The organism is Kitasatospora sp. NPDC001683 (assembly GCF_053596495.1).
This window is the reverse complement of record NZ_JBSFGK010000007.1, coordinates 107,659-162,105: the sequence shown is the minus strand read 5'-3', so window position 1 is coordinate 162,105 and position 54,447 is coordinate 107,659. Positions and strand designations below refer to the sequence as shown.

Annotated in this window: 43 protein-coding genes, 2 rRNA genes and 2 pseudogenes (1 of these 47 only partly in view); 32 read left to right on the top strand and 15 right to left on the bottom strand. The window is 73.9% G+C overall.

What is annotated here, in order from left to right; all coding sequences use genetic code 11:
* A 23S ribosomal RNA gene (locus ACWCYO_RS06280) occupies positions 1-93 on the top strand; the annotation flags it as partial.
* Positions 94-164: 71 nt separating this feature from the next.
* Positions 165-281, top strand: a 5S ribosomal RNA gene (gene rrf, locus ACWCYO_RS06275).
* Positions 282-367: 86 nt separating this feature from the next.
* On the opposite strand, the gene ACWCYO_RS06270 is transcribed toward rrf, so the two are convergent.
* The 5 genes from ACWCYO_RS06270 to ACWCYO_RS06250 all read right to left on the bottom strand — a co-directional run bounded on the left by ACWCYO_RS06270 (position 368) and on the right by ACWCYO_RS06250 (position 6,615).
* On the bottom strand, positions 368-3,028 hold the full coding sequence (locus ACWCYO_RS06270; protein ID WP_449783558.1) for a TIM-barrel domain-containing protein: 2,661 nt from the start codon (positions 3,026-3,028) through the stop codon (positions 368-370).
* Positions 3,029-3,083: 55 nt separating this feature from the next.
* Complete coding sequence (locus tag ACWCYO_RS06265) at positions 3,084-3,920, bottom strand: carbohydrate ABC transporter permease (protein WP_449783557.1); 837 nt, start codon at positions 3,918-3,920, stop codon at positions 3,084-3,086.
* The gene (locus tag ACWCYO_RS06260) at positions 3,917-4,819 is read right to left on the bottom strand and encodes a carbohydrate ABC transporter permease (RefSeq protein ID WP_449783556.1); all 903 of its coding nucleotides are present in this window, start codon (positions 4,817-4,819) and stop codon (positions 3,917-3,919) included. The genes ACWCYO_RS06265 and ACWCYO_RS06260 overlap by 4 nt, the downstream gene beginning before the upstream one ends.
* 11 nt (positions 4,820-4,830) lie before the next feature.
* Positions 4,831-6,111, bottom strand: coding sequence for an extracellular solute-binding protein (locus tag ACWCYO_RS06255; RefSeq protein ID WP_449783555.1), 1,281 nt, complete (start codon positions 6,109-6,111; stop codon positions 4,831-4,833).
* Positions 6,112-6,411: 300 nt separating this feature from the next.
* Positions 6,412-6,615, bottom strand: coding sequence for a hypothetical protein (locus ACWCYO_RS06250; RefSeq protein WP_270141337.1), 204 nt, complete (start codon positions 6,613-6,615; stop codon positions 6,412-6,414).
* Positions 6,616-6,999: 384 nt separating this feature from the next.
* Here ACWCYO_RS06250 and ACWCYO_RS06245 point away from each other — a divergent pair, with 384 nt between their 5' ends.
* The 9 genes and pseudogenes from ACWCYO_RS06245 (at position 7,000) to ACWCYO_RS06205 (ending at position 23,840) form a co-directional block, all read left to right on the top strand.
* Positions 7,000-7,758: an AfsR/SARP family transcriptional regulator gene (locus ACWCYO_RS06245; protein ID WP_449783554.1), complete on the top strand. Its 759-nt coding sequence runs from the start codon at positions 7,000-7,002 to the stop codon at positions 7,756-7,758.
* Positions 7,752-11,411, top strand: coding sequence for a BTAD domain-containing putative transcriptional regulator (locus tag ACWCYO_RS06240; RefSeq protein ID WP_449783553.1), 3,660 nt, complete (start codon positions 7,752-7,754; stop codon positions 11,409-11,411). The genes ACWCYO_RS06245 and ACWCYO_RS06240 overlap by 7 nt, the downstream gene beginning before the upstream one ends.
* Before the next feature lie 197 nt (positions 11,412-11,608).
* Complete coding sequence (locus ACWCYO_RS06235) at positions 11,609-12,946, top strand: tetratricopeptide repeat protein (RefSeq protein ID WP_270141332.1); 1,338 nt, start codon at positions 11,609-11,611, stop codon at positions 12,944-12,946.
* A gap of 593 nt (positions 12,947-13,539) precedes the next feature.
* Positions 13,540-13,633: pseudogene (locus ACWCYO_RS06230) on the top strand (LLM class flavin-dependent oxidoreductase); the annotation flags it as partial.
* A gap of 180 nt (positions 13,634-13,813) precedes the next feature.
* Positions 13,814-14,257: a CU044_2847 family protein gene (locus tag ACWCYO_RS06225; protein WP_270141330.1), complete on the top strand. Its 444-nt coding sequence runs from the start codon at positions 13,814-13,816 to the stop codon at positions 14,255-14,257.
* A complete protein-coding gene (locus ACWCYO_RS06220) occupies positions 14,254-15,258 on the top strand; it encodes a S1 family peptidase (RefSeq protein WP_449783552.1) in 1,005 nt (334 codons plus the stop codon). The genes ACWCYO_RS06225 and ACWCYO_RS06220 overlap by 4 nt, the downstream gene beginning before the upstream one ends.
* A 4-nt stretch (positions 15,259-15,262) precedes the next feature.
* Entirely contained in the window at positions 15,263-16,792 is a 1,530-nt protein-coding gene (locus ACWCYO_RS06215) for a VMAP-C domain-containing protein (RefSeq protein ID WP_449783551.1), read from the top strand.
* 86 nt (positions 16,793-16,878) lie between these two features.
* Positions 16,879-17,916: an AAA family ATPase gene (locus ACWCYO_RS06210; RefSeq protein ID WP_449783550.1), complete on the top strand. Its 1,038-nt coding sequence runs from the start codon at positions 16,879-16,881 to the stop codon at positions 17,914-17,916.
* Positions 17,917-17,927: 11 nt separating this feature from the next.
* A complete protein-coding gene (locus tag ACWCYO_RS06205; protein WP_449783549.1) occupies positions 17,928-23,840 on the top strand; it encodes an SAV_2336 N-terminal domain-related protein in 5,913 nt (1,970 codons plus the stop codon).
* Positions 23,841-23,885: 45 nt separating this feature from the next.
* On the opposite strand, the gene ACWCYO_RS06200 is transcribed toward ACWCYO_RS06205, so the two are convergent.
* The 3 genes from ACWCYO_RS06200 to ACWCYO_RS06190 form a co-directional block, all read right to left on the bottom strand.
* Complete coding sequence (locus tag ACWCYO_RS06200; RefSeq protein WP_449783565.1) at positions 23,886-24,638, bottom strand: FAD:protein FMN transferase; 753 nt, start codon at positions 24,636-24,638, stop codon at positions 23,886-23,888.
* Positions 24,639-24,668: 30 nt separating this feature from the next.
* Positions 24,669-25,151, bottom strand: a complete 483-nt coding sequence (locus ACWCYO_RS06195) for an FMN-binding protein (protein WP_270141322.1) — start codon at positions 25,149-25,151, stop codon at positions 24,669-24,671.
* A 65-nt stretch (positions 25,152-25,216) separates the two neighbouring features.
* Positions 25,217-26,584 (bottom strand): ferredoxin reductase family protein, encoded by a 1,368-nt coding sequence (locus tag ACWCYO_RS06190; RefSeq protein ID WP_270141320.1) that lies wholly within the window; start codon positions 26,582-26,584, stop codon positions 25,217-25,219.
* A gap of 232 nt (positions 26,585-26,816) precedes the next feature.
* On the opposite strand from ACWCYO_RS06190, the gene ACWCYO_RS06185 reads away from it, so the two are divergent.
* The 3 genes and pseudogenes from ACWCYO_RS06185 (at position 26,817) to ACWCYO_RS06175 (ending at position 29,640) form a co-directional block, all read left to right on the top strand.
* Complete coding sequence (locus ACWCYO_RS06185; RefSeq protein ID WP_449783548.1) at positions 26,817-27,569, top strand: response regulator transcription factor; 753 nt, start codon at positions 26,817-26,819, stop codon at positions 27,567-27,569.
* On the top strand, positions 27,566-29,056 hold the full coding sequence (locus ACWCYO_RS06180; protein WP_270141316.1) for a sensor histidine kinase: 1,491 nt from the start codon (positions 27,566-27,568) through the stop codon (positions 29,054-29,056). The genes ACWCYO_RS06185 and ACWCYO_RS06180 overlap by 4 nt, the downstream gene beginning before the upstream one ends.
* A 52-nt stretch (positions 29,057-29,108) precedes the next feature.
* Positions 29,109-29,640 (top strand): annotated as a pseudogene (locus tag ACWCYO_RS06175) (isochorismatase family protein).
* Positions 29,641-29,780: 140 nt separating this feature from the next.
* Here the strand turns inward: ACWCYO_RS06175 and ACWCYO_RS06170 are convergent.
* Complete coding sequence (locus ACWCYO_RS06170) at positions 29,781-30,530, bottom strand: alpha/beta hydrolase (protein WP_449783547.1); 750 nt, start codon at positions 30,528-30,530, stop codon at positions 29,781-29,783.
* Between the two features lie 204 nt (positions 30,531-30,734).
* A complete protein-coding gene (locus ACWCYO_RS06165) occupies positions 30,735-31,088 on the bottom strand; it encodes a DUF6401 family natural product biosynthesis protein (RefSeq protein WP_270141314.1) in 354 nt (117 codons plus the stop codon).
* Positions 31,089-31,230: 142 nt separating this feature from the next.
* On the opposite strand from ACWCYO_RS06165, the gene ACWCYO_RS06160 reads away from it, so the two are divergent.
* The 3 genes from ACWCYO_RS06160 (at position 31,231) to ACWCYO_RS06150 (ending at position 34,025) form a co-directional block, all read left to right on the top strand.
* Positions 31,231-32,157 carry an LLM class F420-dependent oxidoreductase gene (locus ACWCYO_RS06160; RefSeq protein WP_449783546.1) on the top strand — a complete coding sequence of 309 codons (927 nt, stop codon included), beginning with the start codon at positions 31,231-31,233 and terminating at the stop codon, positions 32,155-32,157.
* A gap of 246 nt (positions 32,158-32,403) precedes the next feature.
* On the top strand, positions 32,404-32,967 hold the full coding sequence (locus ACWCYO_RS06155) for an AAA family ATPase (protein ID WP_449783545.1): 564 nt from the start codon (positions 32,404-32,406) through the stop codon (positions 32,965-32,967).
* Positions 32,968-33,065: 98 nt separating this feature from the next.
* Complete coding sequence (locus ACWCYO_RS06150) at positions 33,066-34,025, top strand: zinc metalloprotease (RefSeq protein ID WP_449783544.1); 960 nt, start codon at positions 33,066-33,068, stop codon at positions 34,023-34,025.
* Here the strand turns inward: ACWCYO_RS06150 and ACWCYO_RS06145 are convergent.
* Positions 34,013-34,189, bottom strand: a complete 177-nt coding sequence (locus ACWCYO_RS06145) for a hypothetical protein (RefSeq protein ID WP_270141309.1) — start codon at positions 34,187-34,189, stop codon at positions 34,013-34,015. The genes ACWCYO_RS06150 and ACWCYO_RS06145 overlap by 13 nt on opposite strands.
* Before the next feature lie 102 nt (positions 34,190-34,291).
* Between ACWCYO_RS06145 and ACWCYO_RS06140 the strand changes: the two genes are divergently transcribed.
* Positions 34,292-34,753: a universal stress protein gene (locus ACWCYO_RS06140; RefSeq protein WP_449783543.1), complete on the top strand. Its 462-nt coding sequence runs from the start codon at positions 34,292-34,294 to the stop codon at positions 34,751-34,753.
* A gap of 53 nt (positions 34,754-34,806) precedes the next feature.
* A complete protein-coding gene (locus tag ACWCYO_RS06135; RefSeq protein ID WP_449783542.1) occupies positions 34,807-35,613 on the top strand; it encodes a DNA-formamidopyrimidine glycosylase family protein in 807 nt (268 codons plus the stop codon).
* A gap of 90 nt (positions 35,614-35,703) precedes the next feature.
* Here the strand turns inward: ACWCYO_RS06135 and ACWCYO_RS06130 are convergent, their stop codons facing one another.
* Both ACWCYO_RS06130 and ACWCYO_RS06125 read right to left on the bottom strand, forming a co-directional pair.
* Positions 35,704-36,339: a uridine kinase gene (locus ACWCYO_RS06130; RefSeq protein WP_449783541.1), complete on the bottom strand. Its 636-nt coding sequence runs from the start codon at positions 36,337-36,339 to the stop codon at positions 35,704-35,706.
* A 46-nt stretch (positions 36,340-36,385) separates the two neighbouring features.
* On the bottom strand, positions 36,386-37,690 hold the full coding sequence (locus ACWCYO_RS06125) for an outer membrane protein assembly factor BamB family protein (protein WP_449783540.1): 1,305 nt from the start codon (positions 37,688-37,690) through the stop codon (positions 36,386-36,388).
* A 150-nt stretch (positions 37,691-37,840) separates the two neighbouring features.
* Between ACWCYO_RS06125 and ACWCYO_RS06120 the strand changes: the two genes are divergently transcribed.
* The 9 genes from ACWCYO_RS06120 (at position 37,841) to ACWCYO_RS06080 (ending at position 47,956) form a co-directional block, all read left to right on the top strand.
* On the top strand, positions 37,841-38,410 hold the full coding sequence (locus ACWCYO_RS06120) for a Uma2 family endonuclease (protein WP_270141301.1): 570 nt from the start codon (positions 37,841-37,843) through the stop codon (positions 38,408-38,410).
* A 133-nt stretch (positions 38,411-38,543) separates the two neighbouring features.
* On the top strand, positions 38,544-41,114 hold the full coding sequence (locus ACWCYO_RS06115) for a SpoIIE family protein phosphatase (protein WP_449783539.1): 2,571 nt from the start codon (positions 38,544-38,546) through the stop codon (positions 41,112-41,114).
* Positions 41,115-41,267: 153 nt separating this feature from the next.
* Complete coding sequence (locus tag ACWCYO_RS06110; RefSeq protein ID WP_449783538.1) at positions 41,268-42,929, top strand: sensor histidine kinase; 1,662 nt, start codon at positions 41,268-41,270, stop codon at positions 42,927-42,929.
* A gap of 80 nt (positions 42,930-43,009) precedes the next feature.
* Positions 43,010-43,678, top strand: a complete 669-nt coding sequence (locus tag ACWCYO_RS06105) for a response regulator transcription factor (RefSeq protein ID WP_270141296.1) — start codon at positions 43,010-43,012, stop codon at positions 43,676-43,678.
* A 554-nt stretch (positions 43,679-44,232) separates the two neighbouring features.
* Complete coding sequence (locus tag ACWCYO_RS06100) at positions 44,233-44,994, top strand: transglycosylase family protein (RefSeq protein ID WP_449783537.1); 762 nt, start codon at positions 44,233-44,235, stop codon at positions 44,992-44,994.
* 95 nt (positions 44,995-45,089) lie between these two features.
* The gene (locus tag ACWCYO_RS06095; protein WP_449783536.1) at positions 45,090-45,389 is read left to right on the top strand and encodes a hypothetical protein; all 300 of its coding nucleotides are present in this window, start codon (positions 45,090-45,092) and stop codon (positions 45,387-45,389) included.
* Positions 45,390-45,523: 134 nt separating this feature from the next.
* The gene (locus tag ACWCYO_RS06090; RefSeq protein WP_449783535.1) at positions 45,524-46,279 is read left to right on the top strand and encodes an SDR family NAD(P)-dependent oxidoreductase; all 756 of its coding nucleotides are present in this window, start codon (positions 45,524-45,526) and stop codon (positions 46,277-46,279) included.
* 124 nt (positions 46,280-46,403) lie between these two features.
* On the top strand, positions 46,404-47,003 hold the full coding sequence (locus ACWCYO_RS06085) for a TIGR03086 family metal-binding protein (protein ID WP_449783534.1): 600 nt from the start codon (positions 46,404-46,406) through the stop codon (positions 47,001-47,003).
* A 113-nt stretch (positions 47,004-47,116) separates the two neighbouring features.
* Positions 47,117-47,956 (top strand): arylamine N-acetyltransferase family protein, encoded by an 840-nt coding sequence (locus ACWCYO_RS06080; RefSeq protein WP_449783533.1) that lies wholly within the window; start codon positions 47,117-47,119, stop codon positions 47,954-47,956.
* Positions 47,957-48,018: 62 nt separating this feature from the next.
* Here ACWCYO_RS06080 and ACWCYO_RS06075 read toward each other — a convergent pair whose 3' ends face one another.
* Positions 48,019-48,483 carry a (2Fe-2S)-binding protein gene (locus ACWCYO_RS06075; protein ID WP_270141288.1) on the bottom strand — a complete coding sequence of 155 codons (465 nt, stop codon included), beginning with the start codon at positions 48,481-48,483 and terminating at the stop codon, positions 48,019-48,021.
* 17 nt (positions 48,484-48,500) lie between these two features.
* Complete coding sequence (locus ACWCYO_RS06070) at positions 48,501-50,726, bottom strand: molybdopterin cofactor-binding domain-containing protein (RefSeq protein WP_449783532.1); 2,226 nt, start codon at positions 50,724-50,726, stop codon at positions 48,501-48,503.
* Between the two features lie 551 nt (positions 50,727-51,277).
* Here ACWCYO_RS06070 and ACWCYO_RS06065 point away from each other — a divergent pair.
* From ACWCYO_RS06065 to ACWCYO_RS06050, 4 genes are all read left to right on the top strand, one after another.
* On the top strand, positions 51,278-52,531 hold the full coding sequence (locus tag ACWCYO_RS06065; protein ID WP_449783531.1) for an MFS transporter: 1,254 nt from the start codon (positions 51,278-51,280) through the stop codon (positions 52,529-52,531).
* Between the two features lie 114 nt (positions 52,532-52,645).
* Positions 52,646-53,377: a Mut7-C RNAse domain-containing protein gene (locus ACWCYO_RS06060; RefSeq protein WP_449783530.1), complete on the top strand. Its 732-nt coding sequence runs from the start codon at positions 52,646-52,648 to the stop codon at positions 53,375-53,377.
* Positions 53,378-53,500: 123 nt separating this feature from the next.
* On the top strand, positions 53,501-53,935 hold the full coding sequence (locus ACWCYO_RS06055) for a cupin domain-containing protein (protein ID WP_449783529.1): 435 nt from the start codon (positions 53,501-53,503) through the stop codon (positions 53,933-53,935).
* Between the two features lie 182 nt (positions 53,936-54,117).
* Positions 54,118-54,447 carry the 5' portion of an inorganic diphosphatase gene (locus ACWCYO_RS06050; RefSeq protein WP_449783564.1) on the top strand. It continues 156 nt past the right edge of the window, so the window shows 330 of its 486 coding nt (coding positions 1-330); it begins with the start codon at positions 54,118-54,120; the stop codon falls past the right edge of the window.

The window sequence follows — 54,447 nt, the reverse complement described above, 5'->3', positions numbered from 1 at the left end:
GGCTCCCAGTAGACGACTGGGTTGATAGGCCGGATATGGAAGCCCTGTGAGGGGTGGAGTTGACCGGTACTAATAGGCCGAGGGCTTGTCCTCAGTTGCTCGCGTCCACTGTGTTGTTCTGAAACAACGACTGCCTTGTCGGCGGGTCGACAGTTTCATAGTGTTTCGGTGGTCATAGCGTGAGGGAAACGCCCGGTTACATTCCGAACCCGGAAGCTAAGCCTCACAGCGCCGATGGTACTGCAGGGGGGACCCTGTGGGAGAGTAGGACGCCGCCGAACAATTCTTCAGAAGAACCCCCATCCGGATTCCGGATGGGGGTTCTTCGCGTTTCCGGGCCTTGTCCGCGGAGCATGTTCAGGAACGGTCAGCGGCCACCGTGGATCAGGTGGAGGGAGAAGCCGTCGTCGGTGGAGACGCGCTCGGTCTTGACGTGGGTCACGCCCGTCGCCTGGTCGAAGTACCAGCCGGAGTCGGCGGAGTCGAGCTCGGCGGCCGAGTCCAGGTGGGGCAGCGGGCCGCCCTGGGTGACGACCATCCGCGGGGCGGACTGGCCGTGCACGGTGAAGCGGTAGGAGCGGGCGTCCGGCTTGCCGGTGTAACTCCCCTCGCTGGCACCCACCTCGATGGTGGTGACCGCCGGGTTCGCGTGGACGTCCACCTGCTGGGTCGCCGAGGAGCCGGCCGCGTACTGGCGGGTGACGCCGTCGTCCTCGTAGAGGGTGTAGGAGGAGTCGCCCTGCGGGTAGAGGTCGTAGTCGAGTTCGCCGCGGTCGCGGTTCTGCCAGGACAGCGTGCCCTGGGGCCACATCGGGACGATCGCGCCGCCCTTGACGAACAGTGGCAGGGTGTCGAGCGGGGCGGAGTAGCCGTTGATGGTGGTGGGGCCCTGGTAGGTGCGTCCGGTCCAGTAGTCCGTCCAGGTGCCCTCGGGCAGGTAGATGCCGTTGCGCACCGAGGTGTCGGAGTAGACCGGTGCGACCAGGAAGTCCGGCCCGGCGAGGAACTCGTACTCGGCGTTCGGTCCGAGGGCCGCCGGGTCGTGCGGGTACTCGAGGGCGAGCGGGCGCACCGCGCCGATGCCGGTGCGGGTGGCCTCGGCGGACAGGGTGTACATGTACGGCAGCAGCCGCTCCTTGAGCTGCAGGTACTTGCGGTTGATCGAGGTGTAGGGCTCGCCGTCCAGCCAGGGCTGCTGGTCGCGCTGCTGCTTGCCGGTCATGTCCCTGGCCCAGCCGTCCATGGTCATGATGGTCGGCAGGAAGGCCTTCCACTGCAGGTCGCGGGTGTACATCTGGGGATCGCGGCGGAAGATCGAGCCGACGTCGCCGGTGTTGTAGGCGATGCCGGACATGGTGGCGCCGGCGTAGGTGGGGATCTGCCAGCGGATGTAGTCCCAGGACAGGCTCTGGTCGCCGCTCCACAGCACGCCGCAGCGCTGGGCGCCGGCCCAGGAGACCGGCAGCCAGACGAAGCCGCGGGCGTCGCTGTTGTCCTCGATGCCGGCCTTCGCCTGGTCGCAGGCGTTCAGTGCGAAGCCGTAGCCGTTGCCGACCCAGGCGACGTCGAGCTTGCGGACCCGGACCCCGGCCTTGACCTCCTCGGCCTGGTTGGGCAGGCCGTTCTGGGTCCAGAGGCCGAGCTGGGCGTGGTCCTTGCGCAGGCCTTCGCCGGTCTGCGGGAGGTTCTCGTAGCCGCAGCCGTAGCCGTCGTTGACCAGCATCCAGCCGAGCGGCATCTGGTTCCGCACGTAGCCGTCGGCGATCTTGAGCGCGTCCGTGGTGTGGCGTTCGCCGCGGTTGGCGTTGTGCAGGTAGCAGTCGGAGTCGCCGGGCTCGAGGCCGTAGACCGGCGGCATGAAGGGCTTGCCGACCAGCGCGGTGTACTCGCCGATGACGGACTTGACGTCGCCGGTGAAGTAGTAGGCGTCCAGGCGGCGTTCCTGCTGTCCGGTGCGCACCGGGGAGCCGAAGTCGTAGATGCCCGGGGCGAAGGTGTTGCGGAAGACTCCGTAGCCGGCGCTGGAGACGTAGAACGGCTGGGAGTTGTTGTAGCCGCCCTCGTTCCAGTTGGTGTTGTTGGCGACGTGGACGGTCTGGTCGCGGTGCGAGAAGCTGCCGTTCTGCTCGCCGCCGCCGAAGAACTGCTCGTCGGCGCCGCGGACCAGGCTCTGCCGCAGGCCGCTGGTGGACCACCGTAGCGGCTCGTCCTCCTGCCAGATGGCGGTGCGGTCGTCGGCCTGGTAGAGGCCGAACCGCAGGGGGTGCTTGTAGACCCGCAGCACCAGGTGGCCGGAGCGGATGCCGTAGTAGTCGCCGGCGTCGAACGAGGAGGTGTCGCGCTGGGGTTCGGGTTGTTGCCGGATGATGGTGCTGCCCACCGGGTCGCTGATGTCGCCGTCCGGGGCGGCGCGCAGGCGCAGTTGGTCGTCGGCGAGGAAGTCGACCTTGGCCTTGAGGGTGCCCGCGGCGATGTCGTAGCTGCCCTGGCCGCCGGCGAAGGAGGTGAGGTCGCCGGCGTCGGTGGTCTGCGGGAGGTAGGCGCGGCCGGTGAAGGAGCCGCCGTGCACGTCGTACGGGACGACCAGGACGTGGTAGGTGCCGGAGGCCTTGGGGATCACGGTGGCCTCGGGGTCGGCGGTGCCGGCGCTCTCGGCGACCTCCTTGCCGTTGGCGTCGTAGACGTAGAGGTCGAAGTCGTCGGTGGGGTTCTGCCACTGGATGGAGATCGGGACGCCGCCCTCCGGGTTGTCGTTCCAGTAGCCGTCCGGGACGTTGACCGTCAGGTCGAAGCGGCTGCAGACCGCGTTGTCCGGGTCCTGGGCGGCGGTCGGGCAGGAGGTGGGGCCGCCGAGGGTGCCCTTGGCGTAGGCGGGGCTCTGCCAGCTGGTGCTCTGGTGGCTGCCGTCCAGGACGGCCGAGCCGGGGGCCGCGGCGCGGGCGGGCAGGGCGGGGCCGGCCACGGCGGCGAGGCTGGTCAGGGCCGCCGCGAGGGCGGCCCTTCGGAGGTGGGGTCGGAGCAGGCGCACGGGGGTTCTCCTGTCGACTCGCGGGGTGGGTGGCTCAACCTGCGTACGGGTGCGGTCACTTGACCGATCCGGCGGTCAGTCCGGAGACCACGTGCCGCTCGATCAGGGCGAACAGCACCACCACCGGCACGATCGCGACGACCGAGCCGGCGAACAGGTAGTTCCACTGGACGGTGTAGTTGCCGATGAAGCTGTTGATGCCGACGGTGAGTGGCTGGCTGCCCGGGTCGGTGGACAGGGTCAGGCCCATCACGAACTCGTTCCAGGCGGAGATGAAGGTGAAGATCACCGCGGTGACCACGCCCGGCAGGGCCAGTGGCAGCACCACCCGGCGCAGCGCGCCGAGCCGGCCGAGGCCGTCCAGCATCGCGGCCTCCTCCAGCTCCACCGGGATCGAGGAGATGTAGGCCGTGAGGATCCAGACGGCGAAGGCCAGGTTGAAGGCGGCGTTGCAGAGGATCAGCGTCCAGACCGAGTTGAGCAGGTCCAGCTGGTAGAACTCGCGGTAGAGGCCCACCAGCAGGGAGGTCGGCTGGAACATCTGGGTGACCAGGACCAGCAGCAGGAACAGCCGGCGGCCCCGGTAGCGGACCCGGGCGGTGTAGTACGCGGCGGGCAGTGCGACCAGCAGCGCCAGCAGGGTGGAGCCGCCGGCGACCAGCAGGGTGACCCGGAGGTTGCCGCCGAGGGTGGAGTCGCGCCAGACGTCGACGAAGTTGGACCAGGCGAAGTGTTTCGGCAGGTAGGTCGCGTCGCGCAGCTCGTCGGCCGGGCGCAGCGCGGTGACGACCATCTCCAGGTACGGGAACAGGAAGACCGCGGCCAGCAGCCAGGCCGCCCCCGCGAGGGCCAGGGCGCGGGGCTTCCGACGGGACGCCCGACGTATCGTCAACTCTCCTCCTGGTTCCAGCGGCTGACCTTGAGGAAGGCCAGCACCATCAGCACCACGAGGGCGAAGTTGACCACCGACATCGCCGCGGACTCCCCGATGTCGGTGTCCTTCAGCTGGTACATGAACACCGTGCTGGTCGCCGTGTCGCTGCTCGGGCCGCCCTGGGTCATGCCCCAGATGACCGGGAAGGAGTTGAAGACGTTGATCAGGTTGATCACCAGGCCGACCAGGAAGGCCGGGCGCAGCAGCGGCAGGGTGATCCGGCGGTACGCCTGCCAGGGCGAGGCGCCGTCCACCCTGGCCGCCTCGTAGACCTCGCCGGGGACGGTCTGCAGGCCGGCCAGCAGGGTGTAGGTGGTGAACGGCAGGGAGACGAAGACCGCGACGAACACCATCCAGGGCCAGGCCGTCGACGGGTCGCCGAGCCAGTCCCGCGGGCCCTCGACCAGGCCGAGGTCGGTGAGCGCGGTGTTGAGCACGCCCGCCGTCCGGTCGAGCATCCAGCGGAAGCCGATCGAGGTCATCAGGACCGAGGCCGCCCACGGGGCGATCAGGGCCCAGCGGGCGTAGCGCCGGCCGGGGAAGCGCTGGTTGAACAGCTGGGCGAGGCCGAGCGAGAGCAGCATGGTCAGGGCGACCACGGCGGCGGTCCAGGCCACCGTGGCGAGCAGCACGTGGCCGAGGTCGGCCTCGCCGAAGAGCTTGCTGTACTTGTCCAGCCCGGCGGAGCCGCGGACGAAGCCGCTGGTGCTGACCCGCAGGAACGAGGTGCGGACCATCTCGTACACCGGCCACAGCACGACGGCGAGGATCAGCAGGACGGCCGGGGCGATCCACGGCAGCGGGCCGAGCCGGCCCGGCCGTCGGCCCTTCCGGGCGGGGGAGTCGGGGGTCACCATGGCGTCGGCCGTCACTTGTTCGCGACGGCGTCCTGGGCCTTCTTCTGCAGGTCGCCCAGCACCTTGGCCGGGTCGCCCGAGACGGCGCTGCCGACGGACTTCTTGAGCTCGGCCGAGACCGCGTCCCAGGTGGTGTCGCCGAGCGGGTAGAAGACGGCGTGCGGCAGCAGGGCGAAGAACGGCTCCAGGTCCTGGTGCTTGCCGTCGGTGGTCAGCTCGTGCAGCGCGCTCTGGGTGACCGGCATCAGGTTGTAGGTCTCGTCGAAGGCGAGCTGGTTGTCCTTGGTGTACGCGAAGTCGAGGAACTTCCTGATCTGGTCGCGGTGGCCGTTCTTCTTGAAGGCCATCATCCAGTCCGCGACCCCGAGGGTGGAGGCGAGCGGGCCGGTCTTTCCGGGTATCGGTGCGACGCCGTAGTCGACCTTGCCGGCCTGGGCCATCTGGATCAGCGAGGGGTGGCCGTTGAGCATGGCGGCCTTGCCGGCCGCGAAGTCGGCGAACGCGGTCTTGCGGTCGGTGGTGGCCGGGTTGGCGTAGGTGAGGCCCGGGTCGACCAGGTTGGCCCTGAGCCAGCGGAAGGTGTCGATGTCGGCCTGGCTGTTCAGGGTGTACGCGCCGTCCTTGCCGGTGGGGCCGCCGTCGTTGCCGAGTTCCCAGATCATGCTCTCGCCCTGGGCCTCCTCCGGGCCGAGCGGCAGCGCGTACGGGGTGACGCCGGGCACCTTGGTCTTGAGCTGCTCGGCGTCCTTGCGCAACTCCTCCCAGCTGGTGGGCGGTTGGGCGATGCCCGCCTGCTGGAACAGCGCCTTGTTGTAGAACAGGGCTCGGGCGGAGGAGACGAACGGGATGCCGTACTGCACGCCCTTGACCTGGCCTGCCCGGGCGAAGCTGTCGATCAGGTCGGCCCGGGTGCCGGGCGACAGCACGTCCTCCGCCTTGTACAGCAGGTCGTCGGCGACCTTGTCGGCGTAGCCGCCGGTCTGCAGGACGTCCGGCACGTTGCCGCTCTGGATCATCGTCTTGACCTGCTTGTCGATGTCGTTCCAGTTCACCACCTGGACGTCGACCCTGATGTCCGGGTTGGCCGCGGTGAAGGCGGCGGCGAGCTTGTTCCAGTAGGCCTTCGAGCTGTTGGACTCCTTGTCGCCGTAGTCGGCGGCGACCAGCTTGAGGGTCACCTTGCCGTCGGCGTCGGTCCCGCCGCCCGCACCGCTGCCGCCGCTGCCGCAGGAGGTGAGGGCGAGCGCACCGAGGGCGCACGCCGAGACGAGGGCCAGCACACGTTTGTCCACCGCAGTTACCGCCTTCGTGCGTGCTTGATCGGATGATCCAAGATGCTTGAAGAACGCTGGTTTTGAGCAGTTTCGAAAGAGCAGCTTGGTGCTAAGGGCGGTTCATGTCAATCGTGAGCACGGTTTTGCGCACCAAACACCCGGCCTTCACCCCACCGCAGGCCGCTCTGCGCAGAAACGCTCAGCGGAAATGCTCAAGCGGAAACGCCCGAACCGCGCCACGCCGGGAGGCTCCGTCAGGAGGGAGCGGCACGGCGCGCGCGGTTCGGGTCCTTCGTGTGGTGCCGGCTGGGCGGTGGGTCAGCCGGTGCTGCTCGCCGGAGCGGCGATCACGGAGAAGACGTACAGGATCGTGGGTAGTGCCCCGAGGAGCGTGACGACCACGGCCAGCACGGCCACCGGGCGCCGCGTACCCCGCAGCATCCACACGAGGGCGCCCACCAGGGCGAAGAAGGCCAGGGAGACGACCCCGGCGGTGAGAAGAGCGGACGTCTGAACTTGCATGCTGCTCGGTTCCTTTGGTGTGAGGTGTCCAGTCCGATTCGTTCCACAGCGCACGGCGGACGGGGCGGAGCCCGCGAACCCCTTGGTAGGAGGGGTGAACCGTCAGGTCGTCGTACGACAGGACTGACGCTAGCTCACATCTGAGTCGCCACAACAGTGTTGGGGGAAACACGAGAAGGCGAGACCCCTCGGGCTACCACCCCCGAGGGCTCCCACCTGCAACGGACGTCGGACTGGACAAGTCACACGGCGTCTGGATCCAGTATCCCGGCAAAGGCTAAACAAGAGCGAAACGGCAACTCTGCCAAGTCACTTAACGGCCACTGAGTGCTCTGTTAATGTGCCGGAGTGGCGACAGACCTTCAGTTCCTCTTGCTGGGACCGGTGAGCGCCCGTCGGGGCGGCGCTCCGATCACTCTCGGGCCGCCGCAACGGCGGGCCGTGCTGGCCCTGTTGCTGCTCGCCCGCTCGCAGGCCGTCCCGGTCGCCGCGATCCGGGACAGGCTCTGGCCGACTGGCGCGCCCGCCACCGCCATCGACGCCATCCAGGTCCACGTCCACCACCTGCGTCGACGGCTCAGGGAGCACACCCCGGCCGGCGCCCCCTCGGCAGAACTGGTCAGTTACCCGGGACACTCCCGCGAACAGGCCAGCTACGCCCTGCGCGTCGACGCCGAGGCGGTCGACGCCCTCGCCTTCCAGCGGCTGGCCGACCGGGGGCGGGAACTGGAGGGCTTGCGTGACCTAGAAGGGGCCCTGAGGATGTGCGTCGCGGCCCAGTCCCATTGGCGCGGTGAACCCTTGGCGGACCTGGAACCCACCCCCTACGTACGTGCGATCCGCCAGGGGCTGGTCGACCTCTGCCAGGACGTCCGGACCAGGGCGGCCCGGTTGCGGATGAGGACCGGAGCGTTCTCGGACGCCGCCCTCGACCTCCAGCAGCTCAACCTCGAACATCCGGGCAACGACGTCATCGTGGAACTGCTCTCCACCGCGCTCTTCCTGACCGGCCGCCGCGAACGCGCCCTCGCACTCCTCAACGAGGAAGTGGCGCGCTGCGAGCGGCAGTACGCGCGGGTGCCGGAACAACTGCTGCGGCAACGCGAACTGATCCTCTCCGACGCGCTGGAGGAGGAATGGTGACGATCGAAGCCCGTCTGCTCGGGCCCGTGACGCTGACCGTCGACGGCACGACCGTGAAGGCCGGAGGTTCCAACGGCCGGGCCCTGCTCGCCGCCCTGCTGCTCATGCCCGGGCAGCCAGTCGGCGTCGAACAGCTCGTCCTCGACGTCTGGGGCGATGACGCCCCGATGAACGCCCGGGCACAACTGCACTCCGTGGTGAGCCGACTGCGCACGACTGCAGCCCCGTTGACCGTCTCCTGGCACGCGCGACTGGAGAGCTACTCGCTCGACATCGACCCCAAGGACGTGGACGTCACCCGGTTCCACAAGCTCACCGCCGAGGCTCGCCAAGCCCTCGCCGAAGGACGACCGGGGCAGGCATCCGCCCTGCTCAAACAGGCCCTGGAATGCTGGAGCGGCCCGGCCCTGGGCGGCGTACGGACCCACGGGCGGCTGGAGACCGAACGGCGCCGCCTGGAGGAACTACATCTGGAGACACTGGTCCTGCGCAACGACGCCGACCTGCGGGACGGCCGGGCCGAGGCCGTGCTCCCCGGACTGCGCGCGCTGGTGGCCGAGTTCCCCGAGGACGAACAGTTCCGCACCCAGTTGGAGGAGGCCCTGGAACGGTCCGGTCGGGCCGCCCAGGCCTGGGGGCTGCGACGGGAACAGCAGGGCGGCCGCCCGGCGGAGCAGCCGGGCCCGGCTGCGGGCGAGCCGACCGCGGTGGCCGTCCGGACCGCCCCGATGTCGTCCGCCCGGGAGGAGCCCCGGATCTCGCTGCTGGGACCGGTACAGGCCTGGCGGGGAAGCACCCCGATCTCCCTCGGCTCGCCCCAGCAGCAGGCCGTGCTCGCGATGCTGGCCGCACAGCTCGGCCAGCGGGTGTCGACCGAGGAACTCGTCGAGGGCCTCTGGGGGGACCGCCCGCCGGTGCAGGCCGTAGCCGCGCTGCGCACGTACGTGTCACGGCTCAGGTCTGTGCTGGAACCCGCACGGGAGGTGCGTGCGCCCGCGAGCAGGCTCGTCAGTGCGAGCGACGGCTACGTGCTGCGCCTGCCGAGGCGGTCCGTCGACATGCACGTGTTCGAGGACGGACTCGCCGAGGCCAGGTCGGCCCAGGCAGCGGGGGACCACGCCCGTGCCGTCCGGGCGGCCACGGCGGCGCTGGGCCTGTGGGAGAGCGGCGGTCGACCGTTCGTGGGCATACCCGGACCCAGGATCGACGCACTGCGGCTGAGGCTGGTGGAGAGCTGGGTCGCCGGACAGGAGCTGCGCTTCGAGTCCCAACTGTCCTTGGGCGCCGGGGTCGAGATCATCGCCGAGCTGACCGAGCTGACCAGCGAGCACCCTCTGCGCGAGCGGCTGCGCGAGTTGCTGATGGTCGCCCTGTACCGGGCCGGGCGCCAGGCCGAGGCCCTCGGCGTCTACACCGACACCCGCAGGCTGCTGATCGAGGAACTCGGCGTCGAGCCTGGAGCCGGGCTGGCCGCCGTGCATGCCCGGATCCTCGCTGCCGACCCTTCGCTCCTCCAGCCGGCCGCGGAAGTCCGCCAGGCGGAGCCCGCGGCCCCGCCACCCCCGGCGCAACTTCCCTCCACGGTATCGGACTTCACCGGGCGCGATGCCCTGCTCGCCGCTCTGGCGGAGGCTCTGCGAGGAGGACCGACCGGACCGGCGGTGCCGGTGCACGTGCTGTGCGGGATCGGCGGGGTGGGGAAGACCACGCTGGCCGTGCACGCCGCCCACGTCGCCCGGGCCGACTTCCCGGACGGTCAGTTGTTCGCGGATCTGCGCGGCGCGGGTGAGACTCCGGCCGATCCGACGGTCGTGCTGGGTGACTTCCTGTACGCACTGGGCGTGCACGAGCCCCCGGACTCGTACGAGCAGCGCCTCGCGCTCTACCGTTCGGTGCTGGCCGACCGGCGGATGCTCATCGTGCTGGACAACGCCCGGGACGTCGGCCAGGTCGCGCCGCTCATCCCCGGCGGTTCCGGCAGCGTGGTCCTGGTCACCAGCCGCTCGCGGCTGTCCCAACTGCCCGGTGCGTCCGTCTGGTACGTCGAGGAGATGACCCCCGAAGAGGCCGTGGCGCTGTTCACCGCGATCGTCGGCGAGGCCAGGGCCGCCGCCGAGCCGGAAGCCACCCTCGCGGTGGTCGTCGCCTGCGGATTGCTGCCGCTCGCCGTGCGGGTGGCCGCCGCCAGGCTCGCCAGCCGGCTGCGGTGGAGCGTCGCCGATCTGGCGCGGCGGCTGGCCGACCAGCGGCGCCGACTCGACGAACTGCAGCTCGGGAACCTGGCGGTGGAGACCACGGTCGGATTGGGCTACGGCCAGCTGTCGCCTGAGGAAGCGCGCGCCTTCCGCCTGCTCTCCGTGGTCAACTCGTCCGACCTGCCGCTGTTCGCGGCCGCGGCACTGCTGGACCTGCCGGAGGAGCCCGCCGAGGCGTTGGCCGAGAGCCTGGTCGAGGCGAACCTGTTGGACAGCCACACCCCCGGGCGGTACCGCTTCCACGACCTGCTCCGGCTCTACGCGCACCGGCAGAACGAGCGCACCGGCGACGCCGACGAACAGAAGGCCGCGCTGCTCCGGCTGCTCGACCTCCTGCTCGCCACCGTGCGTGAGGCGGCACGGGAGCTGGAACTCGGTGAGGAACTGCCCGATCCGCTGTACGACCCGCCCGTCTCCTCCCTCGCACTGGCGGGCGGCAGCCAAGGCGTCCGGGACTGGCTCACCGCCGAGCGGCCCCTGATCCTCGGTGCCGTCGATGCCGCGTTCTTCGGGAGCGGGCCGGTGCTGCCGGCAGTGGAACTCGTCGTCGCGCTCCACGAGTTGCTGGGGGCCTCCTGGGAGCCGACCCAGCAGCTGAGGGCCGTCCTGGTGCGCGCGGCACAGTACGAGCGCGATCCCGCTCTGCTGGCTCGGATCCGTTACCTGCAGGGCGACCTGTACGCAATGGCGGGGGAGTACCGGGAAGCCGAAGAGGCCTACCGGCAGAGCCTCGATCACCTGGGGCCGGAGAACGGCACGCGGCTGCGGGCGATCGTGTCCCTCCGACTCGCCGTCGTGCTCAGCACCACCGACCGGCCCGGCGACGTCCTGCCGCTCTACCACCAGGCGCTGGAGATCAGTCGGAGCTCCGGAGCCGCCGTGATCGAAACCCGGATCCTGGCGAACATGGCCAGGGCCTATGTGCGCTCCGGGCAGCCCGCAGCAGGAATCCTGTCGGCCCGAGCCGCGGTCGAGGCGGCCCGGGCCACGGGCAGCACCGTGGCTCTCGCCCACGCGCTCTACCAGCTCGGCGTCGTGCTGGACACGATCGGGGTGCCGGGCGAAGCCGTCGACTGCCTGCGCGAGGCACTGACGCTCTACCGCTCCCAACAGAACCAGCTTTGGGAGGGCTACTCGCTCGCTCGCCTCGCAGCCGGCCTGGTGGCCGTGGGCCGGGCCCCGGAGGCCGCCGAGGCCGCCGCCGAGGCGCTCGCCCTCGGACAGGAACTGGACGCCGCCTACTGCCAGGGCCTCGCCAACGCGGCCCTCGGCGAGGCCCTGCTGCGGCTGGACCGGTCGGCGCAGGGCCTGGCCCGGCTCCAGGACGCGCACGCGATCTTCGCCCGGCTCGGCGTGCCGGAGGCCGCCACGGTGCGGGACCGCATGCTGCGTGCCTAGCAACCGGCGCCGACCGGTCGGCGGCCCCGTCAGCGGGCCTCGAAACACCACGTAGTCGCCGCCCTTGGTCTGGAAGGCCGTGCCGCACCTCAAGGGCGCCGCTGCGGTCCGGCGTGCGCCGGTGAAAACCGAGTTGCCCGGACGGCGGTCGGTCGACGATCATCCTGAGTCCTGACACCCCCAACCCCCGGAGACACATGACCACCGAACTGTCCGAAGCCTGGGAGCTCTTCGAGTCCGGCGACTCGCAGGGAGCGATGCGGACGCTGCGTTCCGCCGCCGACCGGCTCCCGCCCGCCGAAGTCGCGCCGCTGGTGGCCGAGTTGGCCAAGGGTGCGGGCTTCGAGGATCTGGCGGAGGCTTCGACAGCGCTGGCGGCCAGGCCCGGGGAGGCCGACCGGCTCTACGCCTACGGCTACGCCTGCGTCGAGCGTGGCATCGACGCGGTGGCCGTCCCCGCGCTGCGGGAGGCGCTGCGGCTGGTCGAGGCGCCGCCCGCCGCCCCGGCGCGCACCAGCCTGTTCCGCCGCAGGCCCAAGCCGCAGGCCGCCCAGCAGCTCGGTCTGCGCAAGGTGCTGCTGGAGCTGGTCTCCGCCCTGGAGGGCTGCGGGCGGCACACCGAGGCACTGGCCGTGCTGCGTGAGCACGATGCCCGGCTCGGCGATTGGCCGGACCGGTACCTGACGGTCTACAACGCGATCACGAGCGGTCAGATCCCGCTGGCCCGTGAGGTGTACGCGGCGCTGTCGGCCCCGGAAGGCGTCTGGGTGGGCCCGGGGCAGCGGGTCGGGCGGATGCTGGACCGGGCCGCGGCCCTGCCGCCGGTCGACGACCGGGACCTGCGCGGTTGGCACTACGTGCTCACCGGTGGCCTGCTCACCACCCTCTCGCCGCACGGGTTCGACCAGGGCATGACCGGCCGTTGGGCCTACCTCCAGGACGATTTCGGGCACTGCCGTCACGGTCTGGAGCGTCTGCGCGCCGTGTTGGCCGCCACCGACCGCAAGCCCGCTTCGGTCGGGCTCCTGGCCGACCGGGGCAGCCGGGCACTCGGACTGGCGACGGCGCAGCTCCTCGGCGTGCCGGCGGCGCCGTTCCAGCCGGGGGCGCCGGGGGTGCTGGTGGTCGCGTACGACCTGAACGAGTGCGATCCCGCCGAGGTGGCGCAGCTGCGGGAGCGGACGGAGGGCCAGCTCCTCTTCGAGCACGCCACCTGCTGGACCGACCCGCCCGCCGTGACCGCCGACGTCTCCACCCTGCTGGGACAGATCGTGAACGCCCCGTGGGAGCCCGGCCTGCAGTTCAGCGAGGACGGCGAACCGGAGGAGGCCGAGCCCGACCGGCGCTCGGCCGAGGAACTCGCCGAGGCGATCCTGGCCGCCACCCCGACCGCCCCGGAGGGCGACGGCCAGACCCCGCCCGACCCGGACGACACCCTCACGGCCTTCGCCACCCGCGCAACCGACTGGCCCGCCACAGGCCCGCGCGACCGCATCAACTCCGCCGGCCCGGTGCGGAGCTCCCGCTTCGCGTGACGGTCCGTCCCAACTGGCGTCCGGTCCGGGCCGCGCGCCGGTTCGTGACGCACCGGTGAGCGTGAATCGCCGCAGAAGCGGTGCCTCCCGCACGACGATGGTTCGTCCCGCAGAACTACGAGAGGGCAGTCGATGAGCGCCGTCGTCCCACCCGACCGTCAGGGCCGCTGGCCCGGACACTACCGCGGAGCCGCCGCTCCGACGCGGCAGAGGTCCCACCCGCCGTTGCCGGCACCGGACCAGATCCCGACGGTCGGGGAGATGGGGGAGGCCAAGCCGGAGGAGAGTCAACGGCTGCCGCCGCGCAACTCCGGTGCCACTCGCACTCGGTCCGGACCGAACACCCAACTGCCGCCGACCGAGTAACGCTTCCCCCGGGCCGACCGTCCGTCCGCCGGTGCCGTCCGCCCGGCCGATCGGATCGAATGCTGGACCGATTGGCTCGACTGCCGTAGTGCGGGGGGCGGGTACCGGGAGCACATCCTGGCCACCGACAGCCACGGAACACAGCCTCGACCTCACGAGCGCCATCGTCGGCCGACCTCCGCCGGCGTGGGGTCGGTCCGCGACGTGACGCTGGTGTCCGGCACGGCCAGCGGCCCGGTCCGCCGGTGTGGATCGGAGGGCTGGCCGCGTCGTGCGCCGATGCGGCGGGCAGCGCGGTGGGACGGCGCGGTGCGGCTGTGGCTGCGCCCTGGCGGACGGGCGGGGGCATGAGGTGTCCGACCCCGTAACGGTGGGTGGTGGTGTGGTCGCGGTATCCTGGCGCGCGCAGTCGGGGTTGTTGCGGGTGGGGACGACGGTTCGGGCGTGCTGTTCGGGTCCGTGGTTCCGGCGCGCAGTTCGGACGTTCGGGAGGGGAGCGGCGTGGCCGGGGACGTGACGGTGCAGACGATCGACCTGGGGGACGGCACCACGGTGCGGGCCGAGGTCATCGGCGAGGTCGGCTTCGAGGCGGTCGGGGACGAGGACGGCTTCGGGGACGTCGGCCTGCGGGACCGGGCTGCCCGGGTCGGGTCCGCGGTGGCGCTGTCGCTGGACCAGGTGCGCGGCACGGTGCAGGGGATCGGGCGCTGGGCGGCGGAGACGATCACCCAGGGCGGGGCCGGGGCGCCGGACTCCTTCGAGGTCGAGTTCGGGCTCAAACTGGCAGTGAAGTCGGGGCAGTTGCTCGGGATCATCGCGGAGGCCGGGAGCGAGGCCGGGCTGACCGTCAAGCTCTCCTGGGACCTTGCGGCGCGCCGGGAGCGGGCGGGCGGAGGAGATGTGGCCGAGGGTGCCGAGGCCGCCACCCCCGCTGCCGCGGAGTGACCGGCCCGCATCTCGATCGTGCCCGCGCCGAGGCGCTGCACCGCTGCGCCGTCCGGATCGAGGCGGCGAACGGCTTCCGGGGCAGCGGCTTCCTGGTCGGCCCGGGGTTGGCGGTCACCTGTGCGCACGTCGTGCTCGACCGGCGCGGCGTGGCCGAAGGACTGGTCGTCCGGCACGAGTCGAGCACCTACCCCGTGCTGCCCGGGGCCGTCCGGGCCGAGCCCGACACCGCGGGCAGCGGCCCGTTCGAGGCCTTCCCCGACCTCGCGCTGCTCGACGTCCCGGCGGCGGCCGGCACCGGCCATCCGGTCGCCCCGCTGGCGGGCGGCGAGGCCGAGCCGGGCAGCTGGCTGACCGCCCTGGGCCATTCCGAGGCCACCCCCTCGCCGGGGGTCAACCCCGACACGGTCGCGCTCCAAGTCGTCGGCCGGTCAGGGGAGTTAACCAGAGTCGGCGGATTCGTGCAGCCCGGGTTCAGCGGCAGCATGCTGGTCGGGTCGGACGGACTGGTGTGCGGCGTGCTCAAGGGCAGCCGCTCCTACAAGCAGGACCTGGGCGGCTGGTACGTGCCGCTCGCGGCACTGATCGCCTTCCTCGGGCCGGTGGTTCAGTTGGTCACCCCCGAACCGTCGCCCAGCGACACCGAGTTGGTGGCGGCGCTGATGGCCGTCCGGTACACCGCGCGCGCCGACGGGCGGTTCGACCTGCTGGAGCGGATGGGCGAACACCTCGGCCTGCCGCACTCCTTCGAGGTCGAGGAGCGCTCCGACCGGCGCGACCACCTGTTCCGCATCGTGAGCCGCTGCCGCCACCACCGCGACGCCTCGGCGGCGCTGCGCGCGCTGTACGCCGCGCTGGCGGAACTCGCCCCGTACGACGGCGCGTTGGACCGGCTCCGGTCCCTCGTCGAACGGGCGACGGGCGAACACTTCGCGGGAGGACCGGCGACGGGCGGAGGGGTGGCCGGCGGGCCGGTGGCCGACGGTCGGGGGAGCAGGTAGGGCGATGAGCGGAGGCGCGTACGGCGGCTGGTCACCGTGGGCCGCCGTCGATCAGGGGCAGTCCGCCGCGCCCCCGATCGAGGCGGCCGAGGACCTGCTGGCCGAGATCCTGTTCGACTTCCGGGCGATCTCCCGGCGGGAGTTCCGGCAGGGCGTCCTCGAGACGATGGGCCGCGCCCCGTCCTCCCGGCTGTTCCACCTGGACGTCAAGGAGGCCGACACCGCCCGCGAGCACGTCCGGGAGATCCTGCGGAGCATCGCCCGCGCCCGCGACCCCCGGGCCGTGCTCGGCGTGCTCGGCGAGGCGCTTCGCGCCCACGACCCGTATGACGGCGCGCTGCCCTGGCTGGAGTTGGCCGTGCTGGCCCTGACCGCCGAGACCGGCCTGCCCGCCGAGGTCCTGCTGCGCGTCATCGCCCTGCTGCGCGCGCTGACGCCCCCGCCCGGCCCGCAGCGCCTCCTCGCCCACGTGCCCCCGCGCGCCCCCGGTCGGCACCGGATCGACGAGCGCACGACCCTGCCGGAGATCCTCGGCCGGCTGCTGGACCACTTCGGCGGCCCCGACGCCGGCTACGCGCTGTCCTTCCTGGACGGCCTGGTCAGGGATCCGGAGCTGGCTCTCCGGCACCCCCAACTCGCCGAGTTGGGCGTGCTGTTGAGAAGGGTCGCGGTCCCCCGTCCGGAGCCCCGGGAGGAGGCCGCCGGCCGCCTCATCGTGCAGATCCGACTGGACCCGGAGACGCCGGAGCACATCGAGGCGAGCCGCTACCACCTCCGGGCCTCCTACTACCGGCAGCCACTGGCCGGCGGGCCGATCGAACGCCTCAACGACCTGGTCGCCGGCGACTCGCTCGCCAAGGAGGACCTCGTCTCCGAGGGCAGCGCCCGACTGGCCGGCTGGCAGGAGCTGTTCTCCGAGCTGGCAAGGAGCAGGCGCAGCCCGGTGCGGATCGAGTTCCTGCTGCCCAAGGCACTGCTCGGCCACAGCGCCGAGCTGTGGTCCCCGGCCCCCGGCGGGTACCGGCTCGGGCTGCTGCACCCGGTCGTGGTCCGCTCCCTGGACCGCTACATCAACCCGTGGCTGCAGACGCCCGCCTGGTACGAACGGTGGGAGCACCTGTTCGCCGAGACGATGGAATGCGAGGCCGTCGACCGGATCGGCTGGCCGCCGCTGCACCCCGAACGGGCCGCCGACCTCCCCGGCTGGCTCGACGGCCGGCCCACCCTGGCCTGCCTCGGCCTCGACACCCCGTACGACGAGCTCGACCCCGGGGTGCGCGCGGCCGTGCTCGACGCCATGGTGTTCGACGGCGTCCCGGCCATGCTGTGGCGCCGAGCCCCCGGCGCCCCGACGGACGTGGTCGAGGCCCTGCGTCGCGAGCGCCCGCGCTCACTGGCCCGACTGCCGGAGGCCGTCCACCGGCACCGCAAGGTGACCCGGGCAGCCCAGGCCCAGGACGGCGTCACCCTGTTCTGGGACGACCCGAACTGCGTGGATCCGGACCAGGACGCCGGGTTTCCGGGGATGGTGTGAGGCGCATGGTTTCCGATGGTTCCGACGACCGTGATTCCCATGACCGTGATTCCGACGACCGTAATGACGAGGAGCAGGCGGTAACGATGGCCGAGAACTGGTGGATCTACCGGGGCACCGGCGTGCCCCACGACGGCATCGCCGCCCTCCCGCCGGCCCCGGCCTGGCGCTCCTTCGGCGACTGGGTCGACAGCGAGGAGGAACTGTCGCCGCCCCCGGCCGACGACGCCACCGGCCTGACCGCCCGCCGGCTCGGCCGCACCCGGCAGGCCACCGCCTACCAGGCCGACGACCGCGAGATCCACCTCGTCAACCTGGCCCTCCACCTGCGCCGCCCGCTGCTGATCACCGGCAAGCCCGGCGTCGGCAAGTCCACCCTCGCCTACGCCGTAGCCCACGAGCTCGGGCTCGGACCGGTCCTGCGCTGGCCGATCAGCAGCCGCTCCGCCCTGCGCGACGGCCTCTACACCTACGACGCCATCGGCCGGCTCCACGAGGCGGGCCTGCGCCCCCCGGACCATGATGGCGACCGGCAGCCGCCCGCGATCGGCCAGTTCCTGCGCCTCGGCCCGCTAGGCACCGCGCTGCTGCCCTGGCGCACCCCCCGCGTCGTGCTCATCGACGAGATCGACAAGAGCGACATCGACCTGCCCAACGACCTCCTGAACGTCTTCGAGGAGGGCGAGTTCGAGATCCCCGAGCTCCAGCGCCTCGGCCCCGGCCCGCAGGAGGTCGCCACCGCCGACCCCGGCCGGCGGGCGATCGTCCGCGGCGGCCACGTGCGCTGCGCCCACTTCCCGCTGGTCGTCCTCACCAGCAACGGCGAGCGGGAGTTCCCCTCGGCACTGCTGCGCCGCTGCATCCGCCTGGAGATCCAGCCGCCCACCGAGGACCGGCTGGCCGCGATGGTCGCCGCCCACCTGGGCGCGGACCGGTCGGCGGACGGCGCCCAGCGCAGCCGGCTCATCACCGAGTTCCTGCGACGCCAGCGCGAGGACGGCTCCGACCTGGCCAACGACCAGCTGCTCAACGCCCTGCTGATGGCCGAACGCGGGCTGTGGGGCAGCGCACCCGGGCGCGACGTCATCCACGACGTCCTGCTGCGCCCGCTCAACGAGAGCTGAGGCGGCGGCCGGTGGGCGCGTTCGGTAGGGGCGGGGACTTCGGCGCGGACGGGGACTTCGGTACCGAGGGGGAGACGGCGGCGAGGTCCGTGCTGCGCCAGGCGCTGGCCGCGCTCGTCGCGCCCGCGGGCGAGCAGCCGCAGCCGCAGGACCTGGCGGACGTGCTGTGGATCTCCGAGCTGGCCGGCCTCGCACCCCTGCCCGACAGTTCGCCCGAGCGGCCCACCAACCCGCCGCCGGCTCCGCAGCCCCCGTCGACCCCGGAACACGACGCCGCCCCGCCACCTGACCGCACCTGGCAGAACCGACCGGGTGAGCCCGAACCGCCCGCCCCCATGCCCCCGCAGCCCGACCCCAAGGTCGAACTGCACCCCCGCTGCGCCCCCGCCGGCACCGAGCGGCCCGGGCCCGTCGCCCGCGGTGCCGAGGTCGTCCAGGTCACCCGGCCCACCGCCCTGCCCGGCGCCCTCGCCATCGCCCGCGCCCTGCGCCCGCTGCGCCGACCGCTGACCCAACACCCCGGCGGCTTCCGCCGGTTGCACCTCGACGAGGAGGCGACGGCGACGGCGACCGCCGAGACCGGCGTCCTGCTGCCGGTCTGGCACCGGGCCAGGCCCCGGTACGCGGTCGACCTGCTGATCGACACCGGCGCCACCATGGCCGTCTGGCACGACCTGGCCGGCGAACTCGCCACCCTGCTGGAACGCCACGGCGCCTTCGAGGAGGTGCGCACCTGGTCCCTCGACACCGACCGGGACACCCCGCACCTCACCCCCTTCCGGCGCCGCCGCACCGCCGTACCGCCGCCCGCCACTCCCGACCGCAACTGGTCCGGCCCGCTCGCCGACCCGCACCGGCGCCGCATCCTGCTCGTCCTCACCGACGGCGTCGGGCCCGCGTGGTACGGCGACGAGCTGGTGCCCTACCTCGCCCGCGCCGCCAGCACCGGCCCCGCCGCCGCCCTCCAGGTGCTGCCCCGCCGCCTCTGGCACCGCACCGCGCTGCGCACCGCCCCGGTCGAGGGCCGGGCCGCCACCCACGGACGGCCCGCGCCCGTCCTGCGCACCGGCACCGCCCTGCCCGGCATCCCGCGCGGCCAGGCCGGCGCAGCGGCCCGCGCGGCGGTGCGCTGGCTGCCCGTGCTGGAGATCGACGCCGACTGGCTCGCCCCCTGGGCCGACCTCACCGCGGGCCGTACGGCCGGCTGGACGCCCCTGCTCGCCGCGCCGCTCAGCGGCGTCCCGCGCCCGCAGCGACCCCGCGCCCGGGCCTCGGCCCCGCGCACCGCCGCCGACCGGGTCGCCGCCTTCCGGGCCGGCAGCTCCCCGGCCGCGTACCGGCTCGCCTGCCACCTCGCGGCCGCGCCGCTGAGCCTGCCGGTGATGCGGCTGGTCCAACGGGCGACGGTGCCGGAGTCGGGGCAACGGGAGCTGGCGGAGCTGTTCCTGTCCGGACTGATCGAGGTGCGGGCGAAGGCCGTCGACCCGGACGAGGTGGTGTACGACTTCGTCGACGGCGTACGGGAGGAGCTGCTGGGAGAACTGACCCGGACGGAATCGGTACGGGTGCTGGACCAGGTGCTCGCCAAGGTCTCGGGGCGCGTCGCGGCGACCTTCGGCGGCACGCTCGACTTCCGCGCCCTGGCGGCCTCGGCGGGGGAGGCACGGCACCAGCTGCCGGAGCGCAGCCGCCCCTTCGCGGAGGTCGCGGCGACGGTGCTGGCCGGGGCGGGCGGGCAACACGCCGCGCTAGCCCGGTACTTGGGCAGTGCGGTGGCAGACCGGGGGATCCGGACGGGGCTGCTCACCCCGGTGCCGCCCGTCGTCAGCCCACCGGACCCGCCGCGCATGATCGGCCGGGAGCGTGAACTCCGCCTGCTCGCGCAGGCGTGCCGAGCGGACGGCTCGCAGACCCGGTTGGTGGTGGTCGAGGCTTCCCCGGGCATGGGAAGGCGCCGGCTCGTCCAGGAGTACGTCCGGCGCCACGGCGGCCGCCACTCCTTCGTCCACTGGATCGAGGGTCGGAGCGCCGATGCGCTGGGGAACGGCTTCGAGCGGCTGCGGGTTGCCCTCGGGGCGAAGAGCTACACCCCACTGGACGAGGTCGTCGGAGACCACCCGGACTGGCTGATCGTCGTGGACGCTCTGCGGCCGGACTCCGGATATCTCCGCGAGATCCTCGAACTGATCGCCTCCGAGTCGGGCTGCCTGATCGTCACCACCGGTTCGCGCCAGGGCATGCGCTTCCTCGCCGATGCGCAGACCATCACCCTCGGCTTCCTCACCGAGGCCGAGCTGCGCCAGGAGATCCGTCACCGCCTCGGCGACGCCTACCAGCGCATCGAGCACGCCCAGGAGTTCCAGCACCTGCTCGACCGGATGCCACGGCGCCCGGACGAGCTGGCGACCTGGCAGCTCGACGAGAAGCTGGCCGCCCTCACGGTGCCCGCTGAGGTCGATGGGGCGAACATCCCGAAGAGCTTCCGCCTGCCGTGCCGGGCACTGGCCCTGGCGGCAGTGCCGGGTCCCGACGGGCGAAGCGATCTCGCCGTCTACGGTGTGGACGGACTGGTCCACTTCATCGACGCGATGGACGGGCTGAAGTTCCGGAGCTCGCTGTTGCTCGACGTGACCTCCGACGTCGTCGCCATGGCCGCCTTCGGCGACGACCGGTTCATCCTCTGCACCGCGGACGTCGACGGCGTGCTCCAGTTCTGGGACGCGGAGGACGGCTCTCTCCTCGACAGCCAGAGCGGGCTCCCGTTCGAGCCGGTGGCGATGGCCGCCCACACCCACTCGGACGGGAGACAGTACCTCTGGATCTCCGACCTCCAGGGCCGGATGAGCCTCTGGGACGTCCAGGAGGACGCCGTGGAGGTGGAACTGCCGGGCATCGCCGGCGGCTACCGTGCCTGGGCGCTGACCTCTGTGCCCCACCTGGACGGGCAGACGGCCCTGGTCGGTGTCGACCAGTCCGGAACGGTGCATCGATGGCGGCCCGACGACCCCGGCAGCGTCGACTTCACCAGCACCACCAGGCTCGACCCCGATCTGGCGAGAACCATCGTCGGCATCGCCAGCGACGAGGACCACTGCGTCATCGCTTCGATCGGGGACCACGACGGCCGGGTACACGTCTGGGAGCTGGAGAACGGTCTGCGCAGCAGCGTGCAACCGGAGAGTGAAACCCGCACTGTAGGAGGGCACTTCCGCCTGGTCGAGCGGATCGCCCGGGGACGGCAGAGCGAGATCTGGCGGGCCCGGGACGAACGGGACGGCGGGACGGTCGCGGTCAAGGCCTTCGAGCCGAACCGCCTGCCCGCCGTCCTGGAGGCGGGCCCGTTCCTGGAGCAGGTCGGGAAGTTCACCGCGCTCCGCCACCCGGGTCTCGTCGTCTGCCCTATCGCCCGGCTGGAAGCCGAACGCCTCCACCTGGTCCTCGAGTTCATCGACGGCCCCAACCTGAGGACCGTACTCGACGCGGGGCCGCTGCCCCCCGACGAGGCCGCGGCGATCGCCCTGGGCGTGGCCGAGGCGCTGGAGTACCTCCACAGCCAGGGGATCGCGCACGGCAGGGTCGAGCCCGCCAACATCCTCATCCGCCCGAACGGCAGCCCGGCCCTCTGCGACTTCGGGGTCTTCCCCGGCGACCCGCCCGGTGACCTCTACGCCCTGGGCACCGTGCTGCACGAGACCGGCATGCCCGAGCCCCTGCACGGGCTCGTCCTCGAACTCCTGCACCCGGACCCGCACCGGCGGCCGTCCTCCGCCGCCGAGGTCGCCCGGCGGATCGCCGCCTCCGGAGTCCTGCCGCAGCCCGACCGCCGGCAGGAACTCCCGCTCAGGTTCACACTGCTCGGAGAGGTGCGCGCCTGGCGCGGGGACGAACCGGTGGAGCTCGGCTCCCAGGAGCGCAAGGCGGTGCTCGCCGCGCTGCTGAAATACCGCGGCCGCCCCGTCCGGGCCGAGGTCCTGCTCGAGGCGGTCCGGGAGCAGCACACGGCGTTCGCCCGCGACGTCGACGAAGTATGGGTCCAGGTACAGGAGTTGCAGGTCGCGCTCAACTCGACTTCGGCCCTTCGCGCGGTGCTCGAGGAGCTGTCGGACGGCCACACCTGGGTCCTGAACGTCGCCTCCGAGCAGATCGACGTCGTCCTCTTCGAACAGGCCCTGGAACGCGCCGAGGCGGCCCTGTCATCCGCTGATCCGGCCGCGGCCCGACGGCATGCCCAGGAGGCCCTCGCGCTTTGGCAGGGACCGCCGCTGGCGGACCTGCCCGGGCCGTCGGCGGAACTGGAAAGGCGCCGACTCAACGAACTGTACGAACGGGCACGGGAGTTGGTCCGGTCCGAACGGTCCCGCCTGCGCTACTCACTGCTCGGCCCGCTGCGGGTCTGGCGGGACGGAGAACTACTGTCCGTCGGTTCACCCCAGCAGCAGGCGGTCCTCGCGGCCCTGCTCCTGCACGCCCCGGAGCCCGTATCGACGGAGTGCCTGGTCAACGCGGTCTGGCGCGTTCAGCCGCCGCCCCAGGCGCTGGCGGCGGTGCGCACCTACGTCTCCCGGCTGCGGCACATCTTGGGCGACGATACCCTGCCGCGCGGAGCGGCCGACATCCTCCAACCGGTGGCTGGCGGCTACCGACTGACGGTCGCCCCGGGCTCGGTCGACGTGACCGTCTTCGAGGAGCGGCTCGCCGCGGCCGTATCGGCGGATAAGGCCGGTGACCTGTTCGCGGCGCACACGCTGGTGCGCTCCGCACTCGACCTCTGGGAGGGCCCCGCGCTGGACGGTGTTCCGGGGCCGTATGCATCCCGCGAGCGCACCCGGCTGACCGAGCGGCGGCTGGCCGCCGTCGAGGACCTGTACGCCACCGGGCTGGCGCTCGGACGGCACGAGGAGTACGTATCCGAGCTCGAACCGCTGGTCGTCGAGCACCCGTTGCGCGAGCGGCTGTGCGCCCTGCTGATGCTCGCGTTCCACCGGTGCGGGCGGCAGGTCGAGGCACTGGAGGCCTATGGCCGGCTCCAGGATCGACTGTGGGAGGAGTTCGCCATCGAGCCGACCCCGGTGGTGACGAGGCTGTTTGCGATGATCCAGGCGGACGACCGCCAACTCCGCAGGCCCGGTTGGGCCGAGGCGCTCATCGTGCCGCCGGGCGGCACGGCCGCGCCCGCCGTGGTGGAAGCCGACCGCCTACCGCGCGGCAACGCGCCGCAGGGCGTGGCGATCGGGCTGGACGTCGCCCAACAGGCCCCGGTCTTCGTCGACTTCGACGCCAACCCGCTGTTCGCCGTGTACGGCGAAGAGGGGTCGGGGAAGACCGCGCTGCTTCGGCTGCTGGTCAAGCAGCTCACCGAGCGGTACACGGCGGACCGTGTGGGTTTTCTGGTGGTCGACTTCCACGGCACGCTGCGCGACGAGGTACCGCCCGCGCACCTTGTCCACTACGCGCCGAACACGTCCGGCCTGGACACTCTGGCCCGGATCCTGCGCGTCGCCGCCACCAGCCGCACGCCGGGCGCGCGGAAGACGGCGCCCAAGGACATCTTCCTCATCGTGGACGACTTCGAGCTCATCGCCGCCAACGAGGAGGAGCCGCTCGCCTCCCTCGTCGAAATCCTCCCGCAGGCCCGGGAGTTGGGCCTGCGCGTGATCATCGCCCGCCGCTCCGAGGGCGCCGGCCGGGCCCGTGCGGCCGACCCGTTCCTCCGCGCGGTGTGCGACCTGGGGCCCCACGGTGTGGTGCTCTCCGGCGACGGCCAGGAAGGCCCCCTGCTGGGCTCCGTCGCGCCCCAGCCCCTCCCCCCGGGCCGGGGAATTCACGTGACCCCCGACCGCCTGTCCGGAACCCTGATCCAGACCGGCTGGCTGCCCGCCCGAAACGGCCGGGACCCGGCCCCGGGCGCGGCCCGGGGAACGTAGGGCCTCAGGGCTGGGCCCGGTCGGTGCGGACGTCGGCCGCGACGGTCACCCGGGCGCGGGCTGCCAGTCGGCGGGCCCGGAGGGCGGGAGGTGCCGGGGCAGTCCGGAGGTCCAGCGCTTCGTTCCGTCCGGGAGCACGGCGAGCGCCTCCACCCCCGGTCGCCGGGCCGCCCAGGCCAGCGCGCGGTCGGGGCCCATCGCGAAGGCCGCGGTCGCCCAGGCGTCGGTGCGGGCGATGCCGGTGCCCGGCGCGCCGACCAGGGTGAGCGAGGCCAGGCCGTCGGCCGGGCGGCCGGTGTGCGGGTCGAGGATGTGGGCGCCGCGCTCGGCGGTGCCGGAGGTGGCCACGGCGAGGTCGCTGCCGCTGAGTACGGCGGCGAGCATGCCGGGCTGCCCGGGGTGGGCGATGCCGAGGCGCCACGGCCCGCCGGAGGTCTGCACGTCCCCGCCGCCGTTGACGCAGAACTGCCGGGCGCCGGCGGCGCGCAGCAGGCGGGCGGCCTCCTCGACCGCCCAGCCCTTGACCCAGCCGCTGGGGTCCAGCCGGCCGCCGGGGCGTTCGGTGAAGTAGCCGTCGGTCTCGGCGGCCACCTGGCGGCAGGCGGCGAGCACCGTGCGGACCTCGGGATCGCAGTCGTCCAGGGCCAGTTCGCCCCGCCCGAGTCGGCTGATGTCGCTGTCCGGCCGGTAGGTGGAGAACACCGCGTCGATCCGGTGGAGTCGTTCGGCGATCCGCCGCACCGCCTCGGGGGTGTCCGGTCCGGGGTCGCGGACGGCGATCGAGAAGACGGTGCCCATCACGGGCTCGGCGTGCCGCAGCACCGGGCCTCAGCCCTTCGCCCGGTCGAGCGCGCTCTGCAGCGAGCGGATGTAGCCGTCGCTGGTGTAGGTCGCGCCGCTGACCGCGTCGATCTGGGCGTTCTGCGCGGAGATCGCCTCCTGGTTGAGCACGGGCAGGGCGTCGGCGTTGATCTCGCGGTCCCGGCGGTCCTGGGTCGGGTACTTGACCACGTCGACGGTGGTGATCCGGCTGCCGGCGAGGGTGACCTGCACCTGCACCGGCCCGTACCGGGTGTTCACGGTGTCCCCGCTGACCTTCCGGGTGGCGCCGCCGCCGGAGGCGGGTGCGGGCGTGGGGGAGGCGGACGTGTCGGCGGCGCCGGTGGTCCCGGAGCCGGAGCCGGACGAGGAACCCGCCCCCGCCCCCGAGCTGATCACCGGAGCGGCCCCGGTCGTCTCGTGCGGTTTGAGCGAGAGCAGCAACACCACCCCGGCAGCGGTGGCGGCACTGGTGACGACGGCTCGGCGCATGGCAGGACAACTCCTCCGGTACGGGTACGTGAACGTGTGAGTGTGGGACGGGCTCAGAAACGGGCTCAGAAGACGAAGGACTCGCGGTGGATCCGCCCCGCCCGCACCCCGGCCGCCCGCAGCGCGCGTACGGCCTCCTCGGCGACGGCCTCCGGCCCGCACAGGTACACCTCGTGCTCCGCCAGGCCCGGCACCAGCCGGGCGAGCGCCGCGCCCAGGTCGCCGACCTGCTCCCGCGAGCCGAGCAGCTCGTGCACCACCGCGCCGCGCCGCCGGGCGACCTCGGCCAGCTCGGTCCGGAACAGCACGTCCTCCGCGCTCCGTGCCCGCTGCACCAGCGTGACCTCGCCCGGCAGCGTCTCGAACAGCGCCCGCAGCGGGGTGATCCCGACGCCCACCCCGAGCAGCAGCACCCGGCGCCGCCGCTGCTGCCGCCCGGTGAACGCCCCGTACGGCCCCTCGGCCCGCACCCGGGTGCCCGGGCGCAGCGCGGCGACGGCGGCGCTGTGCCCGCCGAGGTCCTTGACGGTGAACCGGAGGAAGTCCGGGCGCGGCGGCGCGGACAGCGAATACGGGTTGGCGGCCCAGCGCAGCCCGGGTGCCTGGAACTGCAGCCGGAAGAACTGGCCCGGTTCGGCGCGCAGTTCGTCCAGCCGACGGCCGGACAGGAACAGCGACACCACGCCGGGGCCCTCCGGCCGCACCTCGGCCACCCGCAGGCCGTGCCGCCGGTCCAGCAGCCACGGCCGCAGCAGCCGGAACCAGCCGAGCAGCGCCGCCGTGCCGAAGTAGAGCGCGTACCAGGCGGCCTGGCCGGGGCCGCCGCCGAGGTCGGCGCCGGTGGCCAGCTGGTGGGCGAAGGCCAGTGCCACCGCGAGGTAGGTCGCCAGGTGCAGGTAGTACCAGGTCTCGTAGGAGAGCCGGCGGCGCGCCGCCCGGGCGGAGACCAGGCCGGTGCCGAGCATCAGCAGGGTGCCCAGGGTTGCCTTGATCATCTCGGGGTAGTGGAAGACGATCTCCACGCCCTCCCCGAGCAGCCCGCGCCCGTCGGTGAGCGCGTAGCCCCAGACGACGGTCAGCAGGTGCACCGAGACCAGGCCCACCAGCCAGCGGCCGCCGTACGCGTGCCAGCGGGCCAGCCGGTCGGCGCCGACCCCGCGCTCCACCGGCGGCAGCCGGGCCATCAGCAGGATCAGCACCGGCGCGGCGTACCCGGCGAGCAGCCCGGTGATCCGCCCGGCGCCGGTCAGCCAGCCGGCCGCGCCGACCACCGAGGCCGTGTTCAGCCACCACAGCCCGAGCACGCCGAGCGCCCCCACGGCGATCAGGCCGAGCGCCGCGTTCGGCGGCAGCGCGAGCGGCGGGCGGTCCGCCGCCCGGTGACGCGGTCCGGCGGACGCCTGCCGGGACTTCGGCACGGTGGCAGTGGTCATCGGGGAACCTCCTCAACTCCCGGCGGCGGCGTCGCCCCGCCGAGGCGGTCCACGATCGCACCGCAAGCTCTGAGTCACCTCTGAGAAGGACCGGCCCCGGCGCCCGCCATGAGCGCCATCGCCGCAGTTCAGAGCTAGTACGGGGGGCACGAACCAGCTCCGCTGATCTCACGGGTTTCTCATCGCGGCAGGCCAGAATGAAGGCCGCCCACCGCCGAACCGAGGGAGCAGCATGGACGACACCGCGGGCCGCCCGGACGACCGCCCCGGTGACCGCCCGGACGACCGCTCCGACTGGCGCGTGCTGGTCGTCGACGACGAACCGGACCTGGTCGAGGTCATCTGCGGTGCGGTGCGCTACGAGGGCTGGCAGGCGCGCGGCGTGACCAACGGCCTGGAGGCCGTCCGGGAGGCGGCGCGCTGGCGGCCCCACGCCGTGGTGCTCGACATCATGCTGCCCGACCTCGACGGCCTGGAGGTGCTGCGCCGGATCCACGCCGAGCAGCCCGAGGTCCGGGTGCTGTTCCTCACCGCCCGGGACGCCGTCGAGGAGCGGATCGCGGGTATCGCCGCGGGCGGGGACGACTACGTGACCAAGCCGTTCAGCCTGGCCGAGGTGGTCGTCCGGCTGCGCGGACTGCTGCGCCGGGCCGCCCCGCCGGCCGCACCGAACGGGCCGCCCGCGCACGCCCTGGTGCTCGGTGACCTCGTCCTCGACGACCGGGCCCGCGAGGTGACCCGCGACGGCGAGACCATCGAGCTCAGCCCGACCGAGTACGCGCTGCTCGCCCACCTGATGCGCCACCCCCGGCAGGTGCTCAGCAAGGCGCAGATCCTGGACGCCGTCTGGTCGTACGACTTCGGCGGGCAGGCCCACATCGTGGAGCTGTACATCAGCTACCTGCGCAAGAAGCTGGACGCCGGCCGCAGCCCGATGATCCACACCGTGCGCGGCGCGGGCTACCTGATCAAGGCGGCGCCGTGAGCCGTACCGCGAGCCGCGCCGCGAGCAGCACGGTGAAGCTCCTGAAGGGGCTGTTCCCCCGCACCCTGCGGGCCCGCCTGATCGCCGGCCTGCTGGTGCTGCTGGTGGTCACCTGCGCCGCCGTCGGCTTCGCCACCGCCGCCGCCCTGCGCCACTTCCTGGTCGACCGGCTCGACCAGCAGCTCGTCGAGGCCGGTGGCCGCTACGCCGCGAGCCTGGAGTACGCGGGTACGGGTGCCGCCCCCGACACCCGGGGGCAGTCCTCCGGAACCCTGGGCGTACGGCTCCTGGACGGCCGGGTCACCGCCGCCGGAGTCGTCGACGGGGACGCCGACGACTCGGACCCCGACGACGCGGACGACCGGGTCACCTTCTCGCCCGCCCAGCAGCGCACGCTCGCCGCCCTGCCGCCCGGCGGCCCGGCCCGCACCCTCGACCTCGGCGGCACGCTGCACCGCTACCGGGTGCGCGCGGTGGCCGGCCGGGACGGCGACGTGCTGGTCTGTGGACTCCCGCTGCGCCCCGCCGAGGACACCGTCGAGCGGCTGGAGACCCTGGAGCTGACCGTCTTCGCGATCGCCGCCACCGCGGCCGGCGCCGCCGGGGCGGTCTGGGTCGGCTTCTCGCTGCGCCCGCTGCGGCGGGTGGTGGGCATGGCCGAGCGGGTGAGCGCGCTGCCGCTCGCCAGCGGCGAGGTGATGCTCGCCGAACGGGTGCCCGACGACGATCCGCGCACCGAGGTCGGCCGGGTCGGCGCCGCGCTCAACCGGATGCTCGGCCACGTCGGTGACGCGCTGGCCCGCCGGCACGCGGTCGAGGAGCGGCTGCGCGGCTTCGCCGCCGACGCCAGCCACGAGCTGCGCACCCCGGTGGCGGCCGTCCGCGGCCACGCCGAGCTGGCACTGCGCCACCCCGGGGAGGTGCCCGGCGAGGTGCGGCACTCGCTGGAGCGGATCGACGCCGAGGCGCTGCGGATGGGCGCGATCGTCGAGGACCTGCTGCTGCTCGCCCGCCTGGACGCCGGCCGCCCGCTGGCCGAGGACGAGGTGGACCTCACCCGGATCGTGCTGGGCGCGGTGGCCGACGCCCGGGCGGCCGGCCCCGACCACCGCTGGCGGCTGGTGCTGCCGGAGGAACCGGTGCTGGTGCGCGGGGACGAGCACCGGCTGAGCCAGGTGGTGGCCAACCTGCTGGCCAACGCCCGCACCCACACCCCGGCCGGTACGGCGGTCGAGCTTCGGCTCGAACTCACCTCCGGCGCCGTCGAGTTGAGCGTCACCGACGAGGGGCCAGGGATTCCGGCGGAGCTGCTGGCGCGGGTCTTCGAACGCTTCGTCCGGGGTGACCGCGCCCGCTCCCGGGCCACCGGCTCGACCGGGCTGGGGCTGGCCATCGTCCGGGCCGTGGTCCAGGCGCACGGCGGCACGGTCGAGGCGGCCAGCCGGCCCGGCCGTACGGTGTTCACCGTCCGGCTGTCGGGGGCGTGACGTCGTACCGCGTTCACAGCCGTACGTCGTTCACCGTCCGGCCGGCGGGGGCGTGACGGTGCGGAGCCTGATCGACCACCAGAACACCTACGCCCGCGGCGTGATGGAGCTGACCGGCTGGCGCGCGGCCCTCGACGCGGCGGCCGACCTGCTCGCCCGGGCCCGGGCGGCCGGTGCCACCGTCGTCCACGCCATCAACGACGGCGGCCCGGGCACCCCGTACGACGTCCGCGCCGAGATCGGGCAGATCCACCGGAGCGTGGCCCCGGCCGAGGGCGAGCGGATGGTGGTCAAGCAGGCCCCGGACGCCTTCGTCGGCACCGACCTCGGTGAGCTGCTGGACGCGGCCGGCCACCAGGACGTGGTGATCGCCGGCTTCATGACCCACGTGTGCGTCGCCTTCACCACCGCCGGCGCCTTCCTGCGCGGCAACCGCCCCACCCGTCGTCGCCGACGCCTGCGCGACCCGCCCCCTGCGGTCCGGCACCGCGGAGCTCACCGCCGCCCAGATCCACCGGGGCGCCCTCGCCACGATCGGCGACCTCCACGGCGTGGTCGTGGAGTCGGCCACCGACCTCGGCTGACCCCGGCCGACCAGCGGGACCGGCAAGCAGCCCCGGGTGGACACGCCTCCGACCCACGCCGCCGTACGCACCCCCCCCGGCAGGGGTCCTGAACACCGCTGAACCGGCCTCACCGGAGCGGCCCGGCGTCATCCGGGGACTCAGGCGGTGGACGGGGTGCGGGGTTGGCGGGGGAGGGGGAGGGTGAGGGCCTCGGGGGAGGTGGGTGGAAGGGCGAGGGCGGAGGCGGTTTCGGCGGGGAAGGGCTGGAGGCCGAGGAGGGCGGTGGTGAGGCGGGTGGTGGCGCGGTGCCAGTCGGGGATGCGCTGGAGCATGGCGTGGCCGCTGCCGGTGACGGTGTAGCCGCAGACGCGGGCGCCGGCGGCGCGGCTGCGGGCGGCGAAGGCGCGGGTGTCAGCGGGCGGGGTGACGGTGTCGCGGTCGCCGTGCAGGAGCAGGAGGTCACGGCCGGCGAGGTGGTCGCAGGGGTCCTCGGCGGGGCACCAGGGGGCGAGGGCGACCAGCCCGGTGACGGCCGGATGTCCGCCGGCCCGCAGGGCGGCGCGGCCACCCATGGAGTGGCCGACCAGGACGGTCGGCACCGGTCCGAGGGTCTCGGTGAGTTCGTCGAGTGCGGCGAGGGCGTCCCGGGCGGCGTCGGCGCGGGCGCCGTTCCAGCCCCGGTGGCGGTAGCGGACGGTGCCGATGGCGATGTCGGAGCCCGCCGTCGCGCTGGTCAGCGCGCGCAGGAAGCCGTGCATGCGCAGCAGCGGGAGGTTGAGGGGGCGGGGCCGGGCGAGGTTGTGTTCCTGGCCGCCGTGGAGGACGAGGACGGCGGCCCCGGCCGCGGAGGGGCGTACCCGCCAGCGCAGCGCGTCGTGCGCGGCCGCGTCCGTACTGCTTCCGATCACCTCTGCACCGTCCAGCTCCGTTCACCTTCGCCACCCAGGACCAGCGCCCCCGCCGCCGCCCTCGGCCCGGACCGCCACTGTACGCGGGCGGACGGCCGGAGCGGTCCGGCCGACCCCCCCGGACCGGCCCGGACCGGCCCGGGCCACCCGCCGGCCCAGGCATCGAGCACGGCGAGGACCGCTCAGAAGCCGTCTCCGGGAGGCTCAGATCTCCAGCAGGCCCTGTTCGCGCACCAGCCAGCAGATCGCGGTCAGCCGGGTGACGGCGTAGTCATAGCCGACCGGTTCCCGCCAGCCGATCTCGGTGAGAGCGTCCAGGAAGCCCAGCGCGTAGTCCGACAGTTCCTCACGGTCCAGGGGCCGGGGCGCGAGCTCCGGCCCCTGCGCGTACAGCAGTTCGCGCAGCATCGCCGTGTGCTGGTCGACCGCCGCGACGAAACCGGGCTCGAAGGCGAACTCGGCCAGCCGGGGCGTGAAGGCGGCCACGATGCCGGGCAGCGGGCAGCCGGCCGGCTCGTCGGGGGAGCGCCGGAAGGACTCGTCGGGGGTCGCGAACATCCGTCCACGGTAGGCGAACCGCCGAGCCGGCAGGCCGGGCCGTGACGGTTCCGTGCTGAGACCTTGGCCACCTCGGGGACGCTCCGTGGCATGGCCGGTTCCCTGCGTCCACGACCGGGCGCTCCGTACCAGAATGGGCCGCATGGATCTTCGCATCTTCACCGAGCCCCAGCAGGGCGCGAGCTACGACACCCTCCTGCGGGTGGCCCGCACCGCCGAGGAACTCGGGGTCTTCAGCGCCTTCTTCCGTTCCGACCACTACCTGAAGATGGGTGACGTCGACGGCCTGCCCGGCCCCACCGACGCCTGGATCACCCTGGCCGGCCTCGCCCGCGACACCAGCACCATCCGCCTCGGCACCCTGATGACCGCCGGCACCTTCCGGCTGCCGGGCGTCACCGCGATCCAGGTCGCCCAGGTCGACGCGATGAGCGGCGGCCGGGTCGAGTTCGGCCTCGGCGCCGGCTGGTACGAGGCCGAGCACACCGCGTACGGCATCCCCTTCCCGAAGGAGAAGTTCGGGCGGCTGGAGGAGCAGCTGGAGATCATCACCGGGCTGTGGCGGACCAAGCTCGGCGACACCTTCGACTTCGCGGGGAAGTACTACACGCTCACCGACTCGCCCGCGCTGCCCAAGCCCGTCCAGGAGCGCATCCCGGTACTGGTCGGCGGCCTCGGCCCGAAGCGCACCCCGGCGCTGGCCGCCCGCTTCGCCGACGAGTTCAACCTGCCGTTCGCCTCGCTGGACGACACCGCCGCCCAGTTCGGCCGGGTCCGGGCCGCCGTCGAGCAGGCCGGCCGCTCGGCCGACGAGCTGGTGTACTCCAACGCCCTGGTGCTCTGCGTCGGCCGGGACGACGCCGAGGTGGCCCGCCGGGCGGCCGCGATCGGCCGCGAGGTGGCCGAGCTGAAGGCGAACGGCCTGGCCGGCACCCCGGACGAGGTGGTGGAGAAGATCGGCCGGTACGCGGCGGTCGGCAGCCAGCGGGTCTACCTGCAGGTGCTGGACCTGGGTGACCTCGACCACCTGGAGCTGGTCGCCTCCCGGGTCGCCCCGCAGCTGGGCTAGCGGCCTTCCACCGGGGTCCTCCGCGCCCGCCCTGACCACGGGTCTTTACTCGTTCTTGGGAATGCGCCATGCTCCTGGGAGCGGAACGGCGGGGGAGGACCGGTGACGGGCGTACGAACATCGCGGGCGGCGGTGCCACGGGTACCGCCGCCCCGCGCTGCCGAGAACCGCGCTGCCGAGAACCGCGTTGGCGAGAACCGCGCTGCCGAGAACCGAGCCGCCAACCACCGGGTGGTCCGTACCGGCGTGCACGAGCTGCGCGGCGCCGGCCCGGTCGCGCTGCGCTACCCCGCCGGTGACCTGCTCGTCGTCACCGGACTGCCCGGCAGCGGCAAGAGCACCCTGATGCGCCGCTGCGTCCGCGCCCCGCTGATCGACTCCCAGCTGGTCCGGGAGGAGTACGCGGCCCGGCTGCCCGGCCGCCTCCCGTACGCGCTCTACCGCCCGCTCGCCCGGCTCGCCCACTACCGGCGGCTGCGCCGGGCCGTCCTGGACGGCGGACCGCTCGCGGTGCACGACTGCGGCACCCTGCCCTTCGTCCGGGCCTGGCTGGTGCGCGCCGCCGCACGGCAGGGCCGCCGGGTGCACCTGCTGCTGCTCGACGCCGACCCGGCCGAGGCCAGGGCGGGCCAGCGGCGGCGCGGACGCGTCGTGTCGCGCTACGCCTTCGCCCGGCACCGGGGCGCGGCCGCCCGGCTGCGCCGGCTGCTGTTCGGGGCGGGGCGGCCGCCGGCTGGCTGTGCGTCGGCCGTGGTACTCGACCGGGGTGCCGCGCGCGCCCTGCGGGAGATCGACTTCTCGGCGTCGTAGTCTCGGGCGGGTCCGCGCCGGGCGCCGGTCGCCGGTGGGCGGCGGGCGGGCCCGATGAGCGGTCGGCTCCCCGTCAACTCCCCCCGTCAGGAGCGCTGATGCGCCGTACTGCCCGGGTGCGCTCGCGCGCCCCCCGACTGTTCCCCTGCGCCGCCGCGCTGGTCGCCGCGGCCGGTCTGAGCCAGTTCGCGGCGCCGGTCCCGCACCGCGCGGTGGCGACGGCCGTCTGCGACGGCACCGACGCGGCCGCCCGCAAGCCGGTCGGCAGCCGGGCGGGCCGGGACCCGAACGCCGTCAGCGCCGGTGAGGCCCGGGCGATGCAGGCGGACCTGGCGGACCGGCTCGCCCGGCTCGGCTCCGCCCGCGTCCCGCTGGCCGCCGCCCCGACCACCGTCCCGGTGTACGTCCACGTGATCCACTCCGGGGCCGCCGGCCGGCTGGACGAGGCCGTCGTCGCCGCCCAGATCGACCACCTCAACGCCACCTACGGCGGCCAGGGCGAGGGCAACACGCCCACCGGGTTCCACTTCGAGCTGGCCGGCACCGACTGGACCGACAACGCCGGCTGGTACACCGGCATGACCCCGGGCTCCGCCGCCGAACAGGCGATGAAGACCGCCCTGCGCAAGGGGGACCAGCGCACCCTCAACCTCTACACCGCCCACCTCGGCCAGTCCCTGCTCGGCTGGTCGACCTTCCCCAACGCCTACCGCTCCCACCCGACCGACGACGGCGTGGTGATCCTGGACGACGCGCTGCCCGGCGGCCCGGCCACCCACTACAACGGGGGCAACACCGCCACCCACGAGATCGGCCACTGGTTCGGCCTGTTCCACACCTTCCAGGGCGGCTGCCTGCCCCCGGGCGACTACGTGGACGACACCCCGCCCGAGCGCACCCCCGCCTACGGCTGCCCCGAGGGCCGCCACAGCTGCCCGGGCGGCAAGCTCGACCCGATCCACAACTTCATGGACTACGGCTACGACTCCTGCATGACCCAGTTCACCCCGGGCCAGGTCCAGATGATGTCCAACTCATGGTCTGCCTACCGTAGTTGATTCAGGCAGAAGACGTCCGGGTGGAGCAGTGTCCGGCCGTCGGCGGCACGGAACCCGTACGTCCGGTGCTCCCCGGCCGAGGCCTTCCGCCGGGCGGCCGGGCGCTCCTCAGGGGGCAGCAGCACCGGGACCAGGGCGCCCGGGGAGTCCCCGTGCCAGCCCATGTGGAACGCCGCGTACGGCGCGGCAACGACGGGCCGTTTCGTCCTGTTCGATCTATGTTTGGCGGGTCGGAGCCGAGCAGGAGCAACCGAAGGAGACACGGCATGACCACCAGCCCCCGGATCGTCGTCGGTGTGGACGGCTCGCCCGCCTCGGAACAGGCGCTGCGCTGGGCGGTCGACTACGCCAAGGCCGTCGGCGGGACCATCGACGCGATCGCCGCCTGGGAGTACCCGGCGTTCTACGGCTGGGGCGGGACGGCCGTGCCGGCCGACGTCTACAACCCGGAGGAACTCGCCGGCAAGACGCTCTCCGAGAGCGTCGCCCGGGTGGTCGGCGACGATCCCGGCGTGCGGATCCGCGAGAGCGTGGTCCCCGGCAACGCGGCCGGCGCCCTGCTGCAGGTCGCCAAGGGCGCCGCGCTGCTGGTCGTCGGCAGCCGAGGCCTCGGCGGCTTCGCCGGCGTGCTGCTCGGCTCCGTCAGCCGCCACCTCACCGAGCACGCGCCCTGCCCGGTGGTCGTGGTGCGCGAGGGCCAGGGCGAGGGCGGGGCGCACGCCCGGTAGCGCCACCCGGGGCCGGTGCCCCACCGGGCCGCCACGCGGACCAGAATGGAGTCATGCCAGAAGGTGACTCCATCTACCGCGTGGCGGCCCGGCTGCACGACGCCCTCGCCGGGCAGCTGCTGACCAGCGCCGAACTGCGGGTGCCCGCGTACGCGACCGCCGCGCTCGCCGGCCGCCGGGTGCTGGAGGTCCGCCCGCGCGGCAAGCACCTGCTCACCCGCCTCGAAGGCGGCCTCACCCTGCACACCCACCTGCGGATGGACGGCCACTGGGAGGTCTACCGGCCCGGCGAGCGCTGGAGCGGCGGCCCCGCCTGGCAGATCCGTGCCCTCCTCGGCACCGAGCAGGGCACCGCCGTCGGCTACCGGCTGCCGGTCGTCGAACTGCTGCGCACCACCGACGAGCGGCGCGCCGTCGGCCACCTCGGCCCGGACCTGCTCGGCCCCGACTGGGACCCGGTCGAGGCCGTCCGCCGACTCCTCGCCCGCCCGGCCCGGCCGGTCGTCGAGGCCCTGCTCGACCAGCGCAACCTGGCCGGCATCGGCAACGTCTACGCCAACGAACTGTGCTTCGTCGCCGGTGTGACCCCGTGGACCGAGGTCGGCGAAGTCCCGCACCCCGACCGGCTGGTGGAGCGTGCCCGGCAGATGCTGGAGGCCAACAAGCTGCGCCCCGGCCACATCACCACCGGTGACACCCGGCCCGGCTACCAGCACTGGGTCTACGGCCGGGCCGGGCGGCCCTGCCCGCGCTGCGTCACGCCCGTCCGGACCGGGCGCCAGGGCGACGCCCCGCAGGACCGGGCGGTGTTCTGGTGCCCCTACTGCCAGCGCGGGCCGGCCCCGACCGGCAGGGCCTGAGCGGCGGATCCTTGCCGGGCCCCCCGAGATCCGCCGGTCGTGCCCTACGAGATCCGCAGGTCGGGCCCGACGAGATCCGCCGGTCGGGCCCTACGACCGCTCGACCAGGGCGGGGTGCCGCGGGTCGTCCACCCGGACGATGACGTCGGCGGCCTCGGCCGGCCCGGTCTCCGCCTCGTAGCGGGCGAAGGCGGGCAGCGTCCACTGCTGATCGGCCGGAGTGCGGCGGGCCAGCGCGGCCGGAGTGAGCGCCAGATGGACGGTCAGCTCCAGCGGCAGCCAGCGGCCGAGCAGCAGCGCGCCGTCCAGCAACAGCACGCCCCCGGGCGGGAGTCGGACGTACGGGGCACGGGTCGAGCGGTCCGTCGCCGGGTCGCGCAGCGAGGGCAGCACCCGGCCGCTGCCGCCCGGCTCCAGCGGGTCCAGCACCTCGCGCAGCAGGGCGCCGTCGTCCAGCCAGAGGTCGTGGAACGCGTCCGCGTCCTGATGCCCGTACTCCAGTCGGATCGAGGCCGGGCGCAGGAAGTCCGCCGCCGAGACCCGCAGCGTGGGGCGGCCGCGCAGTCGCAGCGGCTCCACCAGGGCGTCGGCGAGCAGCTCGGGCCGGGCGGGCCCGGCGCCGTCCACGGCGATCCGCAGCCACCGTTCGCCGGCGCCGGGCAGCGCGGCGATCCGGTCGGCGAGCAGCTCGGCCAGCTTGTCGGGGGAGATCGGGCGTACCTGCACCAGGCCATCCTGCCGCTTCGTCCGGACGTTCGGGCCGGCGGGGGCGTCAGGCCGTCGGGAGGGCGTAGAGGACGTCGTCGTGACCGGCGTAGAGACGGCTCCCGTCGGTGGCGATGGACCAGACGTCCCGGCCCGGGCCGGAGTCGTGGAACGCCCACCCGAGTCGGCCGGTCGCGACGTCGATCGCGAAGACCCCGGCGGCCGCCGGACCGGGGACGTACAGCGTGCCGCCGACGACCAGCGGACGGCTGCGGCTGTCCAGCGGGAACGGCAGTTTGCGGGACCACAGCACGGCGCCGGTGGTCAGGTCGTTGCAGGTGACCACGCCGCTGTCCCGCGGGACGAACACCCGGACGCCGTCCGGGACGGGCGGCAGCGCCCGCCAGGACTCGCCGCGGGCGGGGGAGTGGGTCCAGCCGGGCTCGCCGCCGACGCCCAGCATGCGCACGCCCCCGGTGCCGTCGGGGACGAGGAAGCCCTCCCCGCCGGCGACGCACCAGCGCAGGCCCTCCGGGCCGCCGGCTGTCCACAGCTCCCGCCCGGTGGCGGCGTCCCGGACCGCCAGCTCGGCGCCGTCGCCGAGGGAACGGGCGCAGGCCAGCAGGCCGGCGGTGCCCCCGGTGGCGAGGGCGACCGGCCGCTCCTGGCGCGGGCCGGCGACGGACCAGAGCAGGGTGCGGTCCGCCGGTCCGATGGCGAAGACCCGGGTGCTCGGGAAGACCTCCTCCGGGCGGAACGGGGTCCAGGCGTAGCCGTAGAGGGCGCCGGTGTCCGTGCAGGTGAGCTGGAGCCGGCCCGACAGCTCATCGGGCAGCGGCAGGCTCCAGTCGTGGGCCGGGTCGCTGAGGTGGTGGGCGTCCAGGTGGCCCTTCGACTCGGTGCTGAACATGTACTCCGGCCCGATCGCGACCTTCCCGCCGGACGGTTCGGCGTCGCTGGGCCAGTTCGGCGGTGGCGGCGGGTCGAACACCAGCAGCCGCCCGGGGCCGCCGCCGGCCGGGTCGAGGACCTGCAGCCCGGCCTTGGACAGGAACACCGGGCACCGTGGCGGGGCGACCAGCCGCTCGGGGGTCATCGCCTGCGCGCCCCGGTACGTCCACAGCGGCGTCGGCCCGGACACCGCGGTCGGCACCGGCTTGGCCGGGCCCGGCGCCGGTCCGTCGGAACCCGAGCGGCCGAGCGCCCACACCGCCCCGCCGACCGCCAGCACCCCGGCTCCGGCCAGCAGGCCCCGCCGACTCAACCGCGGCCCGCCCCCGCCGATCACGTCCCCGGGCGCCTCGCCCGCGCCGTCCGCCTCCCCGGCCCACTGCCACGAAGCCTCCCGCGCGGCCTCCTCGGACGACTTCATCCGCTCCTCGCCTCCACCCCCCGGCGGCCCCGGCGCCACCACCCGCCGGGAGGATATCGAACGGTCCCCGAACCATCCGAAGCCGTCGCTGTGCTGCACTATGCTGTGGCGCACAGCACAGACCCGCCAGCCGCCGAGGGGAGGTACGCCGTGACGGCCGAGATGATCGCACCCGAGTGGATGCACCGGCAGATCACCAGTGAGGAGTACGACTCCTGGACCGAGGAGCAGTGTGCGGGGATCGAGATCGTCGACGGGATGGTCGTTGTGAGCCCGAGCGCATCAAGGCGTCACAACCGGATCGGGCGCCTTCTGGCGAACGCCTTTGACAAGGCGGGCGGTGAGGAGTGGATCGCGGACACTGACTTCGACGTGCGGCTGCAGGATGTGCCGCTCAACAACCGTCGGCCCGACGTGGTGGTCTACCGTGCTGACACTTTCGACGAGCCGCTGATCAGACCGGAGCACGTACTGCTGCTGGTCGAGGTCGTCTCGCCGGGCTCGGAGACCACCGACCGGCTGGTCAAGCTCGACCAGTACGCGAAGGCCGGAATCCCCTTCTACTGGCTGGTCGAGCAGGCGGCGGGCCGGGTGCCGGTCGTGCACACGCATCTGCTGGACGCGGAGAGTAGGACCTACCGGGTCGGTGAGATGTTCACCGGACTGGTGAAGGCCGCGGTGCCGTACCCGGTGGAGGTCGATCTCACCAAGCTGCCGTAGCCCGTCACCTGTCCGGGGAGTGGTTCGGTCGGGTGTCCGGGGCGCTCGGGCTGGGGCGAGTGGGGGCCGTGGGCCAGCCCGGGCGGGCGGGGCTCGCCTTGACAGGGTTCCGGGCCGGACGTAGCAAGGGAGCATGTGCCATCCGCAGGCGACCGGCGGGGCTGCCGAGCCGGTCCGTGGGGCGGTCCCGGCGACGGCTTCGGAACCCGCGTCGCCGGCGCTCCCGGGAGCGGCCGCGCTCCCGGAGGCGGTGCACGAGCGGGACGCGTTGCTGGCGGAGGCCGTCCGCAGGGTGCTGGGGTCGACCGGGGCGTACGGGGCGATGGTGTACCTGCGGTCGCGGGACCGGCGGTCGCTGGTGCTGCAGACCATCGCGGGGGTGCCCCTGTCGATCATGAGTCCGTTCCGGCGGGTCGCGGCCGCCGGACCGTTGCCGGTCGCGGTGTGCTTCCGGACCGGCCGCAGCGTCACGCTGTCCGATCCGGAGGAGACCATGCGGCGCTTCCCGCAGCTCGCGGTCGGGCTGCCGTACGACTTCGTCTCGGCCTGTGTGCCGGTGGGGCACGGCGGGGAGCGGTTCGGGGTACTGAGCGTGCAGTGGCCGGCCTCGGAGGACGGCGTGCCCGCCGAGGAAGGCGGCCGGCTGGTGGCGGTCGCCTCCGAACTGGGCGCCGGGCTGGCCGAGTTGACGGCGGCCGGGCACTCGGTGGAGCCGGGGGGTGACGCCGCGGTGGTGGAGCTGCCGTCGCCGTCCGTGCCCACCACCCGGGTCGGGCTGTTCGACTGGGACGTGGCCACCGGCGAGCTGGCGGCGGACGCGCAGTTCCGGGAGATCTTCGGCTTCGCGCCCGGGCAGTTCGACGGCACGGTGGACTGCCTGACCGGGCGGATCGCCCCCGGGGACGTGCCCGAGTTCCGGGCCGCCGCCCGGACCGCCCTGGAGCGCGGCGAGGTGCTGGCCGCCCGGGTGCGGGTGCTCGGGCCGGGCGGGCGCCCGTACCCGGTGGAGCTGTGGGCCCGGGTGCCCGGTGCGATCTCCGACGGCCGGACCCACCTGGTCGGCGCCGTCCTGGACGCGCGCACCCTCACCGCCGCGGCCGCCGCCGTCGAGCGGCTGCGCGAGGGGGTCTTCTCGCTCGATCCGGACGGCCTGATCAGCTACGTCAACCGGGCCGCCGAGCCGCTGCTGCGGGCGAACCGGGAGGACCTGGTCGGCCACCTCCCGTGGGAGGTGCTGCCCTGGCTCGCCGACCCCTTCTACGAGAACCGTTGCCGCGCCGCCCTGCTCTCCCAGCAGCCCACCGCCTTCCTCGCCGCCCGTCCGTCGGACGGCTGGCTGGCCTTCTCGCTCTTCCCCGACCCGCACGGCGTCACCGGCCGGGTGATCGCCGCCGACTCCCCGCCGGGAGCGGCCGAACCGCCGCCCGCGGCCGGTCCCGGTCCCGCTCCTGGTCCTGGTGCCGGTCCTGGTGCCGGTCCCGGACCGGCCGGGACGGGCGGCGTGGGCAGTACCCACCACCTGCTCCAGCTGGCCAGCGCCCTCACCGAGGCCGTCACCGTCTGCGACGTGTGCCGGGCCGTGGCCGAGGAGATCCTCCCGGCCTTCGGCGGCCAGCAGCTCGCCATCTACGCGGTGCGCGAGCAACGGCTGCACCTGGTCTCGCAGACCGGCTACCCGGCCGGCTTCCTGGACGCCTTCGAGGGCACCCCGCTGGATGCCCGCATCCCCGGCGCCGAGACGCTCAGCACCGGCACCCCGATCTTCTTCGAGTCAGTGGGTGAACTCGCCGCCGCCTACCCGGGCCTGGCCCTGGACGAGATGGGCGCCTGGGCCTTCCTGCCGCTGATCGCCTCCGGCCGTCAGGTCGGCAGTTGCATCCTGGGCTTCGACCGCGCGCACCCCTTCACCGTCGAGGAGCGCGGGCTGCTCACCGGCCTCGGCGGCTTCATCGCCCAGGCCCTGGAACGCGCCCGGCTGTACGACGCCGAGTTCGCCCTGGCCCGCGGCCTCCAGCAGGGCCTGCTGCCGCACCGGCTGCCGCAGGTGCCCGGCCTGCGCACCGCCGCCCGCTACCTGCCCGGCACCCAGGGCATGGAGATCGGCGGCGACTGGTACGACGCGATCGTCACCGGCGCCGACCTCACCCTGGTGATCGGTGACGTCGAGGGCCACAGCGTCGCGGCGGCCGCCGCGATGGGGCAGCTGCGCAGCGCCGTCCGCGCCTTCGCGACCGGCGGCGAGCCGCCCGACCGGGTGCTCGCCCGCACCAACCGGCTGTTGCTGGACCTCGACCCCGGGCTGCTCGCCAGCTGCTGCCTGGTCCGCCTCACCCCCGCGGACGGCACGGTGCGGATCGGCCGGGCCGGGCACCTGCCGCCGGTGCTGCGCCACCCGGACGGGCGGGCCGAGGCGCTGTACGTCCCGGGCGGGGCGCTGCTGGGCGTGGACGACCGGGCGGCGTACCCGGTCAGCGAACTGCGGCTGCGGCCCGGCTCGCTGCTCGTCCTCTACACCGACGGGCTGGTGGAGGATCCGGCGCTGGCGATCGACCAGGGGGTGGACCGGCTGCGGGCCGCGCTGGCGCAAGGCCGGCCGGGGGAGGAGCTGGAGGAGCTGGCCGAGCGGCTGGTGCGCGAGGTCGGCTCGACCGGGCGGGTGGACGACGTCGCGCTGCTGCTCACGGGCTTCGAAGGCGGCGCATAGCCGACCCGCGGAGCCTTCGAGGGCGGCGCACAGCCGACCCGCGGAGCCTTCGAGGGCGCGGCGGAACCGGCCCGCGGACCGGCGACTTTCGTCGGGGCGGACCGCGACGAAGGGTGACCGCGGGCGCGGCGGGCGGCCGGTTAGCCTCGACGGGTGAATGCGATCGCACGGGCCTGGTCGAAGGCGGTACGGACGGCGCTGCCGGGGCCCTGGCGGCCCCGGCGGGTCGTGGGCGAGGCCGTGCTGGCCCTGCTGATGGGCCTGGTCAGCGCCCTGCTGGAGTTGGTCTCCGGCACCGGTCTGGCGCTGCCCTTCGGGCTCGCCGTCGCCGTGCTGTGGGTGCTGCGGAAGGGCTTCCCGGCCACCGTCCTGGTGCTGACCGGTATCACCGCCGGCTGGTCGCTCGGGCCGTTGCCGCTGCTGTCCTGCGTGGGCTGGGCGGCCGGGGCGCGGATCGGCCGGGTCTGGCGGCTGGTCGGCGCCTTCGTGCTGAGCTACCTGTTGTTCTCCGCGTCCGGGACCCTGAAGGACGGCACGTCCTCACCCAAGCTGATCATCGGGGTCTCGCTCGGCATCTTCCTGGTGTTCGCCGTCCTCCCCGCGCTCTACAGCCGCTACCGGGCGCAGCGCCGCGCGCTGCTGGACGCGCTGCGGGAGCGCAACGACCAGCTGGTGCGCGAGCGGGCGATGGTGGTCCACCAGGCGCGGCTGCGCGAGCGGCACCGGATCGCCCAGGACATGCACGACAGCCTGGGGCACCAGCTCGCGCTGATCTCCGTGCACTCGGGCGCGCTGGAGGTGGACCGCACCCTCGGCGACCGGCAGCGGGAGGCGGTCGGTGTGCTGCGGCAGGCGGCGGTCGCGGCGATGCGCGAGCTGCGCGAGGTGGTCGGGGTGCTGCACGACGAGTCGACGGCGCTGCCGCCGGCGGTCGGTGCGCCGGGCGCGGCGCCGGCCCGCGGCGGGGTGGACGGGATCGCGGGGCTGGTGGAGTCCTCCCGGGCGGCCGGTGCCGGGATGGCGTTCTCCACCGAGGGCGAGCGGCGCCCGCTCGCGGCCGCGGTCGACCACGCGGCGTACCGGATCGTGCAGGAGGCGCTCACCAACGCGCACAAGCACGCCCCCGGCGCACCGATCGCGGTCGCGCTCCGCTACGAGCCGGACGCGCTGGTGGTGGAGGTCACCAATCCCCGCGCGCCGGAGCTCGTGGGCGCGCACGCCGGCGCGGGCTCGGTGGTGAGCGGCGGACAGGGGCTGACCGGCTTGCGGGAGCGCGCCCGGCTGGTCGGCGGCATGGTGCACGCCGGGCCGACGCCGGAGCAGGGCTTCCGGCTGGCGGCCGTGCTGCCCTACGAGGGTGCGGAGGCCGACGGCGCCGCCGCCCCGGCGGGGGAGGAGGACTGGGTGCCCGGCGCCGTGCCGCCGGCCGGGGGGACGGACGGACACCGGCGCCCGGTGCTCGGCTGCGCCGCCGGAGTGGGTACGGTCGCGCTGGTCGTGGCGGGCCTGATGGTCTGGGGCGCGGTCGCCCTGGTCCGGGGCGCCAGTGATTCGACGGTGCGGCCGTCGCTCTACGAGCAGATCCGGGTGGGCGAGTCGAGGGCCGACGTACTGCGCCGACTGCCGCCCGGCAACGACTTCTTCACCTCCGACTACCAGAAAGCCGGGCCGCCCCGGCCGGAGGGCGCGCACTGCCGCTGGTACTCGCTGGACAAGAGCGAGCCCGGCGACTCCTGGGCGGACAACCACGTGGCGCGGTTCTGCTTCAAGGGCGGGGTGCTGGTGGACAAGGTGGAGTACGTCGCCAAGGACTGACCACCGCCTGCCGGGCCGTCCGGCCGGGATGTCAGGATGGTGCCGCCCACCCGATTGCCCGTTCGAGGGGAATGACCAGCGTGATCCGAGTCCTCGTCGCCGACGACGAGCCGCTCATCCGGGCCGGGATCAGGATGATCCTGGGTTCGGCCGACGACATCGAGGTGGTCGCGGAGGCCGCCGACGGCCGGGAGGCGCTGGACCTGGCCCGGGCGCACCGGGTGGACGTCGTCCTGCTGGACATCCAGATGCCGGTGATGGACGGACTGACGGCGCTTCGGGAGCTCGGGAGGGTCGCACCAGGCGCGCGGGCGATCATCCTCACCACCTTCGGGGAGCGCGAGAACGTCCTGCGCGCCGTGACCGAGGGAGGCGCCGGATTCCTGCTCAAGGACACCGCGCCGAACGAGCTGATCCAGGCCGTCCGGGCGGCGGCCGGCGGGAACGCCTTCCTCTCCCCGGCCGCCACCCGGCACATCGTCGACTCGCTGGCCTCCGGGCGCAGCGCCTCGGCGGCGGCCCGCGGCGCGGAGGCGCGCCGCCGGCTGGAGGTGCTCACCGGGCGCGAGCTGGAGGTGCTGGAGCTGCTCGGGGAGGGCCTGTCCAACGCGGACGCGGGGGCCCGGATCCACATGAGCGAGGCGACGGTGAAGACGTACGTCAGCCGGATCCTGGCCAAGCTGGGCTGCGAGAACCGGGTGCAGGCGGCGCTGCTGGCGCGGGATGCGGAGCTCGGCGGTCGCAACTGAGTGCGTTCGCATCGTCGCGGAGTGCGTTCACAGTGGTGGATGCCACTCAACTGGCGCCGCGAACCGGGAACTCCGGATGTCGTGGTGACGGTGCGTCAGTCACCGGTCGCGGACGGTTGATGGTGTGCGGGCTTTCACGGATGGACAGATGTGAGCGAGGGCACGGAAATTGATCGTTAGATCTTCAAAATGCGGTCAAACCCGGTCAAATCCGGCATCGTTTCTTGATCGATACCGCCGGTAACAGTCAACTGACCTGCGAAGACCAAGAATTGCTTGCTGTGCCCCGGACATGCCCCTAGCTTTCTTGGCGGCGCAACGAGCGCCACCCGGGTTCACCCCGACGCACCGCCCGCCGACTGACCCCCGGCGCGAGGGCGGTGCCCGCCGACAGGACCGGCTCGCACAGGCCGTCGGCGAGTGGAGGTGACCGGGGCGGCACGGCACGTCCGACACGTGTCCGGCCGCCCGACGAGTGAGGTGAGCGCAACCCACCGGCCCATGTCCCGGGCCTGGTTCCGCCTGCCCGCCCGGGGCTTGTCGAGAGGACATTCATGACTTCCCGTCACGAGACCGCCGCTGCCACCGACAACGCCGCCACCAGCAAGCGCAACCGCCTGCGGATGGCGGTCGTCGCAGGAGCCGCCGTCGCGGCACTGCCGGTGGCCGGCCTCGTCACGGCCACCTCGGCCTCCGCCGCACCCTCCTCCACCTGGGACGCCGTCGCCCAGTGCGAGAGCGGCGGGAACTGGAGCATCAGCACCGGCAACGGCTTCCACGGCGGACTGCAGTTCACCCCCTCCACCTGGGCCGCGTACGGTGGGACCGCGTACGCCGCCCGGGCCGACCAGGCGACCAGGGCGCAGCAGATCGCCGTCGCCGAGAAGGTGCTCGCCTCGCAGGGGCCGGGCGCCTGGCCCGTCTGCTCCAAGCAGGCGGGCCTGAGCAAGGGCGGTGCCCCGGCCGCCGTCGACACCTCGGCGGGCTCCGGCTCCTCGGACTCGGGTGCGGCGGCCGTCAAGTCGGCCAAGCGCGCCGCGAAGGCGGCTCCGAAGGGCGCCCAGCAGGCCGCCCCGAAGGCGAAGTCGCAGGCTCCGAAGGCCGCGCAGGGCCGTCCGTCGGCCAAGCCGGCGCAGTCGGCCCCGGTGGCGGAGCGGAACACCTCCGTCGGCGACTACACCGTCAGGAGCGGTGACACGCTGAGCGACATCGCCGCCAAGTTCGGCGTCGACACCGACAGCCTGTACCGCAAGAACGTCCGTACCATCGGCGGCGACCCGGACCTGATCTTCCCGGGTCAGACCCTGACCGTCTGACGCCCTGCCGCGCTCCGGCGCGGGACGAGCGGCCACCCTGCGCGGGGTGGCCGCTCGGCGCGTTCGGCGGATCCCGGCATCAGTAGGGGTGACTGATGGTCCGACTGATCAGCGACAGTGAGCTCACCGCCTCCCCCGTGGTGGCCAACAGCGCGATGAACCGGGGGCGCGGGCTCAGCGGAGTGAACGGCTACGCCCGCGAGCTCGGCTTCGCTCCCGCCGCCTGGCTGCGGGAGCGCGGCGGGTCCGCGCCCGGCTGGCTGGACCTGTGCAGCGGGGAGGGGCGGGCGCTCGCGGAGGCGGCCCGGGTGCTGCCCGTGGGAGCCGAGTCGACCGGCGTCGACCTGGTCGGGCCGCTGGCCCCGCCGCCGGTCCAAGTCGTAGTTGAACGTTGAACGCAACGTCTGAATACCGCCGGAGATGTCAAGGAATCCGGACCAGGATCGACTCACACACCGAGAGCGGGACACCGACCGGAGCACCGGCCCGGGGCCGCGATCGGAACGCGTGAACGAGGAGACCTGGAGAGATGACGATGAACGGTGCGGCGGCACTCGACGGCAAGGTGGCCCTGGTGACCGGCGGCAGCCGGGGGATCGGGGCGGCGGTCGCGCTGCGGCTGGCCGAGGACGGCGCCGACGTGGCGGTGACCTGCCAGGGCTCGGCCGAGCGGGCCGAGGAGGTGGTCGCGAAGATCACCGCGATGGGGCGCACCGGCTGGGCCGTGCGCGCCGACAGCGCCGACCCGGAGGCGGTGCACGCCGCGGTGGCCGCGGTCGCCGAGCGGTTCGGGCGGCTGGACGTCCTGGTGAACAACGCGGGTGTCGGCGCCGGCGGGGCGATCGAGGAGGTCGCGATCGAGGAGCTCGACCGGGTGCTGGAGGTGAACGTCCGGGCGCCGTACCTGTACGCCCAGGCGGCGGTGGAGCACCTGACCGAGGGCGGGCGGATCGTCGGCATCGGCAGCTGCATCGCCCAGCGGGTCGTCTTCCCCGGCGCCGTGCTCTACGCGACCAGCAAGGCCGCGCTGATCGGCATGACCAAGGCGTTGGCCCGGGAGCTCGGCCCGCGCGGGATCACCGTCAACCTGGTCCACCCGGGCCCGATCGACACCGACATGAACCCGGCCGACGGCCCGTCCGCCGACTTCCAGCGCGGCTTCACCGCCCTCGGCCGGTACGGCACGGTCACGGAGGTGGCGGGCGCCGTCTCCTACCTGGTGGGCGAGGACGGCCGGTACGTCACCGGCGCGGAACTGTCGGTGGACGGCGGATTCGCGGCCTGACCTGCCGCCGGACCGGGGGCGGCGGTGGAGTGCCGGGCGGTCGGGTGTCGTGCCCGGCGGTCGTCGGTGCCCGCGCTTACGATCGCCCGGCACGTACCGTGCGCCCCCGACCGAGAGGTGTGCCATGACGGTGGACGACCCGATCGAGCTGCTCGCCCGGGCCCTCGCCCAGACCGCCGGCCTGATCGACGGCACCGGCGTCGAGCTGGCCGGCCACCCGACCCCCTGCCGCTCCTGGGACGTCGGCGACCTGGTCAGCCACCTCCTGTTCGACCTGCGGCAGTTCACCCTGCGGGCCGAGGGCGGGCAACCGGACTGGTCGCAGTCCTTCGAGCGGGTGGAGGAGGACTGGCTGCACGCCTTCGAGGCCGGCGCGGAGCGGCTGGTCGATGCCTGGCGTGCCGCCGGGGACCTCACCGGCACGGTGAAGACCCCCGGCGGCACCGTCCCGGCACGCTTCCCGGTCGACCAGCAGACCGCCGAATTCGCCGTCCACGCCTGGGACTTGGCGCACGCCACCGGCCAGTCCACCGAGGGCCTGGACCACCAGGTCGCGTTCGCGGCGCTCGACTGGGCCCGCGGCGCCCTCAGACCCGAGTACCGCGGCGACGAGGCGGACCAGCACGCCTTCGGCCCCGAAGTCCCCGCACCGTCGGACGCCCCGGCGTACGACCGGCTGGCCGCCTTCTTCGGCCGCGACCCCTGGGCGGGCTCCGGCTCCTAGCCGCTCGAACTACCGCCCCTGCTAGGCTCCTTGGGTACGGCGGAGAACGAGGTGCTGGAGGTGGTCGCGGGCGCTGAAGGGCACCTGTCGATCTGATCGTCCGAGGGAGAAGCGTGATCGACGTCGACGGATACCTGGCCGCGCTGGGGGTCGCCCGGCCGGCGGCCCCGACCGCCGAGGCGCTGTGGGCGCTGCACCGGGCGCAGGTGGAGCGGGTCACCTACGAGAACCTCGACATCCACCTGGGACGGCCGACGGGCATCGGCGCAGCGGAGTCGGTGGCCCGGATCGTGCGCGGGCGGGGCGGTTACTGCTTTCACCTCAACGGGGCCCTCGGCGCGCTGCTGACCGCCCTCGGCTACGACGTCACCCTGCACCGGGCCGGGGTGCAGAGCACTCCCGAGGACCCGGCGGGCGCGTCCGGCAACCACCTCGCGCTCACCGTGCGGCTCGACGGCGAGCGGTGGCTGGTCGACGCTGGGCTCGGCGACGGACTGTACGAACCGCTGCCGCTGCGCGAGGGCAGCCACACCCAGGGGCCGTTCACCTACGCGCTGGCCCCGTCGACGGCGGTGCCCGGCGGCTGGCGGTTCACCCATGACCCGCGCGGCTCGTTCACCGGGATGGACTTCGCGCCGGAGCCGGTGGAGCTGTCCTCCTTCGCCGCCGAGCACCTCCGGCTGTCCACCTCCCCCGAGTCCGGCTTCGTCCGGACCCTCACCGCCCACCGGCGCGACGGCAAGGGCGTGGACGTGCTGCGCGGCTGCGTGCTGCGCCGGATCGAGGCCGGGGGCACCGACGAACGGACCGTCGACTCGGCCGACGACTGGTACGAGGTCCTGACCGGGGTCTTCCGGCTGGACCTGACCGACGTCGACGCCTCCGCGCGGGCGGAGCTGTGGCAACGGATCCGCAGCGCGCACCGGGAGTGGGAGACCGCGGGGCGGCCGTGAGGGCACCCCCTGGAAACTGACGGCATGACAGGTGGCTTCTGGCGGGGTGCGGCGCAGCCGCGTCAGTGCACCCGTCCACCCGCCGCCGCGCGCTTGATCGCCTCGCGGATGCGCGGGTAGCTGCCGCAGCGGCAGATGTTCTGGATCTGGTCGATGTCCGCGTCCGTCGGGTTGGGGGTGCGGCGCAGCAGGGCGACGGCCGTCATGATCTGGCCCGGCTGGCAGAAGCCGCACTGGGCGACGTCGCAGTCGATCCAGGCCTCCTGCACGGGGTGGAGGGTGTCGCCGTCGGCGAGGCCCTCGATGGTGGTGACGGTGCGGCCCTCGCAGTCCTGGACGGAGCGGGTGCAGGGCTGGAACTCCTGGCCGTCCAGGTGGCTGGTGCAGGCCCGGCAGACGCCCACCCCGCAGCCGTACTTGGGGCCGGTGACGCCGAGCTTGTCGCGCAGCACCCAGAGCAGCGGCATGTCGTCCGGGGCGTCGACGGTGACGGGCTGCCCGTTGAGGACGAAGGTGTGGGTGGGCATGGGGGGTATCGATTTCCTCAGAAGTTGATCGGGAAGGAGCGCGGGCTGGTGCCGGTCGCCCGGGCGTAGGCGTTGGCGACGGCGGCGGAGGCCGCCGGGACGCCCAACTCGCCCGCGCCGCCAGGGGATCCGCTCGGCGGCATGAGGTGGATCTCGACCGTCGGCGGGGTGTCGCGCTGCCGGGCGTAGTGGAAGTCTGCGTAACTCCCTTCCCGGAACGCGCCGTTGTCGAGGTGGTTGCCGGCCTGGAGGATCACCGAGATGCCGTCGCTCAGGGCGCCGGTCAACTGGGCCTCGAGACCCCGGGGGTTGATGACCTGGCCGACGTCGGCGGCGATGACGGCCTTGGTGACCCGGGGGGCGGCCCGGTCGGTGGCGTCGAGTTCGACCAGGTAGGCGACCCGGCCGCCGTTCTCGTCGTGGTAGCCGACGCCCTGGGCCTGGCCGGCCGGCATCGGGCGGCCCCAGCCGCCGGCCCTGGCGACGGTGTCGAGCACCGCCTGCCCGGCGGCGTCGCGCAGCCGGGCGCGGCGGAAGGCGACCTCGTCCTGGCCCATCCGGCGGGCGAGTTCGTCCATCATGATCTCGTCGGCGACCCGGACCGTGCCGGAGTAGACCGAGCGCCAGCTGCCGGTGTGCAGCTGCAGCGGCAGTTCGGCGAGCAGCTGGGTGGGGATCCCGACGTCGTACGGGTTCTTCTCGGTGAGCAGGAATAGGGCCTGGGCGAGGCTGATCCCGGCGACCGAGAGGTTCAACCCGGCTCCGCTGAGCGCCTCGCCGAGGCCGTGCGAGAGGTCGGTCCGCACGGTGGCGGCGCGGTGCTCCCAGGTGAGCACCTGACCGGGGCCGTAGGTGGCGCGGATCCGGTGGTGGCTGGCGGGGCGCATCCGGCCGTGCCGCATGTCGTCGTTGCGGGTCCACATCAGCTTGACCGGACGGCCGGCGGCCTGGGAGATCAGGGCCGCCTCCAGCGCGGCGTCGAAGAACAGCCGGCGCCCGAAGGAGCCGCCGCCGCGCACCACGTGAACGGTGACGGCGCTCTGCGGCAGGCCGAGTTCGGCGGCGATGGTCTGCTGGGCGATGATCGGGCTCTGCGCGGCGAACCACAGCTCCGCGCGGCCCGGCCGCACGTCGGCGACGGCGGTCAGCACCTCCATCGGGGCGTGGTTGACGAAGGCGAAGTCGAACTCGCCGTCCAGGTACGGGGTGATCAGCGGCGGCAGCGGGAACGGCGCGTGGGCGGCGCGCAGTTGGGCCCGGACGTCGGCGGTGGAGAGGTTCGCGACCGGGCCGGGGTTCCAGCTGGTGCGCAGCGCGTCGCGGGCCTTGAGCGCCTGGTCGAAGGTCTCGGCGAGGACGGCGACGCCGCTGGGGATCCGCACCACGGCGAGCACGCCGGGCATGGTGCGGGCGACCGAGGCGTCCAGGGACTTGAGGGTGCCGTTGACGGTGGTCGGGCGGGCGACCACGGTGGGGGCGGCGCCGGGGATCTGCAGGTCCCCGGCGTACTCGGCGCGCCCGGTGACGATGTCGCGGGCGTCGATGCGTCCGGTCGGCTTGCCCACCAGGCGACGCTGGTCGGCCGGCTTGGGGGTGGCGGGCACGGCGGGCGCGACCACCGCGGCGGCGTCGGCGGCGAGTTCGCCGAAGCCGAGGCGGCGTCCGTCGGGGGCGAGGACCGCGGAGTCGGCGGTGCGCAGGCCGCCCGCGGGAACGTTCCAGCGCTGGGCGGCGGCGGTGACCAGCCGGGCGCGGGCGGCGGCGGCCGCGGCGCGTACCGGGTCGTACAGCGAGCGCACCGAGTTGGAGCCGCCGGTGAGCTGGTTGAAGAGCAGTTCGGGACGGCCGTCGCAGAGCGGTACGTCCACGTCGGTGAGCCTGGCGTCGAGCTCGTCGGCGACCAGCATGGCGATCGCGGTGGTCAGGCCCTGGCCGACCTCCAGCCGGGGCAGGTACAGCGCGGCACGCCCGGCGGGAGTGATTTCGAGCACCAGCAGGTGCGCGGTGGGCAGCCCGGCCAGGATCAGCGCGTCGCCGAGGTCGAGGACGTCCGGGACGCCCGGCAGGCCGAGCAACTGCCGGGGCGCGGCCGCCTCCTGGGCGGCCGCGGCGGCGCGCACGGCCGCCTGGGCGGAGGCGGGTGCGGCGGCGTCGAGGCCGAGCCGGGCGGCGACGGTGAGGGTCGGGGCGGCCAGCAGGTAGGTGAGGAAGCGGCGGCGTGCGGTGGTCTCGGTGGGGTCCACGAGGCTGTCGGGGGTGGCGGTTCCGACGGGTCTTCCGGTGGCGCCGGGGTGGCCGGCGGAGTCCGAGGGGGCGATGGAGGTGCTGATGGGAGGACACCCTTCGAGCCGGAGACGGCGCCGGATCGGGCGGGCACGGACGGCCCCGGCCCCGGTGCCGGATCGCGAACGCCGTTGAGCATAGGAGGGCACTATTGACGGGTCAACACGACCAAACTTGGCCCTCCGGTCGGGTGGTGGAGGGGTCCGGTCCGCTTCCGGCAGGGCAGTCGGAGCGGGTACGGACGGCGCTTCGGCCGGGCGGGGCGAACCCGGACGGGCCAGGGCGGGCCCGGCGCGGATCCCGCTGCCGGGTCAACCGGCCGGCGTCGTACGGGAGTTCAGGGCTCGCCCGGCGGTGCGGAGGAGCCCCTCCGGCCGCATTCAAGTGGCCCAGGAAATCTCAAGATCAATGGACCTGTCGGACGGTCCATTCACTGCCTAGGCTGGGCGGCGCCCCGCCCCGGACGGTCGTGAACGTCCGGCCCGCGCGTCGCCCGCCCGACAGGAGAGAAGTGCCGAACCAGAGCGCCGCCGGCTTCGCCCTGCTGCCCCCCGCCGGTCCCCAACGCACCCTCGCCGCCGCCCAGTTGGCGAGCGCGGTGGGCGACGGCGCCTACTACACCTGCTCCGCGCTCTACTTCACCCGGGTGGTCGGCATGTCACCGGCCGCCCTCGGCCTCGGTCTCGCCGTCGGCTGGGCGATCGGCTCGGTGGCAGGCGTCCCGCTCGGTCACCTCGCCGACCGGCGCGGCCCGCGCCGCACGGCGGTCGCGCTCGCGCTCGGCGCGGCAGCCGTGGTCGCCGCCTTCCTGGTGATCCGCTCCTACCTGCCCTTCCTGCTCGCCGTCTGCCTGTACGCCACCGCCCAGTCCGGGCTCACCGCCGCCCGGCAGGCGCTGGTCGCCGGCTTGGTGCCGCGTGCCGAACGGACCGGCCTGCTCGCCCACCTCCAGTCAACCCTCAACGGCGGCCTCGCCGTTGGCGCCGCCATCGGCGGCATCGCGCTCACCATCGGCACCCGGACCGCCTACCTCGGCGCCTTCGTCATCACCATGCTCGGTCTCCTGGCCGGCGCGCTGCTGCTCCGCCGGCTGCCCGAAGTCCCGCCCGCCGAACCGGAGTCGGGCTCCGGCCCGCGCCTGGCCGTGCTGCGCGACCGCCGCTACGCCGCCGTCACCCTGGTCAACACCGTGCTGCTGCTGCGGATGCCGCTGCTCAGCCTGATCCTCCCGCTGTGGATCGCCCAGCGGGCCCCCGGGCTCGGCTGGCTCGGCTCGGCCCTGTTCGTGCTCAACACCGCGGCGGTGCTGCTCTTCCAGGTCCGGGCGGCCCGCGACGTCACCGGGCTGGACTCGGCGGTGCGGGCCGTCCGGGCGGCCGGAGTGCTGCTGCTCCTGTCCTGCGTGGTCTGCGGGCTGTCCGCGCTGGACGTCCCGGTGTGGGCGATCGGCGCGCTGCTGGTGGCCGGGGCCGTGCTGCAGGTGGCCGGCGAGATGCGGCAGTCGGCCGGCTCCTGGCAGCTCGGCTTCGACCTCGCGCCGCCGGAGCGGATCGGCCAGTACCAGGGCTTCTTCGGCACCGGCGTCGCCGTCGCCCGCACCCTCGGACCGCTGCTGCTCACCAGCCTGCTGCTGGACGGCGGGCTCGCGGGCTGGCTGGTCTTCGGCGGGGTGTTCCTCGCCGCCGGGTACGCGATGGGCCCGGTCGCCCGCTGGGCGGCGCGCGACCGCCGACCGGTGCCGGCCCCGGTGGTGCCCGCCGCGTAGCCGGGGCACGGCCAGGCACGGCACGGACGGGCGGGGCACGGGCAGGCGGGGCACGGACCGGCGGCGTCCGGAAAAGGGTGGCCCCGGCCTGCCGCCCGCTGGCATGCTGGCCGCGTGGACCGACCCCAGATCTGGCTCGACTTCGCCCCTGAGCTGCACCTCTTCGTCTCCGCGCCCCGGCGGGCCGGCCGGACGGCGCTGCGCACCGACGGCACCTCCACCCTCGGCCACGTGGTCGAGTCCCTGGGCGTCCCGCTGACCGAGGTCGGCGCCCTGCTGGTGGACGGCCGGCGGGTGCCCGACTCGCACGTCCCGGCCGACACCGAGCACGTCAGCGTCGAGGCGGTGGCCCGGCCGCAGCCCTCGCCCGCCCCGCCGCGCTTCCTGCTGGACGTCCACCTCGGCACCCTCGCCCGCCGGCTGCGCCTGCTCGGCGTGGACGCCGCGTACGAGAACCCGGACATCGGCGACGCCGCCCTCGCCGCCCGCTCCGCCGCCGAGCAGCGCGTCATGCTCTCGCGCGACCGCGGCCTGCTGCGCCGCCGCGAACTGTGGGCCGGCGCCTACGTCTACAGCCACCGCCCCGCCGAGCAACTGCGCGACGTGCTGTCCCGCTTCGCCCCGCCGCTCGCGCCCTGGAGCCGCTGCACCACCTGCAACGGCACGCTGCGCACGGTGAGCAAGACCACGGTGCGCGAGCAGCTCCACGACGGCACCGAGCGCTCCTACGACGCCTTCGCCCAGTGCGCCGACTGCGGCCAGGCCTACTGGCGCGGCGCGCACCACGCCCGGCTGGAGTCCATCGTCACCGACGCCGTGCGCGAGTTCGGCGGCGTCCCGGGGTAGCGGGGGGGCCTTCGTGGACGGATCCGGCCGAGTGCGGCTGGCGGGCCCGCCCAGCGGTGTGGTCCGCTCAGGGGTGGGGGACGAGCCCAGGTACTCCGTCGTACGAGAGGGACCGGGGCTCGGATGAGCGATCAACCCGTACAGCCTGTACACCAACCCTTCGAGAGCGCCGAGGCCGGTGACGCCCCCGTGGTGACCGCACCGGACGGCGCCGCGGTCCGCCCGCTGCTGGTGCTGGACGGGCGGGGCAGCCTCGCGGTCTTCGAGCTCGCGCCCGGGCAGGGCGTCCGCGCGGTGTCGCACGCCACCGTGCAGGAGCTGTGGCAGGTCACCGCGGGCGGCGGCGAGCTGTGGCGGCGCCAGGACGGCCGGGAGGCGACCGTCCGGCTCGCGGTCGGCACGGCGGTGTCGATCCCGCTGGGCACCTCCTTCCAGTTCCGGGCCGACCCGGACGGCGACGGACCGCTGCGGATCACCGCCGTCACCATGCCGCCCAGGCCGGGCACGGACCCCGAGGCCCGCCCCGAGCAGGGCCGCTGGCAGGCGACCGTCCGCTGAAGCGGGACTCCGGGCTGCGCACCGGCACCCGGTCGGCGCAGGCGTGCGCCCGCGCTCGGACGCCCCGGACAGGACGGTCCCCGGCGGCTCCTCCGGGCGACCCTGCGGACGCCCGCCGGGCGTGCGATGGTGGTGCATGACCGTGGAGGAGGCCACCGGTGGAACCCGCCGAGTTCGAGGTGATGATCGAGATCCCGCAGGGGTCGCGGAACAAGTACGTGATGGACTTCGACGCGGGCCGGATCCGCCTCGACCGCACGCTCTTCACCGCCACCCGCTATCCCGCGGACTACGGCTACGTCGAGGGCACCCTCGGCGGTGACGGCGAACCGCTGGACGCCCTCGTCCTCGGCGGCGAGCCGGCCGTGCCCGGCTGCGTGCTCACCTGCCGGGCGGTCGGCATGTGGGTGATGCGCGACGAGCGCGGCCCGGACCAGAAGATCCTCTGCGTCCCGGCCCACGATCCGCGCTACGCGGACCTGCGGGACATCGGCGACCTGCGCGAGTTCGAC

What these genes read in the sequence shown, in the direction of transcription:
- ACWCYO_RS06260 (WP_449783556.1), bottom strand. Translation starts at nt 4,819, where the DNA reads ATGGTGACCCCCGACTCCCCCGCCCGGAAGGGCCGACGGCCGGGCCGG.
- ACWCYO_RS06250 (WP_270141337.1), bottom strand. Translation starts at nt 6,615, where the DNA reads ATGCAAGTTCAGACGTCCGCTCTTCTCACCGCCGGGGTCGTCTCCCTG.
- ACWCYO_RS06240 (WP_449783553.1), top strand. Translation starts at nt 7,752, where the DNA reads ATGGTGACGATCGAAGCCCGTCTGCTCGGGCCCGTGACGCTGACCGTC.
- ACWCYO_RS06235 (WP_270141332.1), top strand. Translation starts at nt 11,609, where the DNA reads ATGACCACCGAACTGTCCGAAGCCTGGGAGCTCTTCGAGTCCGGCGAC.
- ACWCYO_RS06215 (WP_449783551.1), top strand. Translation starts at nt 15,263, where the DNA reads ATGAGCGGAGGCGCGTACGGCGGCTGGTCACCGTGGGCCGCCGTCGAT.
- ACWCYO_RS06210 (WP_449783550.1), top strand. Translation starts at nt 16,879, where the DNA reads ATGGCCGAGAACTGGTGGATCTACCGGGGCACCGGCGTGCCCCACGAC.
- ACWCYO_RS06200 (WP_449783565.1), bottom strand. Translation starts at nt 24,638, where the DNA reads ATGGGCACCGTCTTCTCGATCGCCGTCCGCGACCCCGGACCGGACACC.
- ACWCYO_RS06195 (WP_270141322.1), bottom strand. Translation starts at nt 25,151, where the DNA reads ATGCGCCGAGCCGTCGTCACCAGTGCCGCCACCGCTGCCGGGGTGGTG.
- ACWCYO_RS06190 (WP_270141320.1), bottom strand. Translation starts at nt 26,584, where the DNA reads ATGACCACTGCCACCGTGCCGAAGTCCCGGCAGGCGTCCGCCGGACCG.
- ACWCYO_RS06185 (WP_449783548.1), top strand. Translation starts at nt 26,817, where the DNA reads ATGGACGACACCGCGGGCCGCCCGGACGACCGCCCCGGTGACCGCCCG.
- ACWCYO_RS06165 (WP_270141314.1), bottom strand. Translation starts at nt 31,088, where the DNA reads ATGTTCGCGACCCCCGACGAGTCCTTCCGGCGCTCCCCCGACGAGCCG.
- ACWCYO_RS06160 (WP_449783546.1), top strand. Translation starts at nt 31,231, where the DNA reads ATGGATCTTCGCATCTTCACCGAGCCCCAGCAGGGCGCGAGCTACGAC.
- ACWCYO_RS06150 (WP_449783544.1), top strand. Translation starts at nt 33,066, where the DNA reads ATGCGCCGTACTGCCCGGGTGCGCTCGCGCGCCCCCCGACTGTTCCCC.
- ACWCYO_RS06145 (WP_270141309.1), bottom strand. Translation starts at nt 34,189, where the DNA reads ATGGGCTGGCACGGGGACTCCCCGGGCGCCCTGGTCCCGGTGCTGCTG.
- ACWCYO_RS06140 (WP_449783543.1), top strand. Translation starts at nt 34,292, where the DNA reads ATGACCACCAGCCCCCGGATCGTCGTCGGTGTGGACGGCTCGCCCGCC.
- ACWCYO_RS06135 (WP_449783542.1), top strand. Translation starts at nt 34,807, where the DNA reads ATGCCAGAAGGTGACTCCATCTACCGCGTGGCGGCCCGGCTGCACGAC.
- ACWCYO_RS06125 (WP_449783540.1), bottom strand. Translation starts at nt 37,690, where the DNA reads ATGAAGTCGTCCGAGGAGGCCGCGCGGGAGGCTTCGTGGCAGTGGGCC.
- ACWCYO_RS06115 (WP_449783539.1), top strand. Translation starts at nt 38,544, where the DNA reads ATGTGCCATCCGCAGGCGACCGGCGGGGCTGCCGAGCCGGTCCGTGGG.
- ACWCYO_RS06100 (WP_449783537.1), top strand. Translation starts at nt 44,233, where the DNA reads ATGACTTCCCGTCACGAGACCGCCGCTGCCACCGACAACGCCGCCACC.
- ACWCYO_RS06095 (WP_449783536.1), top strand. Translation starts at nt 45,090, where the DNA reads ATGGTCCGACTGATCAGCGACAGTGAGCTCACCGCCTCCCCCGTGGTG.
- ACWCYO_RS06090 (WP_449783535.1), top strand. Translation starts at nt 45,524, where the DNA reads ATGACGATGAACGGTGCGGCGGCACTCGACGGCAAGGTGGCCCTGGTG.
- ACWCYO_RS06085 (WP_449783534.1), top strand. Translation starts at nt 46,404, where the DNA reads ATGACGGTGGACGACCCGATCGAGCTGCTCGCCCGGGCCCTCGCCCAG.
- ACWCYO_RS06075 (WP_270141288.1), bottom strand. Translation starts at nt 48,483, where the DNA reads ATGCCCACCCACACCTTCGTCCTCAACGGGCAGCCCGTCACCGTCGAC.
- ACWCYO_RS06055 (WP_449783529.1), top strand. Translation starts at nt 53,501, where the DNA reads ATGAGCGATCAACCCGTACAGCCTGTACACCAACCCTTCGAGAGCGCC.